Source organism: Nonomuraea sp. NPDC050383 (genome assembly GCF_044459125.1).
Taxonomy (GTDB): Bacteria; Actinomycetota; Actinomycetes; order Streptosporangiales; family Streptosporangiaceae; genus Nonomuraea.
In genome coordinates this window covers 358,634-416,304 of the sequence record NZ_JBITIP010000006.1, presented here as the reverse complement: position 1 = coordinate 416,304, position 57,671 = coordinate 358,634, and the positions used below count along the sequence as shown (strand labels likewise).

The 57,671-nt window shown below is 73.3% G+C and carries 43 protein-coding genes (2 of these 43 running past the window's edge); 16 read left to right on the top strand and 27 right to left on the bottom strand.

The genetic code is table 11. From position 1 onward, the window contains the following. A protein-coding gene (locus ACIBG4_RS18580; RefSeq protein WP_310711235.1) for a magnesium and cobalt transport protein CorA crosses the window boundary here: on the top strand, positions 1–991 show its 3' portion. 119 nt of this gene lie to the left of the window's left edge; only the last 991 of its 1,110 coding nucleotides appear in the window; its start codon lies off the left edge, out of view; its stop codon occupies positions 989–991. Between the two features lie 16 nt (positions 992–1,007). Here the strand turns inward: ACIBG4_RS18580 and ACIBG4_RS18575 are convergent, their stop codons facing one another. The 3 genes from ACIBG4_RS18575 to ACIBG4_RS18565 form a co-directional block, all read right to left on the bottom strand. Continuing rightward, positions 1,008–2,003, bottom strand: coding sequence for a hypothetical protein (locus ACIBG4_RS18575; protein WP_397202787.1), 996 nt, complete (start codon positions 2,001–2,003; stop codon positions 1,008–1,010). Then, positions 1,996–2,652 (bottom strand): RNA polymerase sigma factor, encoded by a 657-nt coding sequence (locus ACIBG4_RS18570; protein WP_397202786.1) that lies wholly within the window; start codon positions 2,650–2,652, stop codon positions 1,996–1,998. The genes ACIBG4_RS18575 and ACIBG4_RS18570 overlap by 8 nt, the downstream gene beginning before the upstream one ends. Positions 2,653–2,841: 189 nt before the next feature. Beyond that, positions 2,842–4,842 carry a glycoside hydrolase family 6 protein gene (locus tag ACIBG4_RS18565; RefSeq protein ID WP_397202785.1) on the bottom strand — a complete coding sequence of 667 codons (2,001 nt, stop codon included), beginning with the start codon at positions 4,840–4,842 and terminating at the stop codon, positions 2,842–2,844. Between the two features lie 285 nt (positions 4,843–5,127). Between ACIBG4_RS18565 and ACIBG4_RS18560 the strand changes: the two genes are divergently transcribed. Both ACIBG4_RS18560 and ACIBG4_RS18555 read left to right on the top strand, forming a co-directional pair. After that, the gene (locus ACIBG4_RS18560; protein ID WP_397202784.1) at positions 5,128–7,809 is read left to right on the top strand and encodes a glycoside hydrolase family 48 protein; all 2,682 of its coding nucleotides are present in this window, start codon (positions 5,128–5,130) and stop codon (positions 7,807–7,809) included. 7 nt (positions 7,810–7,816) lie between these two features. Then, positions 7,817–9,415 (top strand): cellulase family glycosylhydrolase, encoded by a 1,599-nt coding sequence (locus tag ACIBG4_RS18555; RefSeq protein WP_397202782.1) that lies wholly within the window; start codon positions 7,817–7,819, stop codon positions 9,413–9,415. Positions 9,416–9,424: 9 nt separating this feature from the next. Here ACIBG4_RS18555 and ACIBG4_RS18550 read toward each other — a convergent pair whose 3' ends face one another. From ACIBG4_RS18550 to ACIBG4_RS18540, 3 genes are all read right to left on the bottom strand, one after another. Beyond that, complete coding sequence (locus tag ACIBG4_RS18550; protein ID WP_397202781.1) at positions 9,425–10,729, bottom strand: protein kinase; 1,305 nt, start codon at positions 10,727–10,729, stop codon at positions 9,425–9,427. Further along, a complete protein-coding gene (locus ACIBG4_RS18545) occupies positions 10,716–11,699 on the bottom strand; it encodes a LacI family DNA-binding transcriptional regulator (RefSeq protein WP_397202780.1) in 984 nt (327 codons plus the stop codon). The genes ACIBG4_RS18550 and ACIBG4_RS18545 overlap by 14 nt, the downstream gene beginning before the upstream one ends. Before the next feature lie 131 nt (positions 11,700–11,830). Next, positions 11,831–14,050 carry a thiamine pyrophosphate-dependent enzyme gene (locus ACIBG4_RS18540; protein ID WP_397202779.1) on the bottom strand — a complete coding sequence of 740 codons (2,220 nt, stop codon included), beginning with the start codon at positions 14,048–14,050 and terminating at the stop codon, positions 11,831–11,833. 196 nt (positions 14,051–14,246) lie between these two features. Between ACIBG4_RS18540 and ACIBG4_RS18535 the strand changes: the two genes are divergently transcribed. Next, positions 14,247–15,617 carry a hypothetical protein gene (locus tag ACIBG4_RS18535; RefSeq protein WP_397202778.1) on the top strand — a complete coding sequence of 457 codons (1,371 nt, stop codon included), beginning with the start codon at positions 14,247–14,249 and terminating at the stop codon, positions 15,615–15,617. A gap of 57 nt (positions 15,618–15,674) precedes the next feature. Here the strand turns inward: ACIBG4_RS18535 and ACIBG4_RS18530 are convergent, their stop codons facing one another. Further along, on the bottom strand, positions 15,675–16,040 hold the full coding sequence (locus ACIBG4_RS18530; RefSeq protein WP_397202777.1) for a hypothetical protein: 366 nt from the start codon (positions 16,038–16,040) through the stop codon (positions 15,675–15,677). 154 nt (positions 16,041–16,194) lie between these two features. Then, positions 16,195–16,800, bottom strand: coding sequence for a TetR/AcrR family transcriptional regulator (locus tag ACIBG4_RS18525; RefSeq protein WP_397202776.1), 606 nt, complete (start codon positions 16,798–16,800; stop codon positions 16,195–16,197). A gap of 64 nt (positions 16,801–16,864) precedes the next feature. Here ACIBG4_RS18525 and ACIBG4_RS18520 point away from each other — a divergent pair, with 64 nt between their 5' ends. Genes ACIBG4_RS18520 through ACIBG4_RS18505 form a run of 4 tightly spaced genes read left to right on the top strand, consistent with a single transcriptional unit; the run spans position 16,865 to position 22,589 of the window. Further along, a complete protein-coding gene (locus tag ACIBG4_RS18520) occupies positions 16,865–18,433 on the top strand; it encodes a carboxyl transferase domain-containing protein (RefSeq protein ID WP_397202775.1) in 1,569 nt (522 codons plus the stop codon). Positions 18,434–18,441: 8 nt separating this feature from the next. Next, positions 18,442–20,535 (top strand): biotin carboxylase N-terminal domain-containing protein, encoded by a 2,094-nt coding sequence (locus tag ACIBG4_RS18515; protein WP_397202774.1) that lies wholly within the window; start codon positions 18,442–18,444, stop codon positions 20,533–20,535. Continuing rightward, positions 20,535–21,446, top strand: a complete 912-nt coding sequence (locus ACIBG4_RS18510) for a hydroxymethylglutaryl-CoA lyase (RefSeq protein ID WP_397202773.1) — start codon at positions 20,535–20,537, stop codon at positions 21,444–21,446. The genes ACIBG4_RS18515 and ACIBG4_RS18510 overlap by 1 nt, the downstream gene beginning before the upstream one ends. Before the next feature lie 6 nt (positions 21,447–21,452). Beyond that, positions 21,453–22,589 carry an acyl-CoA dehydrogenase family protein gene (locus tag ACIBG4_RS18505; protein WP_355451510.1) on the top strand — a complete coding sequence of 379 codons (1,137 nt, stop codon included), beginning with the start codon at positions 21,453–21,455 and terminating at the stop codon, positions 22,587–22,589. Positions 22,590–22,620: 31 nt separating this feature from the next. Here the strand turns inward: ACIBG4_RS18505 and ACIBG4_RS18500 are convergent, their stop codons facing one another. Next, on the bottom strand, positions 22,621–23,127 hold the full coding sequence (locus tag ACIBG4_RS18500; protein WP_397202772.1) for a DUF402 domain-containing protein: 507 nt from the start codon (positions 23,125–23,127) through the stop codon (positions 22,621–22,623). Positions 23,128–23,191: 64 nt separating this feature from the next. Between ACIBG4_RS18500 and ACIBG4_RS18495 the strand changes: the two genes are divergently transcribed. Then, positions 23,192–23,647: a GNAT family N-acetyltransferase gene (locus ACIBG4_RS18495; RefSeq protein ID WP_310711217.1), complete on the top strand. Its 456-nt coding sequence runs from the start codon at positions 23,192–23,194 to the stop codon at positions 23,645–23,647. A gap of 53 nt (positions 23,648–23,700) precedes the next feature. Further along, positions 23,701–26,682 (top strand): AAA family ATPase, encoded by a 2,982-nt coding sequence (locus ACIBG4_RS18490; RefSeq protein ID WP_397202771.1) that lies wholly within the window; start codon positions 23,701–23,703, stop codon positions 26,680–26,682. A gap of 54 nt (positions 26,683–26,736) precedes the next feature. On the opposite strand, the gene ACIBG4_RS18485 is transcribed toward ACIBG4_RS18490, so the two are convergent. The 7 genes from ACIBG4_RS18485 to ACIBG4_RS18455 form a co-directional block, all read right to left on the bottom strand. After that, a complete protein-coding gene (locus ACIBG4_RS18485; RefSeq protein ID WP_397202770.1) occupies positions 26,737–28,533 on the bottom strand; it encodes an FtsX-like permease family protein in 1,797 nt (598 codons plus the stop codon). Between the two features lie 5 nt (positions 28,534–28,538). After that, complete coding sequence (locus ACIBG4_RS18480) at positions 28,539–29,279, bottom strand: ABC transporter ATP-binding protein (protein ID WP_397202769.1); 741 nt, start codon at positions 29,277–29,279, stop codon at positions 28,539–28,541. Between the two features lie 6 nt (positions 29,280–29,285). Next, the gene (locus tag ACIBG4_RS18475) at positions 29,286–29,810 is read right to left on the bottom strand and encodes a PadR family transcriptional regulator (protein WP_397202768.1); all 525 of its coding nucleotides are present in this window, start codon (positions 29,808–29,810) and stop codon (positions 29,286–29,288) included. Between the two features lie 120 nt (positions 29,811–29,930). Next, the gene (locus ACIBG4_RS18470; RefSeq protein ID WP_397202767.1) at positions 29,931–31,988 is read right to left on the bottom strand and encodes a transglycosylase domain-containing protein; all 2,058 of its coding nucleotides are present in this window, start codon (positions 31,986–31,988) and stop codon (positions 29,931–29,933) included. A 796-nt stretch (positions 31,989–32,784) separates the two neighbouring features. Next, positions 32,785–35,082, bottom strand: a complete 2,298-nt coding sequence (locus tag ACIBG4_RS18465; protein ID WP_397202766.1) for a hypothetical protein — start codon at positions 35,080–35,082, stop codon at positions 32,785–32,787. An 82-nt stretch (positions 35,083–35,164) separates the two neighbouring features. Then, the gene (locus tag ACIBG4_RS18460; protein WP_397202765.1) at positions 35,165–36,175 is read right to left on the bottom strand and encodes a carbohydrate kinase family protein; all 1,011 of its coding nucleotides are present in this window, start codon (positions 36,173–36,175) and stop codon (positions 35,165–35,167) included. Beyond that, positions 36,172–37,098 (bottom strand): pseudouridine-5'-phosphate glycosidase, encoded by a 927-nt coding sequence (locus ACIBG4_RS18455; protein WP_310711209.1) that lies wholly within the window; start codon positions 37,096–37,098, stop codon positions 36,172–36,174. Before ACIBG4_RS18455 ends, ACIBG4_RS18460 begins: the two co-directional genes overlap by 4 nt. A gap of 207 nt (positions 37,099–37,305) precedes the next feature. Here ACIBG4_RS18455 and ACIBG4_RS18450 point away from each other — a divergent pair, with 207 nt between their 5' ends. The 6 genes from ACIBG4_RS18450 (at position 37,306) to ACIBG4_RS18425 (ending at position 44,833) form a co-directional block, all read left to right on the top strand. Further along, entirely contained in the window at positions 37,306–38,823 is a 1,518-nt protein-coding gene (locus ACIBG4_RS18450) for a phytoene desaturase family protein (RefSeq protein ID WP_397202764.1), read from the top strand. A 66-nt stretch (positions 38,824–38,889) separates the two neighbouring features. Beyond that, positions 38,890–39,585 carry a response regulator transcription factor gene (locus tag ACIBG4_RS18445; RefSeq protein ID WP_397202763.1) on the top strand — a complete coding sequence of 232 codons (696 nt, stop codon included), beginning with the start codon at positions 38,890–38,892 and terminating at the stop codon, positions 39,583–39,585. Further along, positions 39,582–40,910, top strand: a complete 1,329-nt coding sequence (locus ACIBG4_RS18440; protein WP_310711206.1) for a HAMP domain-containing sensor histidine kinase — start codon at positions 39,582–39,584, stop codon at positions 40,908–40,910. The genes ACIBG4_RS18445 and ACIBG4_RS18440 overlap by 4 nt, the downstream gene beginning before the upstream one ends. A gap of 41 nt (positions 40,911–40,951) precedes the next feature. Then, entirely contained in the window at positions 40,952–42,124 is a 1,173-nt protein-coding gene (locus tag ACIBG4_RS18435; protein ID WP_397202762.1) for a glycosyltransferase, read from the top strand. Continuing rightward, positions 42,124–44,196: an ArnT family glycosyltransferase gene (locus tag ACIBG4_RS18430; protein WP_397202761.1), complete on the top strand. Its 2,073-nt coding sequence runs from the start codon at positions 42,124–42,126 to the stop codon at positions 44,194–44,196. The genes ACIBG4_RS18435 and ACIBG4_RS18430 overlap by 1 nt, the downstream gene beginning before the upstream one ends. Before the next feature lie 16 nt (positions 44,197–44,212). After that, positions 44,213–44,833: a TetR/AcrR family transcriptional regulator gene (locus ACIBG4_RS18425; protein ID WP_355453608.1), complete on the top strand. Its 621-nt coding sequence runs from the start codon at positions 44,213–44,215 to the stop codon at positions 44,831–44,833. Between the two features lie 81 nt (positions 44,834–44,914). Here ACIBG4_RS18425 and ACIBG4_RS18420 read toward each other — a convergent pair whose 3' ends face one another. From ACIBG4_RS18420 to ACIBG4_RS18370, 11 genes are all read right to left on the bottom strand, one after another. Beyond that, positions 44,915–45,181: a hypothetical protein gene (locus ACIBG4_RS18420; protein WP_397202760.1), complete on the bottom strand. Its 267-nt coding sequence runs from the start codon at positions 45,179–45,181 to the stop codon at positions 44,915–44,917. Between the two features lie 71 nt (positions 45,182–45,252). Continuing rightward, positions 45,253–46,104 carry a helix-turn-helix transcriptional regulator gene (locus ACIBG4_RS18415; protein ID WP_355453614.1) on the bottom strand — a complete coding sequence of 284 codons (852 nt, stop codon included), beginning with the start codon at positions 46,102–46,104 and terminating at the stop codon, positions 45,253–45,255. A gap of 98 nt (positions 46,105–46,202) precedes the next feature. Beyond that, positions 46,203–46,415: a hypothetical protein gene (locus ACIBG4_RS18410; protein WP_310711199.1), complete on the bottom strand. Its 213-nt coding sequence runs from the start codon at positions 46,413–46,415 to the stop codon at positions 46,203–46,205. Positions 46,416–46,509: 94 nt separating this feature from the next. Beyond that, positions 46,510–47,316, bottom strand: coding sequence for a GNAT family N-acetyltransferase (locus ACIBG4_RS18405; RefSeq protein ID WP_397202799.1), 807 nt, complete (start codon positions 47,314–47,316; stop codon positions 46,510–46,512). A gap of 207 nt (positions 47,317–47,523) precedes the next feature. Then, complete coding sequence (locus ACIBG4_RS18400) at positions 47,524–49,245, bottom strand: acyclic terpene utilization AtuA family protein (protein WP_397202759.1); 1,722 nt, start codon at positions 49,243–49,245, stop codon at positions 47,524–47,526. Next, entirely contained in the window at positions 49,245–50,036 is a 792-nt protein-coding gene (locus tag ACIBG4_RS18395; protein WP_355453620.1) for an enoyl-CoA hydratase-related protein, read from the bottom strand. The genes ACIBG4_RS18400 and ACIBG4_RS18395 overlap by 1 nt, the downstream gene beginning before the upstream one ends. Continuing rightward, positions 50,033–51,973, bottom strand: coding sequence for a biotin carboxylase N-terminal domain-containing protein (locus ACIBG4_RS18390; protein ID WP_397202758.1), 1,941 nt, complete (start codon positions 51,971–51,973; stop codon positions 50,033–50,035). Before ACIBG4_RS18390 ends, ACIBG4_RS18395 begins: the two co-directional genes overlap by 4 nt. Then, positions 51,970–53,502 (bottom strand): acyl-CoA carboxylase subunit beta, encoded by a 1,533-nt coding sequence (locus ACIBG4_RS18385; RefSeq protein WP_397202798.1) that lies wholly within the window; start codon positions 53,500–53,502, stop codon positions 51,970–51,972. The genes ACIBG4_RS18390 and ACIBG4_RS18385 overlap by 4 nt, the downstream gene beginning before the upstream one ends. A gap of 53 nt (positions 53,503–53,555) precedes the next feature. Continuing rightward, positions 53,556–54,185 (bottom strand): TetR/AcrR family transcriptional regulator, encoded by a 630-nt coding sequence (locus ACIBG4_RS18380; protein ID WP_310711195.1) that lies wholly within the window; start codon positions 54,183–54,185, stop codon positions 53,556–53,558. Between the two features lie 97 nt (positions 54,186–54,282). Beyond that, on the bottom strand, positions 54,283–56,649 hold the full coding sequence (locus ACIBG4_RS18375; RefSeq protein ID WP_397202757.1) for a protein kinase: 2,367 nt from the start codon (positions 56,647–56,649) through the stop codon (positions 54,283–54,285). Between the two features lie 182 nt (positions 56,650–56,831). Further along, positions 56,832–57,671: the 3' portion of an FAD-binding oxidoreductase gene (locus ACIBG4_RS18370; RefSeq protein ID WP_397202756.1), read on the bottom strand. Its footprint extends 564 nt past the window's final position; 840 of the gene's 1,404 nt are visible here — the last part of the coding sequence; its start codon lies beyond the right edge, outside the window — the gene reads right to left on this strand; the stop codon is at positions 56,832–56,834.

The following is a 57,671-nucleotide window of genomic DNA, read 5'->3' as shown; positions in this document are numbered from 1 at the left end:
GGACGGCCAGCGCGTGGACAACCCCGGCTCCATGGCCGACGCCTTCGAGCGGCTGAACAAGACGCCGGACAGCCTCGCCTGGATCGGCCTCTACCGGCCCAAGGAGTGGGAGCTGGTCAAGCTCGCCGAGGAGTTCGAGCTGCACGAGCTGGCGCTGGAGGACGCCATCGTCGGCTCCCAGCGGCCCAAGGCCGACCGCTACGGCGACACGCTCTTCGTGGTGCTGCGCGCCGCCCGCTACCTCGACGACGTCGAGGAGGTCGCGTTCGGCGAGCTGCACGTCTTCGTCGGCCCCAACTTCGTCATCACCGTACGGCACGCCGAGGCGCCCGACCTCCAGGGCGTGCGCAAGCGCATGGAATCGGACCCCGACCTGCTCCGCCAGGGACCCCAGGCGGTCCTGTACGCCATCCTCGACGCCGTCGTCGACGGCTACGCGCCGGTCGTCGCCGGACTGCAGAAGGACCTGGAGGAGATCGAGGGGCAGGTGTTCAGCGGCGACCCGTCGGTCTCGCGGCGCGTGTACGAGCTGTCCGGCGAGGTCATCGAGTTCCAGCGGGCCACCGCGCCGCTGGTGCGGATGATCGACGGCTTCATCGCCGGGGCCGCCAAGTACGGGGTCAACGAGGAGCTCCAGAGCTACCTGCGCGACGTGGCCGACCACGCCATCACGGTCAACGAGCGGGTCGCCGCCTTCCGCCAGATGCTCCAGGACATCCTCGTGATCAACTCCACGCTCGTCACCCAGGCGCAGAACGCGGAGATGGCCAAGATGACCGAGTCGAGCATCCGGCAGGGCGAGGAGGTCAAGAAGATCTCCGCCTGGGCGGCCATCCTGTTCGCGCCCACGCTGGTCGGCACCATCTACGGCATGAACTTCGACGTCATGCCGGAGACCCACTGGGTGCTCGGCTACCCGTTCGCGATCGTGCTCATGGGCGTGGTGTGCGTGACCCTCTACCTCGTCTTCAAACGGCGCGACTGGCTCTAGCGGGCGGCGGCGCCGGTCACGGCGGGCCCTCGTCGGTCCAGCCGGCCGTGAGGACGACCTCGTCACGGTCCGCCGGGGAGTCCCGCCCGGTGCCGTCCGCGCTGTCGCTGCTGGACAGCACCTGCGAGCTGACCGGGTCGACGACCAGCGTCCGCCGCACCCCCGTGGCGGCGTCCGGCGTGAACGCGAACGCCTCACCCGGCCGCCCCTTGGGGTCGGTGGCACGGCCCAGGTAGCGGACGTTCGGCAGCTCGGCGAGCAGCCGGTAGGCGGCGGCCCGTACGGCGGGCGGCGACGGCTTGCTCCACAGCAGCCCGCTCACCGCGTCGGCCAGCACACCGTCGCCGGAGCCGGGCGGCAGCAGCGCCGCGACCCGCCGCTTGAGCGCGTCCGTCCCGGCGGGCAGCCGCTCGATCTCCGTGAGCGACAGAGCCCGGCCCGCCATGGTGAACGGCCTGGCGACCTGCTTCACCCCGGTGCCGGGGGCCGTTCCCTCCGCGTGCTCGGCGATCCAGGCGCGTCCGTCGCGGGCCACCCACAGGGTCGTGACCTTGGCGCCGCTCTGCCGGGAGACGCGCCAGTACGCGCCCCGCGGCGGGGGCTCCGAGGCCGCCGTGGCCGCCGCCGCCAGCAGCACCGCCCTCCCCTGGACCGTCGAGGTGCCCTCTGCCGAGCCCCGCGCCGTCCCGTCCAACGCCGTCCCGTCCAGCGCCGTCGCCGTGCTCTGCGCGGGTCCGGCCGGGATGCCCGCGCCACCGGCGAGGCCGTACGCGAACAGCACGGCGGCCAGCGTCGCCACCGCGCCCGCCAGCGGCGCCGCCCACAACCCGCGCCGGCCCGGCCCTCGCCCGCGCGCCCGTCCCGCCGGCCGGGGGGCCCACGGCGCCCGCCCCCGCGCGGGGCGCCGTTCCTCCGGCCGTTCCTCCCACCGGGCCCGCACCCGGGCCCTGACCTCCGGGTCCGGCCGCGGCGGCTCGCCGTACAGGTCGCGGACCAGCTCCAGCTCATCCACGGCCGGCCTCCTCCAGCTCCAGCATCGGGTTGCTGCCGCCGAGCGCCTCGCGCAGCTTGCGCCGGGCCCGGCTCAGCCGTGAGCCCACCGTCCCGTACGGGATGCCGAGGGCCGTGGCGATCTCCTCGTGGCTCAGCCCGGCCAGCGCCACGAGGAGCACCACGTCGCGGTCACGCGAGGCGAGCCCGGCCAGGGCCGCCGCCAGCTCCGGCCGCAGGCTCTGCGCGCTCACCCGCGCGCTCACCCGCTCCTCGTGCCCCGGCGCGCTCTCCGCTTCGGACCCGTAGCGGCCCAGCGCCCGCAGCGCCCGCGCCTCCTGACGGCGGTGCCGGCCGACGAGCCGGGTGGCGATGCCGTACAGCCAGGCGCGCGCCGTGGCGCGCGCCGGGTCGTACTGGGCGCGCTTGCGGAAGGCGATGAGGAACGCGTCCGAGACGACGTCCTCGGCGTGGTCCGGACCGAGCCGCTGCGCGACGTACGCGTGGATCTCGCCGAAGCACGCGTCGAACACCGCCGCGAACGCCTCGGCGTCATCGAGCCGCCCGGAGTCCAGCCGCCCGGAGTCCAGCCGACCGGAGTCAGGCAGCCCGGATTCAGGCCGACCGGATTCAGGCCGCCCCGAGTCAGGCCGCGCATCTGGCCACGGCAACGCCGTCACGATGCTTCCCCCGTCATCTGCCACCCTCCGGACGCGATCTGCGGACATCTCTTATCGCCCGATCCGCCCGATCACTTTCACGCCCGGGGAACACGTCTCGGAAAGGGTACGGCCCCGGCCCGCCGACGGGAGCGGGACCGGGGCCGTACCAGACCTACGGGAAGGTCTTAGCGGGAAGGGTTACAGCGGCGGGTTCGCGTTCTGCAGCAGCTGCCGGAACTGGGCGGAGAACCAGTGGCCGGACAGCGGCGCGTTGGGCAGCGCCCCCGTCAGGTTGTTGCCGTTGCGGTCGTTGCCGGTGTACGTGGGGTCGCACATCCGGTCGAAGCCCTTGCCCTCGTCGTTGCTGATCGCGGTGCTGGAGCCGTCGGACTCACCCGGAGGCTTGATCCACACGTACGCGTCGAGGCCGGCCGCCGGGTTGGGGCGCGGACGCTCGCCGAGGCCGGCGCCGCTCTGGTTGCACCAGTTGCCGGCGTGGATGCGCCGGTCGACGCGCGACTGGTTGACGAACTCGTCCACGTTCGTGGAGGTGCTCGGACCGGTCGGCCGGGCGGAGCCGCCCCAGCCGTTGCGGGAGGTGTCGATCAGCATGCCGATCGTCGACGGGAAGCCCTTCGACACCAGCGCGTTACGGAACGCCTGGGCGAAGGTCAGCTCGTCCACGTAGTCGTTCCAGTCCAGCCACTTCGACTGGCGCACGGACGTGCCGTTCACGGTGGTGCCCACCGTGAAGTACGGCTCGGTCAGGGCGGAGTAGTTGGCGGTGTTGGTGATGAAGCCGTCCACGCTGGCGTAGCCGGCCGTGGTGCCGCGGGCGGTGGAGGCCATGAGGTCCGCGGTCGGGCCGAAGTTGCTGGACCAGCCGATCCAGCCGTGGTGGGCGGCGTCGAGGTAGGTGTAGACGTTCGGGATGGCGTGCAGCTTGTTCAGCGCGTACTGGATGCCCTGCACGTACGCGCCGGACGACTGCGCCTCGGCGCACTTGGCCAGGTTGGTGTTGGTGATCAGGTTGGGCAGCGAGTCGATCTCGACGACGGTCACGATCCGCAGGGCCGCGTACTTCGGGTCCGACATGATCTCGGCGATCGGGTCGATGTACTCGGTCTTGTAGCGGGCCAGGCCGTTCTGCGAGACGAGCAGCTCGCCGTTGGAGGCCAGCGCGGAGCAGTCACGGTTGGGCAGGTTGTAGATGACGAACTGGATGGTCAGCGGCGCGCTGCCGTTGGCCGCGTCCTGGGTGAGGGCGGCGTCGAGGTGGGCGCGCACACCCTTGGCGCCGCCGGTGCCGGCGATGGCCGCGATGCGGTCGATCCACACTCCGGTCGAGATGTTGGCGACCGCCGAGCCGCCGGGCTCCGCCGCGGCCTTGGCCGACCAGTCGGCGTTGACGTAGCCGGTGGCCCCGGCGTACGGGTTGTCGACGTGGCCGGTGCCGCCGCCGGTGTCGTTGTCGGTCTCGGTCGCGGTGACGGTCACGCTGGTCAGGCCGCTGGAGGCGACGGTGATGGGCCGCGTGCCGTTGGTGGTGTCGCTGTCCTCGGCGGCCGAGACGGTGACGTTCTGCGGGGTGTTCCAGTTGGCCGAGGTGAAGGTCAGGGTGGCGCCGCCCGTGACGGTGAGGTTGCTGTCACCGGTGCCCGCCGTGGAGGTGACGGTCACGTTCGCCGACGGCTGCGTGGCCAGGCGTACGGCGTAGGTGGCGCTGGAGCCCTCGGGCACGCTCAGGGCGGTCGGGGTCACCTGGAGCGCCTGCTGGCCCGGGTCCGGTCCGGGGCCGCTGCCGCCACAGGTCACGCCGTTGATGGCGAAGGTGGTGGGGTTGGTGTTGGTGCCGCTGTAGGAGCCGTTGAAGCCGATCGTCCACTGCGCCCCGGAGGCCTGGCTGCCGTTGTAGCTGAGGCTCGACGCGGTGACGTTCTGGCCGGACTGGCTCCAGTTCGCCTGCCAGCCCTGCGACACCTGCTGGTTGCCGGCATAGGCGTAGGTCAGCCGCCAGGAGCTGAGGGCTTCACCCGTGTTCGTGATGGTGATGTTGGCGCCGAAGCCGCTGCCGCTGTCCCAGGTCTTCGCGTACGTGACCGAGCAGGCGACGGCGGCCTGCGCCGGTGCTGCCGACATCAGCGCCGTGGCGAGCCCTGTCAACAGGGCGCACACCGCGACGAGAAGGCGGTTTCTCATGTGGGGGGTCCTCTCAGAAGGTGGGAGCGCTCCCATCCATAGCCCGGATTCACATCCGTGTACAGATTCCGGTGAGACGGCGCCCCGAACCCGCACCAGAGCCGTGAAACTTTCATCCCGGCCCGTCACCCCGCAGGCCGCGCGGTGAAACTTTCAGGGTCACGCCCGTCCCGACCTGGAAACCGCCGCCCTCTCGCGGGCCTCTCCTGGGCGGCGCATCGGCGCGCGCTTAACATCCGCGTAACCCCAGCGTGTTGGGAGCGCTCCCATTCCGAGAGGACTTTCATGAGACATCGTCTCCTCGCCGCGCTCGCCGTCCTCGTCCTGTCCGTCTCCACGGCGCTGGCCGGCGCGGGCACCGCCATGGCCGCGGTGGCCTGCTCGGTCACGTACGTGAAGTCGTGGGACAGCGGCGGCGGCTTCGGCGCCAACGTCACCATCACCAACACCGGCGATCCGCTGACCTCCTGGCGGCTGACCTACACCTGGCCGGGCAGCCAGCAGGTCACCCAGGGCTGGCAGGCCAACTGGAGCCAGTCCGGCCAGAACGTCACCGCCACCAGTCTCAGCTACAACGGCAGCCAGGCCACCGGCGCCCAGTGGACCATCGGCTTCAACGGCTCCTACAGCGGCACCAACACCAACCCCACCACCTTCGCCATCAACGGCGTGACCTGCGGCGGCAGCGGCCCCGGCCCCGACCCCGGGCAGCAGGCCATCCAGGTCAGCCCGGCGGCGGTGATCGTCCCCGAGGGCTCCAGCGCCACCTACGGTGTCCGCCTGGCTACGCAGCCCTCCGCCAACGTGACCGTCACCTCCACCGCCGGCAGCGGTGACGCCGACCTCACCGTCACCTCCGGCGCGAGCCTGACCTTCACCTCCGCCAACTGGAACACGGTCCAGAACGTCACCGTGTCGGCCGCCCAGGACAGCGACACCACCAACGGCACGCGGCCCATCACCGTCGCCTCGACCGGCCTGACCAGCGTCGCGGTCACCGCCACCGAGGCCGACGACGACGCGCCGCAGAGCAACTCGTACCTGACCGAGTTCACCAACCAGTACAACAAGCTCAAGGACCCCGCCAACGGCTACTTCTCGCCCGAGGGCATCCCGTACCACTCCGTCGAGACCCTCATCGTCGAGGCCCCCGACCAGGGCCACGAGACGACGTCCGAGGCGTTCAGCTTCTGGCTCTGGCTGGAGGCGCAGTACGGCAGGGTCACCGGCAACTGGGCGCCGTTCAACAACGCCTGGAACGTGATGGAGCAGTACATCATCCCGTCGGCCGCGGGCCAGCCGGGCGGCTCCTCCACCTACAACCCGAGCGACCCCGCCGACTACGCGCCCGAGAAGCCGCAGCCCAGCGGCTACCCGGTGGCGCTGGACACCGGCGTCGTCGCCGGCCAGGACCCGCTCGCCAACGAGCTGCAGAGCACGTACGGCAACCGCAACATCTACGGCATGCACTGGCTGCTCGACGTGGACGACGTCTACGGCTACGGCACCGGCCGCGGCGCCAGCCTCAGCGAGTGCGGCGACAACACCAAGCGCGTCACCTACATCAACACCTTCCAGCGCGGCCCGCAGGAGTCGGCCTGGGAGACCGTCGCGCACCCGTCGTGCGAGACCGGCCGCTACGGCAAGTCCGGCGCCGGCTACCCGCCGCTGTTCATCCAGGGCGGCGGCGCCAACCAGTGGCGCTACACCAACGCCCCCGACGCCGACGCCCGCGCCGTGCAGGCCGCGTACTGGGCGCTGACCTGGGCCACCGCGCAGGGCAAGCAGTCGCAGCTGTCCACCACCCTGTCCAAGGCCGCCAAGATGGGCGACTTCCTCCGCTACTCCTTCTACGACAAGTACTTCAAGAACCCCGGCTGCACCTCGCCCTCCTGCACGCCGGGTACCGGCAAGAGCAGCTCCTCGTACCTGCTGACCTGGTACTACGCGTGGGGCGGCGACAACGGCGGCGCCTGGGCGTGGCGGGTCGGCTCCAGCTCCTGGCACCAGGGCTACCAGAACCCGCTGGCCGCCTGGGTCCTGTCGCCCGCCGGCCCCGCCTCGCTGCGCCCGCAGTCGCCGACGGCCGCCTCCGACTGGCAGACCAGCCTGAACCGGCAGCTCGACTCCTACCTGTGGCTCCAGTCAGCCGAGGGCGGCATCGCCGGCGGCGCGACCAACAGCTGGAACGGGTCCTACGCGGCGCCGCCCGCCGGCACGCCGACCTTCTACGGCTGGGCCTACGACCAGCAGCCCGTCTACCACGACCCGCCGAGCAACCGGTGGTTCGGCTTCCAGGCGTGGTCGCTGGAGCGGGTGGCCGAGTACTACTACGTCACCGGTGACGCCAAGGCCAAGTCCATCCTCGACAAGTGGGTGCCGTGGGCGCTGGCCAACACCACGTTCGGCGCCGGCGGCAACTACCGCATCCCCAACGACATGACGTGGACCGGCGCCCCCGCTGCCAGCTACAGCGGCGGCGGCGTCCCCGGCCCCAACCCCGGCCTGCACGTCACCGTGGTCAACACCACCAACGACGTCGGCGTGGCCGCCGCCTACGCCCGCACCCTCGCCTGGTACGCCGCCAAGTCCGGCAGCGCCACCGCCAAGGCCGGGGCCAAGAACCTCATCGACGGCATCCTCACCCACAAGGACGCCAAGGGCGCCGCGGTGAGCGAGACCCGCGAGGACTACAACCGCTTCGACGACCCGCACAACGACGCCACCAACACCGGCCTGTACATCCCGCCGGACTACACCGGCACCATGCCCAACGGTGACGTCATCAGCTCCGGCAAGACGTTCCTCGACATCCGCTCCTTCTACAAGCAGGACCCCGACTGGTCCAAGGTCCAGAGCTACCTGAACGGCGGCTCGGCGCCGTCCTTCACCTACCACCGCTTCTGGGCGCAGGCCGACATCGCCATGGCCGCGGCCGACTACGGCACCCTCTTCCCGAACGGATGACCGCTCCATGACCCGACCCATCACCACGAGCCTGATCGTGCTGCTCGCGCTGGTGGGCGCGATCCTGCTGATCCCGCGGCCGGCCTCTGCGGCGACCGGTCTGCGGGTCAGCGGGACCCGCGTCGTCGAGGCGAACGGCAGCGCGTTCGTGATGCGGGGCACCAGCCACGCGCACACCTGGTATCCCAACGAGACCGGCTCGTTCGCCGGCATCAAGGCGCACGGCGCCAACACCGTCCGCGTCGTGCTCAGCGGCGGCCGGTGGACCGCCAACTCGGCCGCCGACGTGGCCGATGTGATCTCCCTGTGCAAGCAGAACCGGCTGATCTGCGTGCTGGAGGACCACGACACCACCGGCTACGGCGAGCAGAGCGGCGCCTACACGCTCGACCAGGCCGTCACGTACTGGATCGGCCTGCGGAGCGTGCTGACCGGCCAGGAGAACCACGTCATCATCAACCTCGGCAACGAGCCGATCGGCAACAACGCCGTCACCCCCGGCTGGGCGCAGGCCACCTCGGCCGCGATCACCCGGATGCGCGACGCCGGGTTCCAGCACCTGCTCATGGTCGACGCCCCCGCCTGGGGCCAGGACTGGAAGGGGGAGATGCGCGACAACGCCGCGACCGTGCTCAACGCCGACCCGCAGAAGAACACGGTCTTCTCCGTGCACATGTACGGGGTCTACGACACGGCCGCCGAGATCAACGCCTACCTGGACGCCTTCCGGACCGCCGGCCTGCCGCTGGTGATCGGGGAGTTCGGGAACATGCACTCCGACGGCGACCCCGACGAGGACACCATCATGGCGCAGGCGCAGGCCCGGGGCATCGGCTACCTCGGATGGTCGTGGAGCGGCAACGGCGGCGGCGTGGAGTACCTCGACCAGGTCACCGCGTTCGACGCCACCCGCCTCACCGCGTGGGGTGAGCGGCTGTTCAACGGCGCCAACGGCATCCAGGCCACCGCCCGCGAGGCCACGATCTACGGCGGCTCCACGGACACGAGCCCGCCGACGGCGCCCGCGGGCCTCGCGGCGTCCGGCGTGACGTCGGCTCAGGCGGGGCTGTCGTGGTCGGCGTCCACGGACAACGTGGGCGTGACGGGTTACGACGTGCTGCGGGCCGGAGCCACCGGCTCGTTCGCGGTCGTCGGCACGTCCGCCACGACGTCGTTCACCGCCACGGGCCTGTCGCCGAGCACGACGTACCGCTTCCAGGTGCGGGCGCGTGACGCGGCCGGCAACACCTCGGCGGTGTCGAACACGGTGACGGTCGCCACCACCGGCGGATCGGGCGGGGGCGGCTGCACGGCCACCTACAGCCAGGTCGGCAGCTGGCAGGGCGGATTCCAGGGGCAGGTCGCCGTCGCCAACGGCGGCAGCACGCCCACCACCGGCTGGACGGTCACTCTTACCTTCGCCGACGGGCAGAAGATCACCCAGATCTGGAACGCCCGGACCGGCCAGACGGCGAGCCCGTACACGATCGCGAACGAGTCGCACAACGGCGCGATCGCGGCGGGCGGGACGGCCACGTTCGGGTTCCTGGGCAGCTGGAACGGCACCAACGCCGCTCCTGCCCTGTCCTGCTCCCGGACCCCCTGACCCGGCCCCCTAACGGAAGGCGGCGGCGATCTCGGCGAGCAGGGCGTCGAGGTCGCCGCGCAGGCCCGGCTCCACCGCTCCCTCCCGCAGCCGGTCGCCGAGCTTGCGCCGCACCTCCGCGACCCCGCCGCGCGAGGTGACGTGCGCCAGCGTCTGACGCAGGTCCAGCGCCACGTCAGGACGGATCCGCCCGGCCGCGGCCCCCGCGGCCAGCTCGTCGTGGAAGCGGTCCAGCGCGCGGGGGAGGGGGCGCGCCGCGAACGTGAACCGCGGCGACGAGGAGGCCAGCGGCAAGGAGGTGACCAGCGGCAAGGAGGTGACCAGGGGCGACGAGGAGACCAGGGGCGCCGCCGCTGGGAGGTCGGCGCGCGTCTCCTGGGGCTGTGGCTCGGCCACCGCCGAAGGTGGGCCGGACGGCACGCGGGTTTCCTGCTCGGCGGCCCGCGGTCCGAGCCACAGCACCGTCCCCGCGACCGGCGCCAGAGCCAGCACCGCCAGGCCGTACCTGAGCCTGCGGCGCGTCACCGAGCGGCGCAGCGCGGCCGTGAGCTGGTCGGCCACCTCGCCCGCCGTGGGCCGCCTCGCGGGCGACGGGTCGAGGCAGCGCCGGCACAGCAGCGCGAGCTCGCCGGGCACCCCTGCCGGGCGCGGGCACGGCCTGCTCCGGCGTGCCGTCTCCAGCTCCTCCCACGTCCGCTCCGGGTACGGCGGGGCGCCGGTGACCATCTCGAAGAACAGCACCCCGAGCGCGTACACGTCCACGGCCGGGTGGACGGGCGCGCCGGCCAGCCGCTCCGGCGAGACGTACGGCGGCGTGCCCCGCTGGTCGTCCGGGTCCCCGGCCGGGGCGGCGATGCCGAAGTCGAGCAGCTTCGGCCCGGAGCCGGTGAGCAGCACGTTCTCCGCGGACACGTCCCGGTGGACGATGCCCTGCCGGTGCGCCGACTCCAGCACCCGGGCGATCCGCGCCGCCGTGGCCGCCGCCTCCTGCCACGGCAGCGGCCCCGCCGACAGGCGCTCGGCCACGGGCACGCCGTCGAGCAGCCGCATCACCACGTACGCGGCGACCCGGCCCTGCGCCGTGACCGTCTCGCCGTAGTCGTAGATCTCGATCGCGTCCGGGTGCTCCAGCCGGGCGGTGGTCCTGGCCTCCCTGCGCGCCAGCTCCCGCTCGTCCTGGAGCACCTTCACCGCGACGAGCCGCTCCAGCGACGCGTCCCGCGCCCGCCACAACACCGACGTGCCGCCGAGGGCGATGCGCTCCAGCAGCACGTAACGACGGGCCAGGACGTCCCCCGGCTCATGCTGATTCACGGACGATCAGCTCCGCGGGCAGGATCGGGTTGACGGACACGGTCCCGGACAGCAGCAGCCGGATGGCGAGGATCGCCAGCTCCTCCACGGGCTGGCGCACCGTGGTCAGCGCCGGCACGGTGCGACGCGCCACGGGGGAGTCGTCGAACCCGATCACCGCGACGTCGTCCGGCACCCTGCGGCCGGCGCGGGCCAGCGCGTTGATCGCCCCGGCCGCCATCAGGTCCGACGCGGCGAACACCGCGTCCAGGCCGGGCGAGCGCCGCAGCAGCCACTGCATGGCGTGCGTGCCCGACGGCAGCCCGAAGTCGCCGTACGCCACCGGCACGTCGGTCGCCCCGGCCTGCCGGAGCGTCCCGACGAAGCCCTCCAGCCGGTCCTGCGCGGCCGGCAGGGTCGGCGGGCCGGCGATCACGCCGATCGAGCGGCGCCCGCTGAGCAACAGGTGCTCGGCCGCCTGCCGGGCGCCGTCGCGGTTGTCCACGTCGGCGTACGGGACCTTGACGTCGTCGGGCGGCCGTCCGATCCCGCGTACCGGGATGCCGGAGGTGGACAGCGTGATCGCCAGCGGATGCTCCTTGCGGGCGGCGATCAGCAGCACCCCGTCGGCCCCGGAGGCGAGCGTGGGCAGCATGCCCGGGTCGGCGGGCGGCACGGTCATCACCATCATCGGCAGGCCCAGCTCGGCCAGCGCGTCGCCGCCGGCCGACAGGAACCGCGCGTAGTACGGATCGGAGAACAGCCGGTGGAGATGGTCGCAGATCACCACCGCCACCCCGCCGGCCGCCCGGCGCGCCGGAGCGCCGCGGGGCGCCCGGTGGCGCACGTACCCCAGGCGTGACATCGCGTCGTAGACCTGACGGCGGGTCGACGTGCTGACCCTGACCGTGCCAGTCAATACGCGCGAAGCAGTGGCCTGGGAGACCCCGGCCTCGGCCGCTACCTGTGCGAGCGTGGGCAAATCGGTCACGGCGCACCTCGCCCAAGATCTATTGGGAGCGCTCCCTAAACTACCAGTGTTTCGAGCCTGTTAACAGATGCAGTCACGAGCCCGGTCAGGAAGTGAAGGTCGCCGCACCGGCCGTACGGGTGCGCCTGAGGTCATCCCAGCAGCTTGCGGGCCGCCTGCTCGATCTCCTCCTCCGACAGCAGCACGTGGTTCGCCGCGCCGCCGAGCGGGATGAAGCTGTCGGAGGACGTGACCCGGGCGATCTGCCCCGAGAAGCCGGCGTCCACCAGCTCGGCCACGATGCCCTCCGACACCGCGCCGGTGTGGCGGGTCTCGTCGGCGATGAGCACCCTGCCGGTCAGCTCCGCCGCCCGCAGCAGGTCCTCGACGGGCAGCGGCGCCAGCCAGCGCAGGTCGAGCACCCGGCAGCTGAAGCCCTCCTGGGTCAGCCGCACGGCGGCCCGCAGGCTCATCCGCACCCCGTTGCCGAAGGTCACGATCGTCAGGTCCCGCCCGTCGCCGTACGAGCGCGCCCGGCCGATCGGCACGTGCGTCTCGCTCCAGCGCGAGGGCGGCGTGTACGGCGCCAGCCAGCCGCCGTCGCCGTCCTCGAACAGGTCCTTGGTGTGGTAGAGCGCGATCGGCTCCAGGAACACGCACACCGACCCCTCGGTGCGGGCCGCCGCCAGGCAGGTGCGCAGCATGGCCGAGGCGTCGTCGGGCCGCGACGGCGAGGCGATGACCACCCCGGGGATGTCGCGCAGCGCCCCCACGGCGTTGTCGTTGTGGAAGTGGCCGCCGAACCCCTTCTGGTAGGCGTAGCCGGCCACCCGCACGACCAGCGGGTTGCGGTAGGCGCCCCTGGAGAAGAACGACAGCGTCGCGGCCTCGCCGCGGATCTGGTCGAGCGCGTTGTGCAGGTACGCCAGGTACTGGATCTCGGGCACCGGCAGCATCCGCGACACCCCCGACCCGAGCGCCAGCCCCAGGATGGCCTGCTCGTCGAGGTGGGTGTCGAACACGCGGCCCGGGCCGAACCGCTTCTGCAGGCCGCGGGTCACGCCGTAGACGCCGCCCTTCTTGGCGACGTCCTCCCCGAAGACCATCATCTCGGGGTGGACGGCCAGCGCGTCGGCCAGCGTCCGGTTGATCGACTGGCAGAGCGTCATCGGCTTCTCGCCCTCGGGCGGTGTGCCGGCGAAGGCCCGCTCCCTGACGGACGGCTCGGCGGCGACCGGGGCGATCTTGGCGATGAGCTCGGGGCGGCGCGGCGCGAGCGGAGCCATGATCTCCGCGGCCGAGCCCAGCCGGGGCGCGCGCGTGGTCTCCAGCGCGATGCGCAGCACGTGCTCGCGCGTCGACTCGTACTTCCTGAGCAGCTCCTCCGGCGTGACCAGGCCCGCCTCGACGAGCAGGCGGGCGCCCACGACCAGCGGGTCATGCTCCAGGTCGGCGCGCAACTCCCGCTGGGTACGGTACGCCGACTCGACGTCGGAGCCCGCGTGACCCATCAGCCGCACGGTCCTCAGGTGCAGGAAGGCGGGGGAGCGCTGGGTGCGCACGTGCTCGGCGGCCCGCACGGCGGCGTCGTGGGCCTTGACCAGGTCACAGCCGTCGGCGGAGAAGTACGCGATGCCGGGGCGCCGCGCCGCGGCCTCCACCCAGCCCTTCGGGGTGCGCACGCTGATGCCGATGCCGTTGTCCTCGCAGACGAACAGGATCGGCATCGCCTGCCCCTGGTGAGTGGCGTAGGCGGCGGTGTTGAAGCCGGTCAGCGCGGAGGCGTGGTTCATCGAGGCGTCGCCGAAGCTGCACACCGCGATCGCGTCCTCCGGCCAGGCCGTCCGCACGCCGAGCGCCCGGCCCCGCTCGATGGCGAAGGCCACGCCCACCGCGCGCGGCAGGTGACTGGCGATCGTCGAGGTCTGCGGGATGATCGCCAGGTCGGGATGGCCGAAGACCTTGTGCCGGCCGCCCGCGATCGGCTCCTCGGCGGCGGCGCACAGGCCCAGGAGGACGTCGCGCAGCCCCTGGTCGGGCAGCCGCCCGGCCTGCTCGGAGCGGGTGAGGTAGAAGGCCCCGGAGCGGTAGTGGAGCAGCGCCGGGTCGGTGGGCCGCAGGGCGGCGGCCACGGCCGCGTTGCCCTCGTGGCCGGCCGAGCCGATCGTGTAGAAGCCCTCGTCGCGCTCGCGCAGCCAGCGAGCGGCGATGTCGAGCAGCCGGCTGTCGAGCTGGCGATGGAACAGGGTCCTGGCCTGATCGCCGGTCAGCGAGCTGCCGTCGCGGATGGGGCGTGCCGGATCCCTGACCGGAGCCGCCGTCAACGCCGCCGCCGCCTGGATGAAGTGAGTCTCAACTGTGTCCCGCGCCACAAGCCCGATTATGTCCCCTGCCGCCGCCCGCGTCTGCTCGTCGGTGGCGGCATGTTCTGGACCGGTCCGATTGACGGTGATCTATGCGAGATTGTCAGATTTGTGAACACTGACGGGTTCCTGTGCGTCTACTGAGTGAAAACGTGGCACCCTCAATTGCCGCGTTGAACCATTGGGGTCTCTGGAAGGAACCCGCATGTTACAACGCATCCGTACGGCCGCCATCGTGCTCGCGATGGGAGCCGGGGGCCTGGTCATGGCCCCCGCCGCCTCGGCCGCCTCGGCCGCCTCGGCCACCGCGGCACCCGCGATCTCCAAGGTGAGCGTCAGCCCCGGGTCGCCGATCGTGGTCTTCGACAAGGCCGTCACGGCGACCTTCTCCTTCACCACCAAGGACGCCGGCTCCACCGAGCTTCAGCTCAAGCCGCCTGGCGTGAGCGCCGGCAGTCCGGTCACGCTCACGGCCAAGCCGTTCGGCCAGTGGACGAAGTGGACCGGCACCCGCGCGTTCGAGGCCAAGGACGCCGGCACGTGGAGCGTCCTGGCCCTGGCGCACGGCTCGGGCTCCTCGGGAGAGAAGTCCGTCACCGGGACGTTCGAGGTCCGCAAGGCGCTCGACACCAAGATCGTCGACTTCGACGCCGACCCCGACCAGGTCTCCCGCGGTGACGCGCTCAAGGTCTCCGGCACGCTCCTCGCCGACGGCAAGGGGTACGCCGGGCAGTCCGTCACCATCACCTTCCGCGAGCAGGGCACCGACGCCTACCGGCACGTCGCCGAGGCGACCACCGGCGCGGGCGGTGGCTTCGCCGCCCGCGTCGCCGCCGACGCCACCGGCTGGTGGCGGGCCGAGTTCGGCGGCAACGGCCAGGCCGCGGCCTCCGTCAGCGACACCGACCGGGTCGACGTGCGGGTCCGTGACCGCGGCACGGCGATCACCGGCTTCGACGCGACTCCCGAGCCCGTCGACAAGGGCGCCGTGCTCCGCTTCGACGGCTCGCTGCGCTCGGGCGGACACGGCCTGCCCGGGCAGCGGGTGGCCGTCCAGTTCAAGGCCCGCGGCTCCGACCGCTGGGAGTACGTCACCAGCGACGTGACCGGCCGCCACGGCCGCTTCGCGGCGTCGGCGACGGCCGCCGGGTCGGGCTGGTGGCGTGCCGTCTACCGGGGTACCAGGGGCTTCGACGGCTCGGCGAGCCAGGCCGACTGGGTGCGGGTCGTCCAGCCCACCCCGCCGCCGGTGGAGAAGGCCGACACGCGCGTCGTCGCGTTCAACGCCTATCCGGAGCCGGTCAAGCGCGGGAAGTACCTGAAGGTCAAGGGCCTGCTGCAGATCGACGACGAGGGCACCTGGGAGGGGTACGCGGGCAAGGTGGCGCTGTACTTCAAGCCCGCCCACTCGCGCTCCTGGCAGTACGTCAAGACCACGTGGTCCAGTGACAGCGGCAAGCTGTCGACCAAGGTCAAAGCGTGGAAGTCGGGCTCGTGGAAGCTCGTCTTCGCCGGCGACGACGACACATGGGGCGACACCGGCCGCGCGGACTACGTCCGCGTCGTGAAGCGGTAGCTCCCGCTCGCACAGCACGTGAGGCCCGGGGCGCTCCCCCCGGGCCTCACGTGTGTGTCAGACGTTCTCGGGTGCCTTCGCCCCCAGGCTCACGAGCATGGCCTTGATGTCGGACACGTCCGTCCTGAGGTGCGAGACGTCCCCTTCCACTCGTTCGAACCGCTGGTCGATCACCTTGAACTGCTGGTCGATCGCCTGGAACCCGCGCCTCATCTCGGCCTGGGTCTCGTCGATGCGCGTGTCGAGCTGGGTGTAGCGCTCATCGATCTTGTCGAGGATGTTGCGCGCCACCAGGTCCACGCGGTCGTGGACCTGCTCGAACCGTTCGGCGATGCTCATGTCCGGCACGCCACTGAACGTACGTGCCTCGAGGGCGTCGACCCTGCCCTTGAGGTGATCCACTTCCATACGCAGATCGAGCATTGGAGATTCCTTTCACGGAGGTGACGGAGTTGGTGTCGCTCCCTGCCTGCCGCTCACTCGAGGGAACACTACAGTGCGTCAGCTCTCCGTCGCACTCCGAATCCGAAAGTGTGTACTCCTTGGTGCGGCTGAAGTCGTACGAGATGCGGCGGTGTTAGCGGGCGTTAACGGCGGCGTCGATGGCGGCCCGGGCCATCGCGCGCAGCAGCGGGCGCATGTCGCGCGCCGGCAGCTCTCCCGCGCTGTGCGGGGTGGAGTTCAGGAGCCCGAAGACCGCGTGCGTGGCGGCGCGCAGCCGCGCGGCCGGGCAGGCCGGGTGCAGCTCGGCCAGCACCGTCACCCACTCCTCGACGTAGAGGCGCTGCAGCCGGCGGATCCGGCGCCGGTGCGGCTCCGGCACGTTGCCCAGCTCCCTGTCGTGCACGGTGATCAGCGCCGGCTGCTCCAGGGCGAAGGTGATCTGCACGTCGAGCAGCGCGTTCAGCGTCTCGGCGGAGGAGGCGGGTGTCGCGGCGGAGGTGACGACGGCGGCGGCCGACTCGCGCAGTCGGGAGCTGACGTCGAGCAGCAGCTCGGCCAGCAGGGCCTCCTTGCCCGCGAAGTGCCGGTAGAGCGCCGGGCCCGAGACGCCGACCGCGGCGCCGATGTCCTCGATGGACACGCCGTGGAAGCCGCGGGAGGCGAACAGCCGGGCGGCGGCGTCGAGGATCTCGGCGCGCCGGTTGCCGCGATTGCGGGTAGGGGTACGGGCGGTCGTCACGTCTCACATGCTAGACGGTTACGTTAACGGTGACTAACATCTCGAACAGGACGAGAGGGGAGTCATGAGCGACTGGCCCGTGTTGAGGTCGTCCGCCGATCCCGGCGGCGAGGACTTCAAGCGCAACGCCGAGCGCAACGAGGGGCTCGCCGCCGAGCTGCTCGAACGGCTCGCGATCGCGGCGCAGGGCGGCACCGAGCGGGCGCGCCGCCGTCACGTCGAGCGCGGCAAGCTGCTGCCGCGCGACCGGGTCGACGGCCTGCTCGACCCCGGCTCACGCTTCCTGGAGCTGTCGCCGCTCGCCGCCGCCGGTCTGTACGACGACCAGGCGCCCGCCGCCGGCATCATCACCGGCGTCGGCCGGATCTCCGGCCGGGAGTGCGTGGTCGTGGCCAACGACGCCACGGTCAAGGGCGGCACGTACTACCCGATCACCGTGAAGAAGCACCTGCGCGCGCAGGAGGTGGCGCTGCACAACCGCCTGCCCTGCGTCTACCTCGTCGACTCCGGCGGCGCGTTCCTGCCCAAGCAGGACGAGGTCTTCCCCGACCGCGAGCACTTCGGCCGCATCTTCTACAACCAGGCCACGATGTCCGCGCTCGGCATCCCGCAGATCGCGGCCGTCCTCGGCTCCTGCACGGCGGGCGGCGCGTACGTCCCCGCGATGAGCGACGAGGCCGTCATCGTCCGCGACCAGGGCACGATCTTCCTCGGCGGCCCGCCGCTGGTGAAGGCGGCCACCGGCGAGGAGGTCACGGCCGAGGAGCTCGGCGGCGGCGACCTGCACGCCCGTGTCAGCGGCGTCACCGACCACCTGGCCGCCGACGACGCCCACGCGCTGGCCATCGTCCGCGACATCGTCTCCACCCTGGCCCCCCGCGCGCCCCGGCCGTGGCCGGTCGCCGTGCCCGAGGAGCCCCGCCACGACCCGCGCGAGCTGTACGGCATCGTGCCCGGCGACACCCGGCAGCCGTACGACGTGCGCGAGGTCGTCGCCCGGATCGTGGACGGCTCGCGGTTCCTGGAGTTCAAGGCCGAGTACGGCCCGACGCTCGTCACCGGCTTCGCGCATCTCCACGGCCACCCCGTGGGGATCGTCGCCAACAACGGGATCCTGTTCAGCGAGTCGGCCATGAAGGGCGCCCACTTCATCCAGCTGTGCGACCAGCGCGGCATCCCGCTGGTGTTCCTGCAGAACATCAGCGGCTTCATGGTCGGCAAGGCGTACGAGGCGGGCGGCATCGCCAAGCACGGCGCCAAGATGGTCACCGCCGTCTCCTGCGCCCGGGTGCCGAAGTTCACCGTCGTCATCGGCGGCTCGTTCGGGGCGGGCAACTACGCGATGGCCGGGCGGGCGTACTCGCCCCGCTTCCTGTGGATGTGGCCCAACGCCCGCATCTCCGTCATGGGCGGGGAGCAGGCGGCCAACGTCCTGACCACGGTCGGCTCGGCCGACGCCGACGCCGTCCGCGCCCAGTACGAGCACCAGGGCAACCCGTACTACTCGACGGCCCGGCTGTGGGACGACGGCGTGATCGACCCCGTCGACACCCGCACCGTCCTCGGCCTGGCCCTGTCCGCGGCGGCCAACGCCCCGCTCGAACCCGTCCGCTACGGCGTCTTCCGGATGTGACCGCGCGCATGAGTCCTACGCTGTTCGACACCGTCCTCGTCGCCAACCGGGGTGAGATCGCCGTGCGGATCGTCCGCACGCTGCGGGCGCTCGGCATCACCTCGGTCGCCGTGTACACCGCCTCGGACGCGGGGGCGCGGCACGTGCGGGACGCCGACCTGGCCCTCCAGATCCCAAAATATCTGGATATGGAGGCGATCGTCGCGGCGGCCCAGGCGTCCGGCGCCCAGGCGGTCCACCCCGGCTACGGGTTCCTCGCCGAGAACGCCGCCTTCGCCCGCCGCTGCGCCGAGGCAGGGCTGGTCTTCGTCGGGCCGCCGCCCGAGGCCATCGACGCCATGGGCGACAAGATCCGCGCGAAGGCGACCGTATCGGCCGCCGGCGTGCCCGTCGTCCCGGGCGCCGCCGAGCCCGCCGAGTCGCTGGCCGCGTGGAATGCCTTCCCCGCCCTGATCAAGCCCTCCGCCGGCGGTGGAGGGAAGGGCATGGTGCTGGTCCGCTCAGCGGCCGAGCTGCCGGACGCGATCGAGTCCGCCCGCCGCACGGCCCGCGCCGCGTTCGGCGACGACACGCTGCTCATCGAGCGCTACGTCGCCAACCCGCGCCACATCGAGATCCAGGTCCTGGCCGACGCGCACGGACTCGCCGTCCACCTGGGCGAGCGCGAGTGCAGCCTCCAGCGCCGCCACCAGAAGATCGTCGAGGAGGCGCCGTCGCCGTTCGTGGACGCGGACCTGCGCGCCCGCATGGGCGCGGCGGCCGTCGAGGCGGCCCGCGCGGTCGGCTACACGGGGGCCGGCACGGTCGAGTTCATCGTGGACGGCACGACCGGCGAGCACCACTTCATGGAGATGAACACCCGCCTCCAGGTCGAGCACCCCGTCACCGAGCTGGTCACCGGCCTCGACCTGGTCGAGCTCCAGCTGCGGGTGGCGGCGGGCGAGCCGCTGCCGTTCACGCAGGACGACGTGCGGCTGCGCGGGCACGCGGTGGAGGCCCGCGTCTACGCCGAGGACCCGGCGCGCGGCTTCCTGCCGACGGGCGGCCGCGTCCTCGCCCTGGACGAGCCCGCGGGCGAGGGCGTGCGGGTGGACTCGGGGCTGGCCGCGGGCATGGTCGTCGGCAGCGAGTTCGACCCCATGCTGGCCAAGGTGATCGCCTGGGCCCCGTCCAGGGAGGCGGCGCTGCGGCGGCTGGACCAGGCGCTGGCCCGGACCGCCGTGCTCGGCGTCACCACGAACGTCCCGTTCCTGCGCGCCCTGCTCACCCACCCCGCGGTCGTGGCGGGCGAGCTCGACACCGGATTGGTCGAGCGGGCCCTGCCCGGCCTGCCGCTCACCGGCGAGCCCTCCCCGGAGGCCCTGGCCGCGGCCGCGCTCGCCTTCCACGCCCGGCCCCCGGCCGCCGACCCTGGGAACGCCGGCCGGCCCCCGGGCGCCGGCCGGTGGGATCCCGCTCAGGCCCCGGGCGCCGACCCGTGGGACGTCGCCGACGGCTGGCGGGTCGGTGAGCGGGCGTGGACGACGTGGCGGCTGGAGTCGCGCGGCGCGGTGCGCGCCGTCCAGGTGCGCGGCCTGCCGTACGGCCCCTCCGGTACGAGTGGGGCCGCGGAGCAGGCTGAGGCCCGGCTGCCCGGCGACGACTCGGGCCGGGCCACCCCCGCGCGCATCCGGCAGGACGGCTCCCGGTTGTCCGTCACGCTCGGCGGGCGCACCCGCCACTACACGCACGCCCGTGACGGCGACACGCTCTGGCTCGCCGCGGACGGCGCCGCGTGGGCGTTCACCCGCCACCTCATCGGCGACCCCGGCGACCGCCCCGGCGCGGCCGGCTCCGGCGACGGCGTCGTCCGCAGCCCCATGCCCGGCACCGTCCTGGTGGTCAAGGCCCAGGTGGGCGACCAGGTCGCCGAGGGTCAGCCGCTGCTCATCGTGGAGGCCATGAAGATGGAGCACACCGTCACCGCCCCGCACGCCGGCCGCGTCACCGAGCTGCCGGCCCAGGCCGGCCGCCCGGTCGACATGGACGCGGTCCTGGCCGTGGTCGTCCCCGAGGCCCCGGTCACGCGGGACGCCGCGGTCGCACCCGAGGAGGCGTCCTGATGCGCCGGCCGTACGGACTGGAAGGTCTGCCCCACCACGTCACCGTCTACGAGGTCGGCCCGCGCGACGGCCTGCAGAACGAGGCCGCGGTCGTCCCCGTCGAGGCGAAGGCGGAGTTCGTCCACCGCCTCGCCGACGCCGGACACAAGATCATCGAGACGACCAGCTTCGTCCACCCCCGGTGGGTGCCGCAGCTCGCCGACGCCGACGAGCTGCTGGCCCGGGTCGAGCGCAGGCCCGGCGTCCGCTACCCGGTCCTGGTCCCGAACGAGCGCGGCCTGGAGCGGGCGCTGGCCCGCGACGTGGACGAGATCGCCGTCTTCGCCAGCGCCACCGAGACGTTCGCCGCCAAGAACCTCAACCGCAGCCTGGAGAGCCAGTTCGACATGTTCGAGCCGGTCGTCGCCCGCGCCCTGGCGGGCGGCGTCAGGGTCCGCGCGTACGTCTCCATGTGCTTCGCCGACCCGTGGGAGGGCCCCACGCCCGTCCGGCAGGTCGTGGAGGTCGGCGAGCGGCTGCTCGCGCTCGGCTGCCACGAGCTGTCGCTCGGCGACACCATCGGCGTCGCCACGCCCGGTCACGTCACCGCGCTCATCGAGGCGTTCGGCTCGCCCGACCGGCTCGCCGTCCACTTCCACGACACGTACGGCCAGGCGCTCGGCAACACGCTCGCGGCGCTCAGGGCCGGAGTGACCACCGTCGACGCGTCCACGGGCGGCATCGGCGGCTGCCCGTACGCCGAGTCGGCCACGGGCAACCTCGCCACCGAGGACCTCGTCTGGATGCTCGACGGCCTCGGCGTCGAGACCGGGCTCGACCTCGGCCGGCTCGTGGAGACCAGCACCTGGCTGGCCCGGCTGCTCGGCCGGCCCAGCCCGTCCCGCGTCGTCCAGGCCCTCTCGAAAGGCTGACCACCCATGCTGACCGGCGAGTACGAAGAGCTGCGCAAGACCGTCGAGGCGTTCGCCCGCGACGTCGTCGCCCCGGTGATCGGCGAGCACTACGAGCGGGAGGAGTTCCCGTACGGCATCGTGCGGCAGATGGGCGCGATGGGCCTGTTCGGGCTGCCGCTGCCGGAGGAGTACGGCGGCATGGGCGGCGACTACTTCGCCCTCTGCCTGACGCTGGAGGAGCTGGCCCGGGTCGACTCCAGCGTGGCCATCACCCTGGAGGCGGCCGTGTCGCTGGGCGCCATGCCGATCTACCGGTTCGGCACGCCCGAGCAGCGCCAGGAGTGGCTGCCCAGGCTGGCGACGGGCGAGACGCTGGGCGCGTTCGGCCTGACCGAGCCGGGCGGCGGCTCCGACGTGCCGGGCGGCATGCGGACCACGGCCGTCCTCGACGGCGACGAATGGGTGATCAACGGGACCAAGGCGTTCATCACGAACTCCGGCACCGACATCACCGGCGTGGTGGCCGTCGCGGCCCTCACGGGCGAGCGGGAGATCTCCACGATCCTCGTGCCGAGCGGCACGCCGGGCTTCACGGTGTCGAAGAAGTACTCCAAGGTCGGCTGGAACGCCTCCGACACCCGCGAGCTGGCCTTCGGGGACTGCCGGGTGCCCGCCGCCAACCTGCTGGGGGAGCGCGGGCGCGGCTACGCCCAGTTCCTGCGGACCCTCGACGAGGGGCGCGTGGCCATCGCCGCCATCGGCGTCGGGCTGGCGCAGGGCTGCGTGGACGAGTGCCTGCGCCACGTACGGGACCGCAGGGCGTTCGGCCACCCGATCGGCCACTACCAGGCCATCCAGTTCAAGATCGCCGACATGGAGGCCCGGGCCCACACCGCCCGCCTGGCCTACTACCACGCGGCCGAGCGGATGCTGGCCGGGGAGTCGTTCAAGAAGGAGGCGGCCATCGCCAAGCTGGTCTCGTCGAACGCCGCCATGGACAACTCCCGCGACGCCACGCAGATCTTCGGCGGGTACGGGTTCATGAACGAGTTCCCGGTGGGCCGCTTCTACCGCGACGCCAAGATCCTGGAGATCGGCGAGGGGACGAGCGAGGTGCAGCGCATGCTCATCGCCCGCCAGCTCGGCCTCGGCGATCTCTGACCCGTTCCGCGAGCCGCTCGGCCCGGGAGGTTCAGCCGGGTCGCCGGGCCAGGGTGAACCACTTCTCGTGGGCGCCGCCGAACGGGTCCTGACGCGAGCCGACGGCCGTCATCAGCATGGCGGCCGTCTCCTCCGCCCGGGCGATCACCTCCGCCGGGTAGCCCAGCAGCACCTGGTGCTCGGCGAACTCGTCCTCGTCGTCCAGGAACAGCCGCCCGTCGCGCATCCGGATGACGTCCAGGTCGAGGTCCACCATGGTGACCTCACCCTCGCGCCACTCGGGCACCGTCGTGACGTCCACGTACACGTCCGTCCGGTGCGGCGGGACGTGGAAGCTCGCCGTCCACCACGCGTCGCGCGGGAACAGCATGACGATCCCGGTCTCCCACCTGACCGGCGGGTCCGAGCCCTTGCGGGCCAGGGTGCCGTCGGGCACCCCCACCCACGCGCCGTGCTCGTCCTCACCGAGGAGCGTCCCCCGGTGGTGCCAGTGCAGCGCGCCACCGTACTTGCGGTACACGACCATGATCTCGCTCACGCCCGGAACGCTAACCCACGTCCCGCGTGCCGCCCAGGGGAGGGACCGACATACGGTAAGGATCATGACGTCGATCGACACCGTGGGGACGGCGGGGGAGCCGGTCATCAGGCGCGCCGGGGCTTCCGACGCGGACGAGCTGTTCGCGCTGGCCCGGGAGTTCGCGACGACGTTCCGGCCGGAGCGCGACGCGTTCGACGAGGCGCTGCCGCGGCTGCTGGACGACGAGGACGCCCTGCTGATCACCGCTGTGATGGGCGGGCGGGTCCACGGCTACCTGCTCGGATTCGCGCACCTGACCCTGTTCGCCAACGGGCCGGTCGCCTGGGTGGAGGAGGCCATGGTGCGGCCCGGGTCGAGACGGCAGGGCATCGGGCGGGCGCTGCTGGAGGAGTGCGAGCGATGGGCCCGCGCGCGCGGCGCCCGGTATGTGGCGATGGCCACCCGGCGGGCGCCGGAGTTCTACCACGCCCTCGGCTACGAGGAGTCCGCCGCGTTCTTCCGCAAGATGCTCAGGTAGGGAGCCGTACGGCCGGGCTCGTCCTGTCGGGGGCTGATGGCATCCTGTAGGGCGTGACGATCCACATGGTGAGCCCGCTGTTCGTCGGCCGGGCGGGCGAGCTGGCCGCGCTCGGCGACGCCCTGTCCCGCGTCCGTGCCGGGGCGTCGTCCACCGTGCTCGTCGGAGGCGAGGCCGGCGTGGGCAAGACGCGGCTGGTCGAGGAGTTCACCGGCCGGGCCGGCGACGCGCTGGTGCTCGTGGGGGGCTGCCTGGAGCTCGGCACCGAGGGCCTGCCGTTCGCGCCCTTCAGCGCCGTGCTGCGCGGCCTGGTGCGCGAGCGGGGCCGCGACGGCGTCGCCGCGCTCGTGCCCGGCGGCACCACCCGCGGCCTGGCCCGGCTGCTGCCCGAGTTCGGCGAGCCCGACCGCGACGGCGCGGAGGCCCGGGCCCGGCTGTTCGAGCAGGTGCTCGGGCTGCTCGAACGGCTGGCGGAGGAGCAGCCGGTGGTCCTCGTCATCGAGGACGCCCACTGGGCCGACCGCTCCACCCGCGACCTGCTGTCGTTCCTGGTCCGCTACCAGCGCTCCGACGCGGGCCTGCTCATCGTCGTCACCTACCGCACCGACGAGCTGCGCCGCACCCACCCCCTGCGCCCGCTGCTGGCCGAGCTGGGCCGGGTCGGCTGGGTGAGCCGGATGGAGCTGCGCAGGCTCACCCGCCGGGAGGTCGTCGAGCAGGCGGCGAGCATCCTGGAGCGCGAGCCGAACGCCACCGACATCGAGATGATCTACGCGCGCAGCGAGGGCAACCCGCTGTTCGTGGAGGCGCTGCTGAGCGAGGCCGGCGGTGGCGTCGCGCTGCCCGAGTCGCTGCGCGACCTGCTGCTGGCCGGCGTCGAGCGGCTGCCCGAGGAGACGCAGGAGCTGCTGCGCGTGGCCAGCGCCGGAGGCCAGCGCATCGAGCACGCGCTGCTGACGGCCGTCTCGGGCCTCGACGACGCCGAGCTGTCGAGCGCCCTGCGCCCCGCCGTCGCCGGCAACGTGCTCGTGGTCGACGGCGAGGGCTACTCCTTCCGCCACGCGCTGATCCGCGAGGCCCTGCACGACGACCTGCTGCCCGGCGAGCACACCCGCCTGCACACCCGGTTCGCGCAGGCGCTGGAGCGCGACCCGTCCATCCTGCCCGCCCCGCGCGGCGCGATCGAGCTGGCCCACCACTGGCACTCCGCCCACGACGCCACCTGGGCGCTGGTCAGCGCCTGGGCGGCCGCCGACGCCGCCCGCAGGTCCGCCGCGTACGGCGAGCAGCTCCGCATGCTGTCCCGCGTCCTGGAGCTGTGGGACAAGGTCCCGGACGCCGCCGAGCGCATCGGCTGCGACCACGTCGACGTGCTCTACCGGACCGTCACCGTCGCTCATGTCGCGGGCGAGTACGAGCGCGGCATCGCCCTGGCCGGAGCCGCCATGAAGGAGCTCGACCCCGACGCCGACCCGATCCGGGCCGCCCGTCTGCTGCGCAAGCGCGGCATCATCCGCTACGACCTGGGCCGGTCCGGCCACATCGACGACCTGCGCCAGGCGGCGGCCCTGGTGGCGGACGGACCGATCAGGCTGCGCGCCCAGGTCATGGAGAACCTCGCCCGCATGCTCCACGGGACCGACCTGTGGCCCGAGAGGATCGCCACCGCCCAGCAGGCCATCGACCTGGCGCGCCAGGGGGGTGACCCCACCGTCGAGGCGCGCGCCCTGATCGCCCTCACCTGGGCCCGATGCCGCGACTACTCCGAGGTCGACGCCCACCTCGGCGGCTTCGCCGAGGCGCGGCGGCTCGCGCTCGGCGCCGACGCCTACAACGCGCTGCTCGCCTGCGCCATCTCCGAGTCCGACACGCTGGAGGGCGCCGGACGGCACGAGCGGGCGGCGCAGGTGGCCCGCGAAGGCGTCGCCGAGGCGGAGCGGTACGGCGTGGCCCGCACCTCGGGCGCGTTCCTGTCCATCAACCTGGTCGAGCCGCTGGTGTCCCTCGGCCGGTGGGACGAGGCCCTCGACGTGATCGAGCACGCGCTCGACCTCGTGCCCCCGCCGCCGTACCAGGCCAGCCTCCAGGGCATGGGCATGGACATCGCGCTGGCCCGCGGGGAGCTCGACCGGGCCGAGGAGCTGCTCGACAGGGTCCGGGCCGTGGTGTCGCGCGGTGTGTTCCGCGACCAGACCATGCTGCCGCAGGCCGAGAGGGAGATCAGCCTGCTGCTGGCGCGCGGCCGGGCCGACGAGGCGCGGGAGGCGGCCGTGCGGGCCCTGCGGGACGACGTCCCGGGTGCCGGGCCGCGCTACGTGTGGCCGCTCCTGGTGACCGTCGCCAGGCTGGGCGAGCCGCTGCCACCGGAGCTGGCCACGGCGGCGGGGTCGACGAGGGTCCAGGGGGCCGTGCAGCGGGCGCACCACCTGACGTTCACCGCCCTGACGGGCCTCGGCCCCGGCTCATCTCGCGGGGCTGCCCTGGAGGGCGTGGTTCACCCGGCGGGCGGCGACGTCTCGGCGGACGGGGCGGAGGCCGGGGGCGGCGCCGGACGGCGGCTCCAGGCGTGGGACGAGGCCGTGGCGGCCTGGACGGCGCTGCGCCAGCCGTACTCGGAGGCGCTGACCCTCGCCGACGCGGCGCGGGCGGCGCTGGCGGGCGGCGAGCGGCAGGAGGCGGCGGCCCGCGTGGCGCGCGCCCGCGAGCTGGCCGAGCCGCTGAAGGCCGCGCCGTTGCTGGCCGAGCTCGACGCCCTGGTGGGCCGCGCCCAGGTGGCTTCCGGCAGATCGAGGGGCGCGGCCGGGCCCGACGGCGCGCCGGCGGGTGCGCCGCTGGGGCTGACGGCCCGCGAGCTGGAGGTGCTCCGGCTCGTCACCGCCGGGCGCAGCAACCGGGAGATCGCCGGCGAGCTGGTCATCGCCGTCAAGACGGTGAGCGTCCACGTGTCCAACATCCTGGCCAAGCTCGGCGTCGCCTCACGAGGGGAGGCCGCGGCCACGGCCCATCGCCTGCGCCTGTTCGCCGGCCCGCAGTGACGCCGGGCCTGATCGGCGGCCGGCGCCGGCCTCTGCCGGGGCGGGCCGGGCCGGTCAGGCCGTTTCGGCGCTGAGGGTGTGTGCCACCGAGCGGCGGGCCGCCACGCGTGCGGGCAGGGCGGCGAGCGCCGCCGTCGCCAGCAGGATCGCGAGTGCGGCGGCGAACATCCAGGAGACGGGCGGTGTGATCCTCTCCCCGGCGCTGAGGAGCCGGTACACGCCGACGCCCAGGGGAACACCGGCGACGGCGCCGGGCAGGGCGGCCAGGAGCTGGGCGGTGGACAGCCCCGCGGAGATCTGTCCGGGGGTGGCGCCGAGCGTGCGCGCGATGGCCATCGTGCGCCGGGCTTCCATGGCCGTGGTCCAGGTGAGCGTGATGGTGTTCACGGTGGCGAGCGCGAGCAGCAGGACGGTGACCGCCAGCAGCAGCCGGCGGTCGTGGACGTCTCGCAGGTCGGGCAGGGTGGAGGAGCCGAGGCCGTACCCCTTGACGGGCTGTGCGTAGAGGGTCAGCAGGGCTACGATCGCGATCAGTGTGGCGGCGGTGGAGCACGCGTGCAGCAAGGCGCGGCCCGGCCTGCGGGCCGTCAGGCGCAGCCCGAGCAGCAGCGGGGTGGGCAGCAGCGCGGACAGCGCGGTCAGCCGCGGACGGTGGCGGGGCCGGCGCGCGGTGCCGGCCGGTGCGGTGCCGGCCAGTGCGGTGCCGGTCGCGGTGCGCAGCGCCCGCAGGGTGGGCGGCACGGTGGCAAGCGCAGCCACCGCCACGGCGAGGACGGTCGTCGCGGCGACGGTGGCGCCGGCCGGTCCGGCGACATCGCCGATCCGGCCGGCGGTGGGGCTGGCGATGGCGGGCCCGGCCAGGCGGGCGAGGGCCAGTCCCAGCGCGTCGGCCAGCAGCGCCAGAGCCAGGTATTCGGTGAGCAGGACGGCGGCGATCAGCCCGGGGGTGGCTCCGACGGCCTTGAGCAGTCCCGCTCGGCGGGTCCGCTCGAAGGCGCGCCCCGCGGCCAGTGCGGCCACTCCGGTGACGGCCAGGAAGCTGAGCAGCCAGCTGCCGACGACCAGGATCGGCCGGCCGGTCTTGAGGATGACGGCGTCCTGGTCGGCCTTGAACTGCCAGGTGTCCAAGGTCACCCTGGTGGTGGAGATGTGGTGGGCGTCGACGAAGGCCCGGGTGGCGGCGGGGTCGCGCAGCTTGAGGTCCAGGGCCGTGGTCACCGGGAGACCCGGCGACGCCAGTGCCCGCGCATCCGACGGGGTGAGCCAGGCCAGGCCGCTCGGGTCGCTCGGGCCGCCGTGCGGGCCGATCTGCGCCGCCCAGGGGTAGATCGAGGTGGCCGCGGTCACCGCGATCCCGACGACGGGGTACGAGCGGCCGGCGATGGTGACGTGTTCGCCGACGCGGACGCCCAGCGCGGTGGCGAAGCCACGTTCGAGAACCGCGCCACCGGGGCGTAGCCAGCGGCCCGAGGTCACCAGCGGCCGGTTGACCGCGCCGGGTGTCTCGGCGGCGCCGTGCACCACCACGCGGGAGGAGGAGCCGCGCGCCGTGAGGGTGGCGTACACGATGCGGTAGGGACCGTTGTGGGCCACGACCTCGGGGTCGCGCGCCAGCGACTCCAGAGCCGGTGCCACGGCGGGGCCCTGGTCGGGGGCGAGCGCCACCACGTCCGGCCCGGCGGTGGCCGTCCGGGTCTGCTGGTAGAGCGCCTGGCTCGCCCCGCGCAGGGACAGGCCCACAGCCAGGGTGGCGGTCGCCGCGGTCACCGCGAGCAGGAGAATCGCGGCCTGGGCCTGGTGCCGGCGGACGTCGGCCAGGACGAGGCGGACGACGAGCACGACGCGGCCCATGGCGTTCAGCCCTCCAGCCCGATCAGGCGGCCGAGCCGCCCGGTGCCGGTGCCGGCCAGCCGGGTGTCGTCGACGAACATCCCGTCGCGCATCGAGATCAGCCGGTCGGCGGTCGCCGCGACCCGTTCGTCGTGCGTGACGATCACGAGGGTCTGCCCCGCAGAACGCAGGTCCTCGAAGATGCGCAGCACGTCGAGCGTGGCCGCGGTGTCGAGGTTGCCGGTCGGCTCGTCGGCCAGGACGACCAGCGGGTCGTTGGCCAGCGCGCGGGCGATGGCGACCCGTTGACGCTGCCCGCCGGACAGTTGCGACGGCAGATGCCGGACACGGTCGGCGAGCGCGACCCGTTCCAGCAGCAGGCTCGCGCGCCGCCGGGCCTCGCGCCACGAGTGCCCGGCCAGCAGCAGGGGCAGCTCCACGTTCTCGGCCGCCGACAGCTCCTCCACCAGGTGGAACGCCTGGAAGACGAAGCCCACCGACCGGCGCCGCAGCCGCGCCAAGGCCTGCTCGCTCAGGATGTCGATGCGCTGGTCGGCCAGCCACACCTCCCCACCGGTGGGCCGCTCCAGGCCGCTCAGCAGGTGCAGCAGGGTCGATTTACCGCAGCCGCTGGGCCCCATCACCGCCACCGTCTCGCCCTGCGGCACTTCCAGGTCGACGGTGTCGACCGCGCGGACCCGGCTCGGCCCCTGACCATGAACCTTCACCAGGCCGCAGGCCCGTACCACGCCATGCAACACGTTCATGCACCCTCAGACTCTGTCATCGCCCTCGGACCAGGCTCGCTCGCAGGCCGCCAGCCAGCGCAGGTCCGCCTGCAGCCGCAGCACGACCCCTTCCAGCAGCAGGCCGGCGGCCGACCCCGCCGGCTCGGCCAGCGCCGCCCGCTGCGCCTCGCGCAGGTGGCGCAGCAGCTCACGGCGCTGCGCCGCCACCAGCTCGACCGGGTCGGCGAGCCGGGCCGCGGAGGCCGTGACGAGCTTGAGGTGGAACTCCGCCAGGTCCGGTTTCGGCCAGCCCACCTCGGCCAGCCAGGCGGCCACCCGCTGCTGCCCGGCCGGCGTCAGCGCGTAGACCTTGCGCTCCGGCCGCTCGGGGAGGCCCTCGGCCCGTTCGCAGACCACGAGCCCGGCCTTCTCCAGCCGGGTCAGGGTCACATAGATCTGACCGGGGTTCATCGACTCGCCCAGCGGGCCAAGACTCCGCCGCAGCCGGGCGCGCAGGTCGTACCCGTGCGACGGCTCCTTGGCGAGCATCGCCAGCACCGCGTCCTGCACTCCACCCTCCTAGCGCCGAAACCCTCGGCCGTCCTCCGTGAGGGTTCCAGTCTCCCCCCGGTACGGCTGCTCCCGGTACGACGCTGAGAGCTCACGCCACCGGTCGCGCGGTGGCGATCATCAGTCCGAGGCGGTGACCTCGTTCGTCCCGCCGGGATCGTCATCGCCGGTCAAGGTCTCGTCACCACCGTGGTCGAACGTGTCGTCGACCGTGACAGGGTCGTCGTCGCCCGGGTCGTCGGCGAGGCAGGCGGCGTCGTCGGCGCAGGCCGGGTCGTCGCCGACGTGGTCGGTGGACGGGTCGCGGGTCGGCTTGGGCGTCGGCTTCCGCACCAGGTCGTGCTGCTCGCCGCCGAAGGCGGGCGCCGGGAACGGCTCGACCGGCTTGCCGGCCATCGCGATCGTCATGAACTCCCGCCAGATCTCGGTGGGCGTTCCGGCGCCCTGGATGTCGCCCAGGGAGACCTCCCTGGGCAGGGGATGGCCGTTGGCGTCCTTGACGACCTTCCTGGTCCTCGGGTCGATCTGCGGGATCTCCTTGTACATCCCGACGGCCGCGGAGAGTTGCGGGGTGTAGCCGACGAACCAGGCTTCCTTGTTCTCGTTGTTGGTGCCGGTCTTGCCGGCGATCGGACGGCCGCCGGGCAGCGAGGTGCCCCTGGCGGTGCCGTACTTGACCACCTGCTGCATCGCGTAGGTGGCGTCGGCGGCGGTCTCCGGGCTGATGACCGTCCTGGGCAGGCCGACCTCCTTCATGGCGGTCATCCCCTTGGACGTCTTGACCGAGACCACCACGTGCGCGCCGTGGTGGACGCCGCCGTTGGCGAAGATGCCGTACCCGGCGGCCTGCTCGACCGGAGTGACCAGGCCGGCGCCGATGGACATGCCGTACGCGTGGTCCTTGGCGGCCTGCTCCAGGTTCTTTTGGTCGATCCCGGCGCCCTCGGCGATCCGCTCGACCTCCTTCAGGCCGACCTCCTGCGCCATCGTGGCGAACGCCGTGTTCACCGACTCGGCGGTGGCCCGGTCGATCTGCACGGCCGCGCCAACGTCGTGCGAGTTGCCGATCGGCTTGGTCCCCGGCAGCGTGACCGGGCCCTTGCCGGACACGTAGCTCCTGAGGCTGTAGCCGTTCTGGAGCCAGGCGGCCAGCACGTACGGCTTGAAGGCCGACGCGGCCTGCTTGTGGGCGTCGAAGGCGTTGTTGGTGAAGCTCTTGAGGTAGTCGTGGCCGCTGTAGAAAGCGATCACCCGCCCGTTGCGCGGGTCCACGGCGGCCATGTTCGCGCGGATGTGCTTGTCGTGGAGGGTGGCGAGGTTGCTCTCCACCGCCTTCTTCGCGGCCCGCATGAGCTTCTGGTCGAACGTCGTCGTGACGCGGTAGCCGCCGCTGCGCAGGCTCTCCCTGGTGATCCCCCGCTGCTCCAGCTCGCGCTGCACGATGTCGACCATGTAGCCGTTGACGCCCTTGAAGGTCTCCTTCTTGTCCGGCTTGGCGAGCTTGGGGAACTTCGCCGTTCTGGGCAGTCGCCCGTACCTGGCGGGATCGACGATCGCCATCCCGCGGATGGCGTAGGCGAACCGCTCCTGGGTCGGCGCCCAGTTCTTCTTCGCCTCCGTCCGGTCGAAGGTGACCGGGTTCTGGATCCGGCCCGCCAGGTAGGCGGCCTCGACAGGGGTCAGCTTGTCGACGTCCTTGTCGAAGAACGCCTGGGCGGCGGCCTGGATGCCGTTCGCGCCGCGGCCGAAATAGATTGTGTTGAGGTAGTTGGCCAGGATCTGGTCTTTTGACATCTCCTTGCCGGCGCGGATCGCGACGAAGATCTCCTTGACCTTCCGCTGAAGTGTCCGCTCCTGGCTGAGACCGTCGTAGTAGCCCCGCGCCATCTCCTGCGTGATCGTCGAACCGCCCTGGACCTGCCGGCCGGTCACCGTGCTCCACACCGCCCGCATGATGCCGGACACCGAGATACCCGGATCCGTGCGGAACGTGCGGTTCTCCACGGCGATGAACGCGTCCTGAACATGCAGCGGGATCCTGGAGATCGGGACGATCTCACGCTTGGTGCCGAGCCGGGCGATCTCGGTCTTGCCGTCCCGGTAGTAGATGACGCTGCCCTGCTCGACGGCGTGGTCCTGGGTGTCCACGGGGAGCGGGGTGATGGCGTAACCCACCATGATCATACTGAAGAGGCCCGCCACCAGCACCGCGCAGCCGAGAAGCACGATCTTCCAGCTGGGGATGAACCGCTTCCAGCCGGTACGGCGAGGGGGGCCGCCGCCCTCGCCCGGCCGCTCTCGCCGGCTCCCCGGACCGTCGTCACCCGGTCCGCCGGCCCCGCCCGAGCCTCCGCGGCCGCCTCCGCCTCCGCCTCCGCGGCCGCCTCCGTCGCCGGGGCCGCCCTGTCCCCGGTCGCCGGATCTCCGTAACCTGTCGCGACCCGGCTGTGGGCGCTGAACCGTCGCCTGGGCGTCGTCGTCCGGCGCGGCGCGGCGCCGCCGGTCGCGTGGACTTCGCCCAGCACCGTCCCGGTCGGACTCGCCCAGCGGGCCAGGACTTTGCCGCAGCCGAGCGCGCGGGTGGTACCCGCGCCCCGGCTCTTCGGCGAGCATCGTTAGCACTGCGTCCCGCACCTCATCCCTCTAACGGTTAGCTATTAGATAGCGGTTAGCTGTACGAGGTGTCAAAACGCTGCACGTAGTGATCTCCTGGACCTGTCTTGCCGGTGGCCGGACCGGACGCGCCGACGACACGCGGCACCCCACGCGGCGAGATCTCCGCCGCGAAGGTCTCCACCCGTGTCTGCTCGCGCTCCGAGCCGGGGACGGCACTCGGGGCGTGCCGGCAGTTCAGGCCGCGCGCTGCGGCGGCGCTGTGGTCGTCCGGGGATGAGCCGGCCGTCAGGTGGTGAGAGACCCGTGACGGCCGTCCGGTGGCGGCCGTGGACAGGGCGGGGTGTCCGTGGTGGGCGGGTCAGCCGGTCAGCTGGGCTTCCAGGCGGTAGCCGTCCACCGTGACGTACACCTGGTCGCCCGGGCGGGCGTTCAGGCGCATCAGCACCGGCTGGAGCGAGTCGAAGACCGGCTGGTGGCCCTGCCAGACCAGGACGATGGCGTTGTCGCCCGGCCCCGTCACCGACAGGAGCGTGCCCGGCCGCATGCCGAGCTGCGCCGCGTACCCCTCCGGGACCGGCACCGGGCCGCCGCGCAGGTGCTCGGGCGTGACGTCGATGCGCTGCCAGCGGCGCGGGTCGGACGACGGGCCGGGGATGGGTGGCGGCGGGCTGGACGGCGCGCCCGCGAGGGCCGGCAGCGCGGGTGACCGGCCGCCCGAGAGCGCCGAGAGCGTGGCGAGCGCCGCCGAGGGGTCGATGGAACTCGCCCCGGCCGTGGGGATCGGCTGGCCGCCGCGGTGATGGTGGCCGTTGGCGCCGGGTGTGCGGCGGGGGAGTGGCTGCGCCGGTGAGGGCGCGGAGGAGGCCGGGTCGTGCGCCGAGGTCTCCGGGGGCAGCGCTTCGAGCCACGCCTTGGCGGAGTGGGCGCGGATGCCGAGCTCGCCCAGCAGCTCCACGACGTCGGCGTCGGCCGGCTGCGAGGCGAGGAGCTGCCTCGTACGCGCCTGGAGCCGCTGGATGTCGCCCACGACGAGCCAGCCGTCCTGGAGGCGGCGGTCGGGCATGAGGGTGACGAGCACCCGCCACAGCGGCGTGCGCAGCGACGGCACGATCACGGGGTGCGCCGGGTCGGCGCCGATGAGCTGCTCCTGGGTGGCGGCGGCGCCGAGCCACTCGGTCAGCCGGAACATGTGGCCCGTCACCGGCGCCGACTCCGACGAGCGCAGCCAGTGCAGGACGCGCTCCTCGGCGGTGCGCTGCGCGTGGGAGAGCGAGTCACGGTCGACGAGCATCTTGTGGGCGAGCGTACGGAGGCTGACCGGGTCCTCCGCGAACAGCCGGTGGACGGCCACGGCCAGTTCCAGCTTGTCCAGCCCGCGGAACAGGCTGTCCACGACCCGGACCATCGCGTGGTCCATGTCCGACGGCACGGGCGAGGGCGGGACCGGGGCGGAGCCGCCGGGCAGGCTGGAGCCGTAGTCGCCCGGGAGGGGGGAGGAGGAGGGCGCCGGGGGCTGACCGTTCGCCTGCGGGCCGGGCGTGGCCGGGGAGCCGGGGACGTGGCCGTTCGGGACGTTCGGGCCGGGTGCGCCGCCGGTGCGGGGCAGCGGGCCGGTGGGGGTCGCCGCGGGCTGCCCGCGGAACGCCCCCGTGTCCTGCTGACCGCCGCTCGGCCGGGCGGGGAAGGCGCCCGTGTCGCGCTGCGGCGCGCCTTCCGGCTGGGCCGGGAAGGACCCGGTCTGGCCCGCGCCGGACGGCGAGCCGTTCTGGTCCGCGGCGGGGAAGGAGCCGGTCTGATGCGGTCGGGGGCTCGGGCCGGCGGCCGGGAAAGGCCCCGACTGCTGCGGCGCGCCGCTCTGCTGCGACGGGCCGTCCTGGCCCACCGCGGGGAAGCCGCCGGTCTGGTGCGGCGGCACGTCCTGGCCGACGGCGGGGAAACCGCCGGTCCGGTGCGGCGGCACGTCCTCCGGCTGCGCCGGGAACCCGCCGCTCTGCTGGGCGGCCTGCGGCTGCGCGGGGAAGCCGCCGCTCTGCGGGTCGGGCTGCGCCGGAAAGGGCCCCGACTGCTGCGCGGCGGGCTGCTCGGGGAACGGGCCGGAAGACGGAGCCGCGCCCTCGCCGGGAGCACCGGCGGGGCGCGGGACGAACGGCCGGGTGACCTCCGGGTGACCGGCCTGGACGGCGGTGGTCGCACCGGTCCCGGCGGTCGCGGCGGTCGTGCCGGTCCGCGTCACGTCGCGTTGTACGCGGCCGAGCACCTCGCGCAGCACGGAGCCGAGGACGACCTCCGGCGTGGCCGAGGGGGTGGCCAGGTCGGCGGGGGAGAGCCTGCGCAGCCGCTGCCAGCCGCCGAGGCCGGCCACGGCCGTGCGGGTGGCGTCGGACCAGCCCGGCAGGGCCGGGTCCACCCGGTACACCGACAGCGCGGGAAGCAGGTCGGACAGCGGCAGGTGGTCCCAGCGGGCCGCGGCCAGCCGCGCGAGCCGTTCACAGATCCAGTCGAGTCCCGCTGTCGCGAGCGCCCGCGACAGCGACAGGGACGACCACCAGGCGGCCGGCAGACGCGGATCGCCCAGCACCTCCGCGACCTGCTGTGGCCTGCTCCAGCGCAGGGCGGGGACCAGGTCGCTCAGGCAGATCGATGACTCGACTTCCATCGGCAGACCTTAACCTCCCCAGAGTGAACCACGTGGCCGGCGATACACCTGTGGCTCATGGTGCAGCTTACGCGGCAAGCTATCAATCGGCGTGAATAGGGTAAAGACGGTTCACTTCCAAACCGTACCGTGGCCGACCGCCCACCAGGGCCACACATTCCGCACCCGCCTGGCACCCGGCCCGCAGAGCAGCCGCTTCGCCGGCGCCTTCGAGGCGCGCTGTGAGATATCCGGCAGCGAAGGCGTCGCCCGCTCCGGTCGTGTCGACGGCGTGGACGCGCACGCCCTCCGCGGCCGCCACGATACGTCCTCCGGTCGCGGCGACGGCGCCTTGGGACCCCAGCTTCACCACCGCCGTGCCGTACCGCTCGCTGAGGATCTCGGCGGCCCGCTCCGGCTCCTGAACACCGGTCAGCACGAGGGCCTCGTCGCGGTTCGGGATGATCAGGCCGGCCGGCGCCGACTCGCTCAGGAACCGCTCGACGCCGAACTCCCTCAGCGGCCCGGTCGAGGCCGGGTCGACGCTGATCGCGATCCCGGCCGCGGCGGCCCGCTCCATCGCCAGCCGGGCCAGCCGCAGCCCCGGCTCGGTGAAGAACGTGTAGCCCGACAGGTGCAGCAGCGCGACGCCGTCGAGGAAGGCGTCGTCCCAGTCGCCGGGGGAGATCCGGCCGCCGGCCCCGCGGTTGGTGAGCATGGAGCGCTCGCCGCCGGCGTCCACCATCGCGATCACCACGGCCGTCGGGTGGTCGGGGTCCACCCGGGCGTGCGGGCGCACCCCCGCCCTGACCAGCTCGGCGGTGTGCCACTCGCTGCTGTCGTAGCCGAGCCGGGTCAGCAGGCGGGTGTCGGCGCCGAGGCGGGCGGCCCAGCAGGCGGTGTTCGCGCCGGAGCCGCCGGGGCGCAGCACGATGTCGGCGGCGGTGTCGGTGCCGGGCGCGATGGGGGTGCCGCCGTGCAGCGCCACGACATCGGTCACCACGTCCCCGACCACCAGCAACCCGCCTCCGCCCCCCATGCTGGGCTCGGAGGGGCTGGGCTCGGAGGGCGGGTGCGTCATGGGGGAGGCGGGCGGCGGGGCCGCTTCGGTCACGGCCGGGACCAGGCGAGCGCGACGCGGGCCGCGAGGGCGGTGTTGCCGCGGACGGCGGCCAGGTTGGCCTCCAGGGAGGCGCCGCCGGTGCCGCGCACCAAGTATCCCAGCAGGAACGGCGTGATCGCCTGCCCGGTGACGCCGTCCCGGGCGGCCGCCTCCAGGGCCTCGGCCAGGACCCGGTCGTGCAGCTCGGGGTCGAGCTGCTGCTCCACCGGCACCGGGTTGGCGAGGATGAGCGCGCTCTCCTGCCCGCCGAAGGCGTCCTGCGCGCGCATCACGGCCGCCACGTCCTCGGGCGTCTCGACCCGCCACTCGACCGGCAGGCCGGAGGAGTGCAGGTAGAAGCCCGGGAACAGGTCGGTCCGGTAACCGGCCACGCTGACGCCGCGGGTCTCCAGCCGCTGGAGCGTCGCCGGCACGTCGAGGATGGACTTGACGCCGGCGCACACCACCGTGATGCGGGTGGCGGCGAGGGTGCCGAGGTCGGCCGACTCGTCCTGGTCCTCGGTCCAGCCGCGGTGGACGCCGCCGAGCCCGCCGGTGGCGAACACGCGGATGCCCGCCCGCGCCGCCAGGAACGACGTCGCCGAGACGGTCGTCGCGCCGCTCGCCTTCAGCGCCGCGGCCATCGGCAGGTCACGCTGGCCGAGCTTGCGCAGCCCCGGCTCCGAGGCGACGCGCTCCAGCTCGGCCTCGGTCAGGCCGGCGCGGGCGACACCGTCCAGCACCGCGATGGTGGCCGGCACGGCGCCCGCCTCGCGGACGATCCCCTCCAGCTCCCTGGCGACCTCCAGGTTGCGCGGCTGCGGCAGGCCGTGGGAGATGATCGTGGACTCCAGGGCCACGACGGGCGCGCCGGTGGAGAGGGCCTCGGCGACCTCGTCGGACGGCTGGAGAAGAGGGTCGGCGGCAGTGCGCATGTGGGTGCGGTGCTCCTTCGGATGGTCGGCCTGACACGGGGAAACGTGGACTTTAGTGCATTTGGGGAGTTTGCGGTGAATTGGGTGCAAGTCCCCCTGCAACTCGCCCCGCCCCAGCTTACGGGCCTCGTCGTCACCGCCCATCGGCGCCGGCTCCGCGCCGCGGCCCGGCTGTCCGGGTGGGAGCGGGAGCCTTAGGGTGCCGGTATGGGGAAATATGACGTTGTGGTGGCGGGTGGCGGGCACAACGGTCTGGTCGCCGCCGCCTACCTCGCGCGTGCCGGGCGGCGGGTGCTCGTCCTCGAACGGCTCGACCACGCCGGCGGTCTGGCCATCTCCGCCCGCGCCTTCCCCGGCGTGGACGTGCGGCTGTCGCGCTACTCCTACCTGGTCAGCCTGCTCCCCACCGCGATCGTCCGGGATCTGGGCCTCGATCTGGAGCTGCGCCGCCGCCGCTACGCCTCCTACACCCCCAAGGGTGACACCGGGCTGCTCGTCGACAACGAGGACGCGGCCCGTACCGAGGAGTCGTTCCGGCGCGTCACCGGCGGGGAGGCCGACCACAAGGCGTGGCGCGACTTCTACGCCATGGCCGGGCGGACGGCCCGCGTCCTCGCGCCCACGCTCCTCCAACCCCTGCGGACGCCCGCCGAGATCGAGCGGCTGGTCGGCCCCGAGGCGTGGCGCGACCTGTTCGAGCGGCCCATCGGCCAGGCGGTGGACGAGCGGTTCGGCGACGACACCGTACGCGGCGTGGTGCTGACCGACGCCCTCATCGGCACGTTCGCCGACCCGGTCACGGACCTGGCGGCCAACCGCTGCTTCCTCTACCACGTCATCGGCGACGGCACCGGCGAGTGGAACGTCCCGGTCGGCGGCATGGGAGCCGTGTCCGGGGCCATCGAGGCGGCGGCCAGGCGGGCCGGCGCGGAGATCAGGACCGGCGCGGAGATCGTCGGCATCGCGCCGTCCGGGGAGGTGACCTTCCGGGCGGAGGACGGCGAGCACACCGTGACCGGCGGCCACGTGCTGGTCAACCTGCCCCCCGCCGTCCTCGACCGCGTGCTCGGCTGGCCCGCGACCGTGCCGGAGGGAGCCCAGCTCAAGGTCAACATGGTGCTGTCGCGGCTGCCCCGGCTCCGGGACGCGTCGGTGGACCCGCGGGCGGCCTTCAGCGGCACGTTCCACATCAACGAGAGCCGCGACCAGCTCGCTGCGGCCCACGCGCAGGCGTCGCGCGGCGAGATCCCGGAGGTGCCGCCCGCCGAGGTGTACTGCCACTCGCTCACCGACCCGTCCATCCTCGGGCCGGAGCTGCGGGGCAGGGCCGAGACGATGACGCTGTTCGGCCTGCACATGCCGGCGCGGCTGTTCCGCGCGGACCCGGAGGGGGCGCGCGCGGCGGCTCTGCGGGCCACGTTCGCCTCGCTCGACCGGGTGCTGGCCGAGCCGATCGGGGACTGCCTGCTGCGCGGCCCGGACGGCACGCCCTGCGTCGAGGTCAGGACCCCCGTGGACCTGGAGAGCGAGGCGGGGCTTCCCGGCGGCCACATCTTCCACCGCGACCTGACGTGGCCGTACGCCGAGGGCGGGGACGCCGGCGGGGAGTGGGGCGTGCGGACCGAACACGAGCGGATCCTGCTGTGCGGCGCGGGCGCCCGCCGGGGCGGAGGGGTCAGCGGCATACCGGGACACAACGCCGCGATGGCCCTGCTCACCGCCTGATCCTTCTCATGGAAGATGGCCGGGCCGTTCATAGGGTTCTCATGATGTGCCCCTAGTTTGTGAAGCATGAGTGAGCCCGCACGGTTGCTGGTGGTGGACGACGAGCCCGCGTTGCGCGAGGCGCTGCAGTCGAGCCTGGAGTTCGAGGGCTACCGGGTCGTCACCGCCAACGACGGCCAGGCCGCGCTGGACGAGCTGGTCCGCGAGCCGTACGACGCCGTGCTGCTCGATGTGATGATGCCGCGCCTCGACGGGCTGACCGCGTGCCGCCGGCTGCGCGGCGGGGGCAACCACGTGCCGGTGCTCATGCTGACCGCCCGCGACGCCGTGGGCGACCGGGTGTCCGGCCTGGACGCGGGCGCCGACGACTACCTGGTCAAGCCGTTCGAGCTGGACGAGCTGCTGGCGCGCGTCCGCGCGCTGCTGCGGCGCAGCGCCCTGCACGCCGGCACGCCGGAGAACTCCCTGACGTACGGCGACCTGCGCATGGACCCGGCGACGAGGGAGGTCACCCGCGGCGCCCGGCCGCTCGACCTGACCAGGACCGAGTACCTCCTCATGGAGCTGTTCCTGACGCACCCGCGCCAGGTGCTGACGCGCGAGCAGATCCTGGGCGAGGTGTGGGGGTTCGACTTCGAGCCGACCTCGAACTCGCTCGACGTCTACATCATGTACCTGCGCCGCAAGACCGAGGCCGGCGGCGAGCCGCGCGTGATCCACACCGTGCGCGGGGTGGGGTACGTCCTGCGGGCGACGACATGAGACGGTTCGGCAGCCTGCGCTCGCGGCTGACGCTGCTGGTCACGACCGCCGTGGTGGTGGCCATCGCCGCCTGCGCCATGATGTCCTGGGTCGTCGCGGAGAAGCAGATGCTCCGCACCCTCGACCAGACCATCCTGGAGCCCGACGATCCCCGCTGGCTGAAGGACCACTGCCAGAAGGGCGGCACCGGCGACCCCTTCGGCGACAGCGTGACGCTCCTGGGAGCCGACGGCGGCACCTGCTCGCTGGGCAAGCCGATCGTGCCCACCGAGGAGGACAAGGCCCTGCTCGCCCACCCGGGTGACCCGGTCTTCCGCAACGGCCAGACCACCGACGGGCGAGCGGTGCGCGTGGTCACCACTAACTTCGCGCCCGGCGTCGCCGTGCTGGAGTCGAGGCCGCTGAACCACGTCCGCGGCTCCCTGCGGCAGATGGCGCTCGGCCTCGCCGCCCTCACCGCGCTCGGCGCGCTGGGCGCCGCCTGGGCCGGTCTGGCGATCTCCAGGGCCGCCCTGGCCCCCGTGGGCCGCCTGACCAAGGCCGTCGAGCACATCGCGCAGACGCAGGACCTCAGCACCCGCATCCCCGTCCAGGGCACCGACGAGATCGCCCGGCTCAGCTCGTCCTTCAACGCCATGACGACCGCACTGGCCGGCTCGCGGGACCGGCAGCGCCAGCTCGTCGCCGACGCCGGCCACGAGCTGCGCACCCCGCTCACCACCCTGCGCACCAACATCGACCTGCTGCTGCGCAGCGAGCAGACCGGCCGCAGCCTCGAACCGGGCGCCAAGAAACGCCTGCTCGTCAACGTCAAGGCGCAGTTCGCCGAGCTGTCCACGCTGGTCGGGGACCTGCTCCAGCTCGCCCGCGGCGACACCGACCACGAGCCGCACGCCGAGCTGGGCCTGCACGACGTCGTACGGGCCGCCGTCGAGCGGGCGCGGCTGCGCGGCGCCGAGGTCAGCACCGACCTCGGCGAGTGGTACGTCTTCGGCGGCGCGGCCTCGCTGGAACGTGCCGTGCTCAACCTCATCGACAACGCGGCGAAGTTCGGCCCCGGCCAGGTGGACGTGGTCCTGCGCGACGGCACGCTGACCGTCCGCGACCACGGGCCCGGCATCCCGGAGGAGGAGCTGCCGCACGTCTTCGACCGGTTCTGGCGCTCGCCGTCGGCTCGCGCCCTGCCCGGCTCGGGGCTGGGGCTGGCGATCGTGGCTCAGTCCGTCGCCGAATCGGGTGGCCGCGTGCGCCTTGACAACGCGCCGGGCGGCGGAGTCATGGCGACAGTTGAGATTCCTGGGAAATCTCACGCCGCCCTCAGATAGGCATAAGTAGCTTCAAAGACGGATGTTTTGCACTACATAGCATGCAGACATCAGTCAGGACTCGACTCGTCGAGGTGGTCGTCCCCGTCTACAACGAGCAGCGGGCGTTGCGCCAGAGCATCGCCCGGCTGCACGGCTACCTGACCCGCACCTTCCCCTACGGCTTCCGCATCACGATCGCCGACAACGCCAGCACCGACGACACCTGGCACGAGGCCCGGCGACTGGCCGCCGAGCTGCCCGGCGTGCGAGCCGTCCACCTCGACGCCAAGGGCCGCGGCCGGGCGCTGCGCCACGTGTGGTCCCGCAGCGAGGCCGACGTCGTCAGCTACATGGACGTCGACCTGTCCACCGACCTGGACGCGTTCCTGCCCCTCGTCGCCCCTCTCCTGTCGGGCCACAGCGACCTCGCGATCGGCACCCGGCTCTCGCGCGGGTCGAACGTGGTGCGCGGGCCCAAGCGGGAGTTCGTCTCCCGGGCGTACAACCTGTTGCTGCGCTCCCTGATGGGGGCGCGCTTCACCGACGCCCAGTGCGGCTTCAAGGCCGTGCGCACCGAGGTCGCGCAGGCGCTGCTGCCCGCCGTCGAGGACGAGCAGTGGTTCTTCGACACCGAGCTGCTGCTGCTCGCCGAGCGGCACGGCCTGCGCATCCACGAGGTGCCCGTCGACTGGGTGGACGACCCCGACAGCCGCGTCGACGTCGTCCGGACCGCCCTGGACGACCTGCGCGGCATGGCCCGGGTCGCCCGCAGGACGCTGTCCGGCGCCGCCCGCATCCCCGTCCCCGCCCGCGTGCGCCAGGCCGAGCTGCCGCGCGGCATGGCCCGCCAGCTTCCCCGCTTCGCCGTCGTGGGCGCGTTCAGCACGCTCGCCTACCTGCTGCTCTTCTCCGGCCTGCGCCAGGCCGTCCCGGTCTTCACGGCGAACGCCGTCGCCCTGCTCGTCACCGCCGTGGCCAACACCGCCGCCAACCGCCGCTTCACCTTCGGCGTCACCGGCTCGTCCGGGGTGCTGCGCCAGCAGTTCGAGGGGCTCGTCGCGTTCCTCGTCGGCCTGGCCCTCACCACCGGGAGCCTCGCGCTGCTGCCCGGCGACGTCTCCCACGGCGTCGAGCTGGTCACCGTGATCGTGGCCAACGCGCTGGCCACCCTCGCGCGGTTCCTGCTGCTGCGCGTGTGGGTCTTCAACCCCCGGAGAAGGAACGCCGCCTGATGACGACCACCCCGAGTCTCTCCGCGCACCGTCGTACGTCCCGGCGCGGCACCGGCGACGCCCCCCGCTGGTCGCGCCCCGCGCTGTGGGCCGTGCTCGCCGCCGCCTTCGTCCTGTACGCGTGGGCGCTCAGCGGCTACGCCAACGAGTACTACTCCGCCGCCATCCTGTCCGGCACCAAGAGCTGGAAGGCGTTCTTCTTCGGCGCCATCGACGCGGGCTCGTACATCACCGTCGACAAGCCGCCGCTGGCGCTGTGGGTGATGGGGCTGTCGGCCCGGGTGTTCGGCTTCGGCACGTGGAGCATGCTGCTGCCGCAGGCCGTCGCCGGCGTGGCCGCCGTCGCGCTGGTCCACTCCGCCGTGCTGCGGGCCCACGGGGGCGCGCGGCAGGGGCACGTGGCCGCCCTCGTCGCGGCCGTCGTCATGACGCTCACGCCCATCACCGTGGCCATCAACCGGGACAACAACCCCGACACCGTCCTCGTGCTGCTGCTCGTGCTGGCCGCGTGGTTCTGCCTGGAGTCGCTGCGCACCGGCCGGCTGCGGTCGCTGCTGCTGTGCGCGCTGTTCGTGGGGCTCGCCTTCAACGTCAAGATGCTCCAGGCGTACCTCGTGGTGCCGGCGTTCGCGCTCGCGTACCTGGTGTGCGCCCGCGGCGCGGTGGTGCGGCGGATCGGGCGCCTGCTGGCGGCCGGGGCCGTGCTGGTGGTCTCCAGCGCCTGGTGGATGGTGATCGTGGACCTGTGGCCGGCCGGCTCCCGCCCATACATCGGCGGATCGACCGACAACTCCGTCCGGGACCTCGTCATCGGCTACAACGGCCTCGGGCGGATCTTCGGCCAGGGCGCCGGGAACGGCGGGTTCGGCGGCGGTGGCGGGGCGTCGTTCGGCGGCGCGTCGGGGGCCGGGCGGCTGTTCAACGAGATCATGGCCGGGCAGATCTCCTGGCTGCTGCCGTTCTGCGCCCTCGCCCTGGCGTTCGCGGCGCTGTCCCGCTGGACTTCCCGTCGCGCCGGCGCGGAGGGGGCGGCCGGCGCCGAAGGGACCGGCGGCGCCGAAGGAGCGTCCGGAGCGGCGTGGCTCGTCTGGGGCGGCTGGCTGGTGGTCCACTTCGCGGTGTTCAGCTTCTCCAGCGGCACCTTCCACCCGTACTACACCACCGCCATGGCCCCGGCCGTCGCCGCGGTCACCGGCATGGGCGGCGTGCTCATGTGGCGGTCGTACCGCCGGTCGCGGACCTGGGCCTGGGTGCTGCCGCTGGCGGTCGCCGTCACGGGCGGCTGGTCGTTCACGGTGCTGCGTCGCTCGCCCGACTTCGTGCCGTGGCTGGCGTGGGCGGTGCTCGCCGCGACCGTCCTCGCCGTCGCCGGGCTGGCGCTGGCCGGGCTCGTCCTCGCCGGGCGCGGGCGCGTGGCCGCCGGGGTCGCCGCGGGCGCGCTGCTCGCCACCCTGGTCGCAGGGCTCGCCGGGCCCGCCGCGTACGCCGTCAGCCCGCTCCGGTCGCAGGTGAACGGCAGCAACCCGACGGCCGGCCCCTCGACGGGCGGCATGGGCTTCGGCCGCGGCGGCCCCATGGGCCAGCTGCCTCCCGGCGGCCTGCCGCCCGGAGCGTCCGGGGAGTACGGCCCGTTCCGCGAAGGCCGGTTCCCGCAGGGCGGACAGCCGCCGCAGGACGGCCAGGACCAGTCCGCGCAGGACGGCCGGGCCGGGCGGACGACCGGCGGCCCCGGCGGCGGCGTCAGCGACGCGATGGTCAAGTACCTCCTCGCGAACCAGGGCCGAGCGGAGTGGCTCGTGGCCGTCGGCAGCGCCCAGCAGGCGTCCTCGATCATCCTGTCCACGGGCCGGCCCGTCATCGCGATGGGCGGCTTCACCGGCAGCGACCCGGCCATGACCGTGGACCGTCTCAAGGAGCTCGTCTCGTCCGGCCGGCTCCGGTACGTGCTCGGCGGCGGCGACCGCGGCGGCCCCGGCCGGGGCAACACCGAGGTCACCACGTGGGTGCAGCAGAACTGCACGGCCGTGGACGGTCAGGACGGCCTCTACGACTGCTCCGCCGCGGCCTCCTGACGGATAGGCTGGCCCGGTGCGGAGTACGTCCCGGGCCGATCAGGCTGACCAGCGCAGGGCCGAGCTGCTGGAGGCCACGCGCAAGGTGGTGCTGGAGCGCGGTCTGGCCCACACCCGGATCGCCGACATCGCCAAGTCGATCAACGTCAGCGGCGGCCTCATCCACTACCATTTCGCCACCAAGGACGAGCTGATCACCGCCATGCTCCGGGCCACCCTCGACATCGAGAGCGCCAAGCTCGACGAGCTGGTCGCGGGCCCGGGCTCGGCGGCGGAGCGCCTGGACCGGGTGCTGCGCTACTACATCCCGGAGTCGCCGTCCGACCAGAGCTGGCTGCTCTGGATCGACGCGTGGAACACCGCGCTGCGCGAGACGGCCGTCAACGAGATCATGCTGGAGCTGGAGACGGCCTGGCTCGACGCGCTGGCCCGGGTGCTGTCCGACGGCACGGACGCGGGGGAGTTCGCCTGCGAGGACCCGGCGGGCGCGGCCGAGCGGATCGACGCCATGCTCGACGGGCTCATCATCCGCTACACGCTCCACCCCGACGTGCTGAGCCGGGGGCGGCTGCTGGCCCACGCCCGCACGGCCGCGGCCCGCGAGGCCGGCATCCCGGTGACGTCCTTCCCCGGCTGACGGCCCCGGCGAGGACAGTCCCGGCGATGGCAGCCCCGGCAGGGACGGCTCGGGCGAGGACGGCCCCGGCGGGGACTCGGCTCAGGCGGGCAGGGCGGCGAGCAGGAACGCGAGGCGGGCGGCGGCGGACTCGACGTCCTCCGCGGTGCCGAGCCGGTAGCCCCAGGACGTGACGAAGCTGCCGTCCTCCGAGCAGGTCACGGTCTCCGCCAGCGTGGTGGAGAAGCGGTTGCGCACCGACACGTACGCGGGATCGCTGGCCAGGGAGAGGCTCTGGATCGCCAGATCCGCGTGACGGCCCGCGTACCACGCGAACCGCTCGAGGCTGAGCGCGGTATCAAGCATCATGCGTCACCTCCGCAACGTCTCCCGCGACAGAATTGCACGATCTTGTGGAGGCGGGCAAGCAATTGCGAGGATCAATGCGACGATTGTTTCCGGTATCCGTCGAGAATACGGATGATGACGTCCCTGCCGTCCTCGTCGAAGGCCGCCGCCTTGGCGAAGTCATCGAACGCGCGGACGTAGAAGGCGACGTCCTCGGGGTCGCGGAGCACGAGATCCTTGGTCAGGGTGGCCACGCCCACCATGGCGTCGTTGTAGATCCAGAAGCCGTTGATCGGGGCGGCCGGCAGCTCCGCGTCATAGGGGACGACCCCGAACTCGACATTCGGCAGGGTGCTGACCGCGAGCAGCCGGTCGAGCTGGCCCCGCATGACGTCGAGGGGGGCCAGCCGGGTGTGCAGCGCCGACTCGGGCAGCACGAAACGGAACGTCCGGGCGCGGTCGTAGAGGATCTCCTGCCGCTGCATCCGCACCCGGACCGCCGCGTCGATCTGGTCGGGGGCGCTGTAGAGGCGCTTGACCTTGCTGAACACGTGCCGGGAGTACTCCGCCGTCTGGAGCAGGCCGACCACGATGTTCGGCTCGAACACCCGGAAGAGCCGGGTGCGGGCCTCCAGGTCGCGGATGTCCTCCTGGATGGCGGCCAGGCCGCTGCGGTGCCGTTGCCGCCAGTCGTCGTGCCGCTCCAGCAGCGCGATCGCCTGCCTGATCAGGTCGTCCGTCGTCGCGGCAGTGGCCTGTACGGCCTGCGCCCAGACCACGACGTCGTCCTCGGTGGCCGTCTGCCTGGCGTTCTCCAGGCGGGAGACCTTCGATGGCTGCCAGCGCAGCCGCTCGGCGAGGTCCTTGCCCGACAGGTGGGCGGCCTCGCGCAACTGCCGGAGCTGGCTTCCGAGGTCGATCCGCGCCTGCTGAAAGGACGTCACGCCGCAAGAGGCTAGACGGGCAGGGGTGATCATGCCAGAGGTAGTGGCGCAATCGTGACGAAGCAATAGCGGAAGGTGGCGAAACGGCCGAGGCGCGGTTACGGGTCCTGGAGCACCCGGCGGGCGATCTCGGTGATCAGCTCGCGGGGGACCTCCACCGCGTCCTCGCCGTCGAGCACGTCGCGCAGGTCCGCGAGGGCTTCGGGGTCGGTGAGCCTGAGCCCTTGGACCACGATGGTGCCGCGGTCGGTCTCGTACAGGGTGGGGCAGGCGCCCGCCTCCGACGTCGAGCCGAGGAACCGCATGCGCATGGCTGGTCCTTCCCCCTGGACGGACGACTGCAATTGCGCGCAATTGTACGGCCCGCTGGGACATATGTGATCGTTTCTGGAAAAATAGCCATATTCATCCCAGGGCCTGCATGAACGGGAGGAACTGGCGGGTCCGGTCGCCCGGCAGGTCGCCGTCCCTGACCATGAGCGACACCTGCCAGGGCCGGCCCATCCCATGGGCCACGGCCCAGCCGACCAGCTCCTCCTGGGCCAGGTCGAGATCCATGCGCACCTCGCCCCCGGCGTCGAGAGCAAGGTCCCCGATCAGCGCCTGGGCGGTCGCCGGATCGCGGGCCACGACGGGGCCGATGACCACGTTCGAATCGTTGCGCCAGCAGTGACCGAAACCCCCGTCGGCCATCCGCACCCGCAGCCCGAACCCGAACATGCGGCGCAGCAGCCGGGACCGGTCCGTGCCGAAGATCTCCGCGTCGAGCGCCAGGATCGCGCCGAGGTCGTCCTCGATGGCCGGGCGCGTCACCCCGGACGGGCGGCCCTCGAACACGCCGGTGTGCTTGGCGACCCGGCCCACGGTGCGGAAGCCGAGCTTCTCGTACAGCGGGCGGCCCTGCTCGGTGGCGTGCAGGGAGACGGTCCGGTCGCCGGCCTGCTCCAGCGCGTGCTCCATCAGCCTCCTGGCCAGGCCCTGGCGGGAGTGGCGGGCGGCGGTGAGGACCATGCTGATCACGGCGTGGTCGTGGCCGTAGCGGGTGAGGACGTTCGCGGCCGCCAGCCCGTCGCCGTCGGGCGCGTCGATGCCGTGGACCTCGCCGACCTCGAACAGCAGTGACCACTTGTGGCGTTCGGGCTCCCACTGACGGTCGGTCGCCAGGCGGGTGCAGGCGTCCAGATCGGCCACGGTCAGGCGGCGTATCCTCATCACGCCCGGCATCCTTCCGTATCCGGAAGAGTCCGCTCAAACCCTTTTGTAGCGCACTATCCCCTTCAACCTGATGGGGCTGGTGGAGTATAAGAGGATGGAGTGTGCCGTGGCGGTTGATGTGGGTGGGACGACCCGCGAGGGCGGCCTCATCAGCCGCGACGGCACGCTTCCCCGCCGGGGATCAGGCCCGCTTCCCGCGGGGGATCAGGGGAGCAGCTCTTCGGGGACGTCCACGAGCCGGGCGCGCAGCTCCTCGCCGAGGGCCTTGGCCTGCGGGTCCATGCGCGGGCTGGCGGCCACGCCGCGGCCGAGGAGGCCGTGCACGACGAAGTTCAGGGCGTTGAGGTTGGGGAACGCGTAGCGGTCGATCCGGTGGGGGGCCAGGTCGGGCAGGAGCTCCTTCAGCCGGTCCGTGGTGAGGGTGGCGGCCAGCCAGGCGTACCGCTCGGCCGTGGTGACCCAGGCGCCCAGGTTCGCGTTGCCGCCCTTGTCGCCCGAGCGGGCGCCCATGATCCGGCCCAGGGGGACACGCCGTCCGCCGCTGAGCCGGTGCGCGGTCGCCGCGCCGGGGCCTTCCGGGGTGCCGGCTGGGCCGCTCACGGGGGCGTCGGCTGGAGCGCTCACGGGGGCGCCGCCGGTGGCGCGTTCCTCCTGCTCCGGCTGGAGGAGACGGCCGTTGAGATACACGGCCGGCCGGACCTCCCCGGCCGGCACCAGGACCGGCCAGTAGACGCCGTACGGCGTGGCGTCGCCCGGAGGCGTCAGCGCGTGGAAGCCCGGGTAGCCGGCCAGGCCCGTCTCCACCACGGCCGAGGAGAAGGCGCGGCCCGCCCTGCGCCGGTCCGCGTCCATGACGGTGATCCGCAGCAGCCCCCGGTCCGTGAGCGTGACGTCCACCTGGTCGAACGACTCCCGTGGCACCCGCGCCCAGATCGCCTCCTCCGCGACCCGGGCCTTGGCCTCGACGTCCAGGCCCGTCAGGACGAGCGTCATCGTGTTGCGGTAGCCGGCCGGGACGGTCACCGCGACCTTGAGCGTGTCCGGCGGCGGCTCGCCGCGCACCCCCGAGATCCGGACGCGGTCCGGCCCCTCCTGCGCCAGCGTGACGGTGTCGAAGCGCGCCACGACGTCCGGCCCGGGGTAGCGGGGCCCGGCGATCTCGTACACGAGCTGCGCCGTGACCGTGCCCACCGAGACGAGCCCGCCCGTGCCGGGGTGCTTGGTGATGACCGAGGAGCCGTCGGCGTGCAGCTCGGCGATCGGGAAGCCGCAGTGGGCGAGGTCCGGCACCTCCTGGAAGAAGGCGTAGTTGCCGCCCGTGGCCTGGCAGCCGCACTCGATCACGTGTCCCGCCACCACCGAGCCGGCCAGCGCGTCCAGGTCGTCCGGGCCCCAGCCGTACCGCCAGATGCCGGGGCCCGTCACCAAAGCCGCGTCGGTGACGCGGCCGGTCACCACGACGTCCGCGCCCGCCGCGAGCGCCTCGGCGATCGGCCGGCCGCCGAGGTAGGCGTTGGCGGTCAGCGGCGCGGCGTCGAGCCGCTCACCGGTGTCGGCGTTGACCAGGTCGAGCGGCCGGCCGGTGAGGTCGTCCCCCGTGACGTACGCGACGTCGGGGGACAGGCCGAGCCGGGCGGCCAGCTCGTGGACGGCCTCGGCGCAGCCGGCGGGGTCGAGCCCGCCCGCGTTGGCGACGATCCGGACGCCGCGGTCCAGGCACGGCCCCAGCACGTCCTCCAGCTGCCGCAGGAACGTCGGCGCGTAGCCGGGGCGGCCCTTGAGGCGGTTGCCGGCCAGGATGAGCATGGTCAGCTCGGCCAGCCAGTCGCCGGTCAGCACGTCGATGGGCCCGCCCTCGACCATCTCCCGCGCGGCCGACAGCCGGTCGCCGTAGAAGCCGCTGCAGTTGGCGACGCGCAGCGCCATCACGCCTCCGGCTTGTCCGGGACCCACGAGGGCGGGCGCTTGGCCATGAACGCGGCGATCCCCTCCTGCCCCTCCTGCGAGGTGAAGCGCTGCGCCGACAGCGCCGCCATCCGCCGCAGCCCCTCCTCGAACGGCATCGCCGGCACCTCGCGCACCAGCCGCTTGGTGATCGCCAGCGCCTCCGGCCCGCCCCTGACGAGCATGTCCGCGTAGTGCGCCACCGCCGCGTCGAGCTCCTCCGCCGGCACGGCCTTCGACAGCAGCCCCATCTCCACGGCCCTGGCGGCGTCGAACACCTCGCCGGTCATCAGGTACTCGGCCGCCGCCCTCGGCTGCAGCCTGCGCAGCACCGGTACGGAGATCATCGCGGGCACCACGCCGAGCCGTACCTCGGTGAACGCGAACGACGCCGTCAGCGGCGCGACCGCGAAGTCGCAGGCGGCCACCAGGCCGAGCCCGCCGGCCCGCGCGGTGCCGTTGAGCCGGCAGACGACCGGCTTCGGGCTCTCCCAGATGAGCGCCAGGACCTCCGGGAACGACGCCGTCACCGGAGCGTCGGCGGCGGCGGAGGAGGGCTCGATCCGCTGCTCCTTCAGGTCGGCGCCGGAGCAGAACACCGGGCCGGTGCCGGTCAGCACGATGACCCGCGCCTCCGGCTCGGCCAGCGCCCAGGTCAGCCGTTCCTCCAGGTCGCCGAGCAGCCGCACGGACAGCGCGTTGCGGTTCGGCGGAGAGTCGAGCGTGATCGTCGCCACGCCGCCGGCGAGCTCCCTGTGGACCAGGCGCGTCATGTGTTCTCCTCGTCGATGATCGCCAGCACCGCCCCGGCCTCGACCTGGTCGCCCTTCGCCACGCGCAGGGCGGACACGGTCCCGGTGGCGGGCGCGGTGATCCGATGCTCCATCTTCATCGCTTCCAGCACCAGGACGGGCTGCCCCTTGTCCACGCGCTGCCCTTCCTTGACCTCCACCCGGAGAACGGTGCCCGGCATGGGCGCGAGCAGCGAGCCGGGCGCGGCCCGCTCGGCCGGCTCCGGCAGGCGCGGGACGGGTGTCAGCTCGGCGTGCGCGGCGGGCGAGTCGACGTAGACCTTGCCGCCGTGGCACGCCACCCGGAACGCCTGCCGTACGCCGCCGTCCTCCAGCACGACCCGGTCGGGCTCGGCGGAGACGAGGACGACGCCGTCCGGGAGCGGGTCGTAGACCGCCTCCGCCTCCTCGAAGCGGGCGGCGCGCGGCTGCGAGCGGACGTTGCGCCAGCCGCCGGGCAGGCTCGCGAGGACGCGCGCGTCGCGGCGGTTGGCGGCGGCGCCGGCCAGCGCGGCGGCGAGCACGGCCAGGGGCGGCGGCTCCGGCGGTCCGGGCGGCAGCAGCGCGTCGCGGTGCTCGTCCAGGAAGCCGATGTGCGTGTCGCCGGCGCGGAACGCCGGATGGTCCAGGACGGCGACCAGCAGGTCCCGGTTGGTGGTGACGCCGTGCAGCCGGGCGCGCCGCAGCGCCGCCGCCAGCCTCCTGACCGCCTCGCCGCGCGTGGCCCCGTGCGCGACCACCTTGGCCAGCATCGCGTCGTAGTACGGCGGCACCACGGAGCCCGACTCCACCCCGGAGTCCACCCGGACCCCGTCCGGGACCTCGAAGCGCCACAGGGTGCCGGTCTGCGGCAGGTGGTCGCGGTCCTCGGCGTACAGGCGGGCCTCGACGGCATGACCGCGCGGCCGTGGCGGCTCCTCCGGCAGCGCCGCGCCCTCGGCGACCTCCAGTTGCAACCGCACCAGGTCCAGCCCGTACACCAGCTCGGTCACCGGGTGCTCCACCTGGAGGCGGGTGTTCATCTCCAGGAACGCCACCCGCTCGCCCCTGACCAGGAACTCCACGGTGCCCGCGCCGACGTAGCCGATCGCGCGGGCGGCGCGCACGGCCGCGTCGCGCAGCGTCTCCCGCGTCGCGTCACCGACACCCGGCGACGGGCACTCCTCGATCACCTTCTGGTGGCGGCGCTGGATGCTGCACTCGCGCTCGCCGAGCGTCCACACGGTCCCGTGGGTGTCGGCGAGGATCTGCACCTCGACGTGCCGGGCGCCCTCCAGCAGCGGCTCCGCGAACACCGTGCCCTCGCCGAACGCCGCCTCGGCCTCCCGCCGCGCCGACGCCGCCTGCGCGGCGAGGTCGGCCGGGGAGCGCACGACGCGCATCCCGCGCCCGCCGCCCCCCGCCGACGCCTTCACCAGCAGCGGGTACTCCAGCAGCAGCCGGTCCTCCGGATCCGGCGCGTCCTCCGGATTCGGGGCGTCCTCCGGATCCGGGGCATCCTCCGGAGCGGGCAGGACGATCGACGGCAGGACCGGGACGCCCGCCTCCGCCATCAGCCGCTTGGCCTCGACCTTCGACCCCATCGCGGCGACCGCCTCCGGCGGCGGCCCCACCCACACGAGCCCCGCCCCCAGCACGGCCCGCGCGAAGTCCGCGCTCTCCGACAGGAACCCGTACCCGGGGTGGACCGCGTCGGCGCCCGACGCCCGGCACGCCGCCACGATCCGCTCGATCGCCAGGTACGTGTCCGCGGGCCGCGTGCCCGCCAGCCGTACCGCGAAGTCGGCCTCGGCCACGTGCGGCGCGGAGGCGTCGGCGTCGGAGAACACTGCGACAGTCTCGATCCCCAGCGCGCGGCAGGTCCGGAACACCCGGCGCGCGATCTCTCCCCGGTTGGCCACCAGCAGGCGCGTGATCACGGCCGGAACACCCCGTAACCCGCCGCCTCGGGCACCGGCGCGCTGTTGACCGCCGACAGGCACAGCCCCAGCACGGTCCGGGTGTCGCGCGGGTCGATCACCCCGTCGTCGTACAGCCGCCCCGACAGGAAGAACGGCAGCGACTCCGCCTCCACCTGCGCCTCCACCATGGCCCTCATCGCCGCGTCCGCCTCCTCGTCGTACACCTGCCCGCGCGCCTGCGCGGAGGCGCGGCCGACGATCGACAGCACCCCGGCGAGCTGCGCCGGCCCCATGACCGCGGACTTGGCGCTGGGCCAGGCGAACAGGAACCTCGGCTCGTACGCCCGGCCGCACATGCCGTAGTTCCCGGCCCCGTACGAGGCGCCCATGACCACGGTCAGGTGCGGCACGGTCGAGTTGGACACCGCGTTGATCATCATGGCGCCGTGCTTGATGATGCCGCGCTGCTCGTACTCCTTGCCGACCATGTAGCCCGTGGTGTTCTGCAGGAACAGCAGCGGCGTGCGGGTCTGGTTGGCGAGCTGGATGAACTGGGTGGCCTTCTGCGCCTCCTCGCTGAACAGCACGCCGCGCGCGTTGGCCAGAATGCCGAGGGGGTAGCCGTGCAGCCGCGCCCACCCGGTCACCAGCGACGATCCGTACAGCGGCTTGAACTCCTCGAACTCGCTGCCGTCCACGATCCGGGCGATCACCTCGCGCGGGTCGAACGGCACGCGCAGGTCGTCCGGCACGATCCCGAGCAGCTCCTCGGCGGGGTGGGCGGGCTCGCGCACGGGCAGTGGCGCCGCGCCGAGCTTGCGCCAGCCGAGCGAGCGGACGATCCGCCGTCCGATGCGCAGCGCGTCGTGCTCGTCCGCGGCGAGGTGGTCGGCCAGGCCGCTCACGCGGGCGTGCATCTCCGCGCCGCCCAGCGACTCGTCGTCGGACTCCTCGCCGGTCGCCATCTTCACCAGCGGCGGCCCGCCCAGGAACACCTTCGCCCGTTCGCGGACCATCACCACGTAGTCGCTCATCCCGGGCACGTAGGCGCCGCCGGCGGTGGAGTTGCCGAAGACGAGCGCGATCGTCGGGACCCCGGCGGCCGACAGCCGCGTCAGGTCCCGGAACACCTGCCCGCCCGGGATGAAGATCTCCTTCTGCGTCGGCAGGTCCGCGCCGCCGCTCTCCACGAGATTGACGTACGGCAGGCGGTTGCGCAGGGCGATGTCGGAGGCGCGCAACGTCTTCCTGAGCGTCCACGGGTTGGAGGCGCCGCCGCGGACCGTCGGGTCGCTGGCGCAGACCACGCACTCGACGCCCTCGATCACCCCGATCCCCGTCACGACGCTCGCGCCCACCGGGAAGTCGCTGCCCCAGGCGGCCAGCGGCGACAGCTCCAGGAACGGGGAGTCGGGGTCGAGCAGCAGCTCGATCCGCTCGCGGGCGAGCAGCTTGCCGCGCCGGCGGTGCCGCTCGCGGTACTTCTCACCGCCGCCCGCGACCGCCTTGGCGTGCTCGGCGTCCAGCTCGGCCAGCTTGGCCAGCATCGCCTCGCGCCGCCGCGCGTGCTCGGGGTCGGCCGGGTCGATCCTGCTCGTGATCACGTGTCCTCCCCTGAAGTCGACGCCGGCGTCAACCCGATGGCCCGGGCCCACAACCTCGTCAGCAGGTCCACGGCCGCGCGCTCCTCGGCGGGCTCACCGAGGTCGAGCCAGACGCGCGCGAAGTGCTCGACCATGCCGCCCAGCATGACGGCGGTGAGCCGCGGGTCGAGCGACGGGTCGGCCAGCCCCTGCTCCTGGAGGCGGCGCAGCCCGTCGGCGCCGCGCCGCACGAACACCTCCCGCAGCTCCAGCAGCAGCTCGCGCAGGCCCTCCTCGGCCGCGGCCTGCTCCAGCATCCGCACCAGCCGGGAGTTGGCCGACCAGGCGCGCAGGTAGAGCCGGTTGGCCGCCTCGATGCGCGCGTACGGGTCGCCGGGCGCCGCCGGGCCCACCACGCTGGCCGCGAACATCTCGCCCACCACGGCGCCGGCCACCTCGCGGAAGAGGTCCTCCTTGGACCCGAAGTACGTGTAGAAGGTGCCGTGCGAGACGCCGGCCCTGGCGCACACGTCGTCGACGCGCACGGCCTCGTACCCCTGCTCGTCGAACGCCTCGCGGCCGGCCCGCACGAGCGCGGCCCTGGTGCGCCGGCCCCGGGCCGTCAGCGTCTCGGACCTGACGATCACGTCAACAGCGTAACCCCGGCCACGAAAAGGGGGAAGGCCCGCCCGCGACGACCGTCGCGGGCGGGCCTTCCCTCACATGCCGCTGCGGGGCGGGTCCTCAGCCGCAGTGGCTCCAGCCGGACTTCCAGCTCAGCGTCTTCCAGGAGCCGCCCCAGATGACGCACTGCTTCTTGGCGCCCAGGCGCACCGGCCCCGCGTACGCGGTGAAGCTGCCGGGGTTCGAGCCGCTGGACCCGCCCTTCACCTGGAGGACGGCGTTCATCGCGACCTTGCCCGGATACACGAGCTTGGACATGGTGACCACGCAGTTCTTGCCCGCACCCGTGTTGTAGAGCAGGTAGACGGTCGCGCTGCCGCCCAGCGCGTGGCTGTCGATCACCTTGTAGCCCGTGCCGCACACCTGCGCCGGCGTGTACGGGTTCGGCTTGAGCGGGGCGGCCGTCGGCTTGGCGGTCGGCTTGACGGTGGGCTTGACGGTGGGCTGGGCCGTGGGCTTCGCGGTCGGCCTGGCCGTGGACTGCGCCGGAGGCGGCTCGACCGTGCCGGTGTCCGCGCCGCTCGTGGGCTCCGTGGCCGGGTCCACCTGGTTGTCCGGCTGCTTCTTGGTCTTCGTCGGCTTGGCGGCGGGCTCGGAGGTCTTGTCGGCCGGGGTCTCCTTCGTGTGCTGCGGAGGCGCGACCGTGGCCGGGATCTGGACGTGGGTGGGGATCGGCTGGAGCGGGCTCGGCTGCTTCTGCGCCGCTCCCGTCTCCGACGGCTTCGTCTCCTCCAGCTCCGGCGGCGGGACCGTGTCGTCCGTCTCCGGGATGATCACGTCCGCCGGCGGCTCCAGGGGCTGGCCGCCGCCCGAGCCGTCGGTGGGCGTCACCTGCGAGCGGCTGCCCACGGCGACGACCTCGGTGGGCTTGTCGGCGTTCGCCTGGACGACGACCGCGCCGGCCACGACCAGGAGCGCCGCCGCGGCCGCGCCCGAGAGGGCGAACGTCAGGGTGCGGCGATGCTTGGCCGCCTGACCGCCCTCCCCGTCCGGTCCGTTCTGCCCGCCCGGACCGGTGGGGCCGGAGGGACCGCCCTGCCGCCGGGTGGGCCCGGCCGGGCCGTTCCCGCCGCCGTGCGGCCCTTGGGCGCCGGGGTGCCCGGCTCCGGGGTGCTGGGCGCCGGGGTGTCCGGCTCCGGGGTGCTGGGCGCCGGGGTGGCCGAAGGGGGGCGCCTCCCGGCCGGGCCAGGCACCCTGGGGGCCTCCGCCGGGCGCCGCGGGGTGGCCGCCGCCCGCGCCGGGCTGACCGCCCGGCGCCGCCTGCGGCATGCCGGGATGCTGCGCGCCCGCCTGCTGAGCTCCGGCGGGGTACGGGGCGCCGGGGTGCTGGCCACCGGGCTGGGGACCGCCGGGCTGGGGACCGCCGGGCTGAGGGCCGCCCGCCTGGGGAACGCCCTGGTGGGGAACTCCCTGCTGAGGAGCACCGTGCTGAGGACTGCCGTGCTGAGGAGCGCCGGGGTGCGGGCCGCTCGGGTGCGGGCCCGCGGGCTGCTGCGGCACGTGGGGGAGCTGGGCGCCCGTCTGGTGCGGGCCGGCGGCCTGAGGCCCGCCGGGAACGGCCTGGACCCCCGGAACGGCCTGCCCGCCCGTGACCGGCTCGACCGCCGCCCTGGGCGCCGGCTGCCCGGTGAGCCGCACGATCAGCTCGTCCGCGCTCGGCCGCAGCGCCGGGTCCTTGGACAGGCACAGGGCCACCAGCTCGCCGAGCGTCCCGTCCATCCCGCCGAGCTGCGGCTCCTCGTGCAGGATGCGGTTCATCACCACGGGGATGGAGTCGGAGCCGAACGCCGGCGTGCCCGTCGCGGCGTACACCATGGTGACGCCCCACGCGAACACGTCCGCGGCCTCCGACACCGCGGCGCCGCTGAGCTGCTCCGGCGCGAGGTACGACGGCGTGCCCATGGCCATGCCGGTGGCCGTCGCGCCCGGCGAGTCGAGCGCCCGCGCGATGCCGAAGTCGATCACGACCGGGCCCTCGGGGCCCATGAGCACGTTGGCCGGCTTCAGGTCGCGGTGCAGGATCCCGGCCCGGTGGATGGCCGCCAGCGCGGTCGCGGTGCTGATCGCCAGCCGCTCCAGGGCGGCCCCCCGGCGCGGCCCCTCGTTGATGACGAGCTCACGCAGCGACGGCCCGGGCACGAACTCGCTGACGATGTACGGCCGGCTGCCCTCCAGGTCGGCGTGGAGCACGGGGGCGGTGCAGAACCGGGCGACCCGCTGGGCCACGGCCACCTCCCGCAGGAAGCGGGTGCGGGCGTCGGGGTCGGCGACCGCCGCGTGGTGCAGCAGCTTGACCGCCACCTGCTCGCCGGAGTCGCTACGGCCGAGATAGACGACTCCCTGACCCCCCTCGCCGAGACGGCCCAGGAGGTCGTAGGCCCCCAGCCGTCGCGGGTCGTCCGCCGCCAACGGCTGGTACTGATCCACGTTGAACCCCCATGACCACGCATGATTTATCAACAACTGGGGCAGAACGCTACCAGCGTGGTGCTTGGTGCGTGGCCCGGCCTTGCCTTTTCTTTCACGATTTGTCGGCTCATGTCAGCGTTTGTGTACGGATTGTGGCCAGGGCCACGCCCGTCGTCATGCCCGGAAATCGGATGAACGGCTCAGATCGCCTTGCCCGGGTTGAGGATGCCCAGCGGGTCGAACACCGCCTTGATCCCGTGCTGCACCTCCCGCGTGACCGGCCCCGCCTCCAGCGCCAGCCACCGGCGCTTGAGCAGGCCGACCCCGTGCTCGCCGGTGAGCGTGCCGCCGAGCTCCAGCGCCCGGGTGAAGACCTCGTCGGCCGCCGCCCACACGCTCGCCGGCGGCTCGGCCAGGCCGTGCTCGAAGATGAACACCGGGTGCAGGTTGCCGTCGCCGGCGTGCGCGACCGTGCAGATCCGCACGTCGTGCCGGGCCGCGGCCGCCTCGATCGCGCCGATCATCTCGGGCAGCACCGAGCGGGGCACGCACACGTCCTCCACCAGGCACGCCCCGAGCCGCTCCTTGGCCTCGTAGGCCATGCGGCGCACGCCGATCAGCTCCTCGGTCTCCTGCGGGCTGGAGGAGACGGCCACGAACGACGCCCCGTTCTCCACGCACAGCCGCTCCATGCGCTCGACGGCGGCCTGGCCGTCGGAGGCGTCGGACTGGCCGATGAGCATGGCGTTCACCCCGGGCTCCAGGCCGATGTGGCGCCAGTCGTCGATCGCCTCCAGCGTCGCCCGGTCCAGCAGCTCCATCAGGGACGGCTGGCAACCGGCCGCCATGATGGCCGACACGGCCGCGCCCGCCGCGCGCAGCGACCCGAACTCCGCGGCGAACGTCGCCGGCGGGGCCGCGGGCGCGCGGCGCAGCCGTACCGTGGCCGAGGTGATGACGCCGAGCGTGCCCTCCGAGCCGACGAACAGCCCGGTCAGGTCGTAGCCCGTGACGCCCTTCATCGTGCGGCGGCCGGTGTG

What these genes read in the sequence shown, in the direction of transcription:
- ACIBG4_RS18450 (WP_397202764.1), top strand. Translation starts at nt 37,306, where the DNA reads ATGGGGAAATATGACGTTGTGGTGGCGGGTGGCGGGCACAACGGTCTG.
- ACIBG4_RS18435 (WP_397202762.1), top strand. Translation starts at nt 40,952, where the DNA reads ATGCAGACATCAGTCAGGACTCGACTCGTCGAGGTGGTCGTCCCCGTC.
- ACIBG4_RS18520 (WP_397202775.1), top strand. Translation starts at nt 16,865, where the DNA reads ATGAGCGACTGGCCCGTGTTGAGGTCGTCCGCCGATCCCGGCGGCGAG.
- ACIBG4_RS18535 (WP_397202778.1), top strand. Translation starts at nt 14,247, where the DNA reads ATGTTACAACGCATCCGTACGGCCGCCATCGTGCTCGCGATGGGAGCC.
- ACIBG4_RS18405 (WP_397202799.1), bottom strand. Translation starts at nt 47,316, where the DNA reads ATGAGGATACGCCGCCTGACCGTGGCCGATCTGGACGCCTGCACCCGC.
- ACIBG4_RS18430 (WP_397202761.1), top strand. Translation starts at nt 42,124, where the DNA reads ATGACGACCACCCCGAGTCTCTCCGCGCACCGTCGTACGTCCCGGCGC.
- ACIBG4_RS18420 (WP_397202760.1), bottom strand. Translation starts at nt 45,181, where the DNA reads ATGATGCTTGATACCGCGCTCAGCCTCGAGCGGTTCGCGTGGTACGCG.
- ACIBG4_RS18530 (WP_397202777.1), bottom strand. Translation starts at nt 16,040, where the DNA reads ATGCTCGATCTGCGTATGGAAGTGGATCACCTCAAGGGCAGGGTCGAC.
- ACIBG4_RS18565 (WP_397202785.1), bottom strand. Translation starts at nt 4,842, where the DNA reads ATGAGAAACCGCCTTCTCGTCGCGGTGTGCGCCCTGTTGACAGGGCTC.
- ACIBG4_RS18485 (WP_397202770.1), bottom strand. Translation starts at nt 28,533, where the DNA reads ATGGGCCGCGTCGTGCTCGTCGTCCGCCTCGTCCTGGCCGACGTCCGC.
- ACIBG4_RS18455 (WP_310711209.1), bottom strand. Translation starts at nt 37,098, where the DNA reads ATGCGCACTGCCGCCGACCCTCTTCTCCAGCCGTCCGACGAGGTCGCC.
- ACIBG4_RS18445 (WP_397202763.1), top strand. Translation starts at nt 38,890, where the DNA reads ATGAGTGAGCCCGCACGGTTGCTGGTGGTGGACGACGAGCCCGCGTTG.
- ACIBG4_RS18410 (WP_310711199.1), bottom strand. Translation starts at nt 46,415, where the DNA reads ATGCGCATGCGGTTCCTCGGCTCGACGTCGGAGGCGGGCGCCTGCCCC.
- ACIBG4_RS18400 (WP_397202759.1), bottom strand. Translation starts at nt 49,245, where the DNA reads ATGGCGCTGCGCGTCGCCAACTGCAGCGGCTTCTACGGCGACCGGCTG.
- ACIBG4_RS18510 (WP_397202773.1), top strand. Translation starts at nt 20,535, where the DNA reads ATGCGCCGGCCGTACGGACTGGAAGGTCTGCCCCACCACGTCACCGTC.
- ACIBG4_RS18555 (WP_397202782.1), top strand. Translation starts at nt 7,817, where the DNA reads ATGACCCGACCCATCACCACGAGCCTGATCGTGCTGCTCGCGCTGGTG.
- ACIBG4_RS18470 (WP_397202767.1), bottom strand. Translation starts at nt 31,988, where the DNA reads ATGGTGGGTTACGCCATCACCCCGCTCCCCGTGGACACCCAGGACCAC.
- ACIBG4_RS18395 (WP_355453620.1), bottom strand. Translation starts at nt 50,036, where the DNA reads ATGACGCGCCTGGTCCACAGGGAGCTCGCCGGCGGCGTGGCGACGATC.
- ACIBG4_RS18515 (WP_397202774.1), top strand. Translation starts at nt 18,442, where the DNA reads ATGAGTCCTACGCTGTTCGACACCGTCCTCGTCGCCAACCGGGGTGAG.
- ACIBG4_RS18465 (WP_397202766.1), bottom strand. Translation starts at nt 35,082, where the DNA reads ATGGAAGTCGAGTCATCGATCTGCCTGAGCGACCTGGTCCCCGCCCTG.
- ACIBG4_RS18440 (WP_310711206.1), top strand. Translation starts at nt 39,582, where the DNA reads ATGAGACGGTTCGGCAGCCTGCGCTCGCGGCTGACGCTGCTGGTCACG.
- ACIBG4_RS18480 (WP_397202769.1), bottom strand. Translation starts at nt 29,279, where the DNA reads ATGAACGTGTTGCATGGCGTGGTACGGGCCTGCGGCCTGGTGAAGGTT.
- ACIBG4_RS18560 (WP_397202784.1), top strand. Translation starts at nt 5,128, where the DNA reads ATGAGACATCGTCTCCTCGCCGCGCTCGCCGTCCTCGTCCTGTCCGTC.
- ACIBG4_RS18505 (WP_355451510.1), top strand. Translation starts at nt 21,453, where the DNA reads ATGCTGACCGGCGAGTACGAAGAGCTGCGCAAGACCGTCGAGGCGTTC.
- ACIBG4_RS18385 (WP_397202798.1), bottom strand. Translation starts at nt 53,502, where the DNA reads ATGCTGGCCAAGCTGGCCGAGCTGGACGCCGAGCACGCCAAGGCGGTC.
- ACIBG4_RS18495 (WP_310711217.1), top strand. Translation starts at nt 23,192, where the DNA reads ATGACGTCGATCGACACCGTGGGGACGGCGGGGGAGCCGGTCATCAGG.